This window comes from Arenimonas aestuarii, from assembly GCF_054781715.1.
On sequence record NZ_BAAGTW010000006.1, the window covers coordinates 225,348 to 282,307 of the forward strand.

Annotated in this window: 46 protein-coding genes (2 of these 46 cut by a window edge); 31 read left to right on the forward strand and 15 right to left on the reverse strand. The window is 69.5% G+C overall.

Annotation, left to right across the window (positions count from 1 at the left end):
• From ACYVJH_RS10635 to ACYVJH_RS10645, 3 genes are all read right to left on the reverse strand, one after another.
• A protein-coding gene (locus ACYVJH_RS10635; RefSeq protein ID WP_460454621.1) for an alpha-2-macroglobulin family protein crosses the window boundary here: on the reverse strand, window positions 1-1,613 show its 5' portion. It extends 3,934 nt beyond the left edge of the window; the window shows 1,613 of its 5,547 coding nt (coding positions 1-1,613); the start codon lies at window positions 1,611-1,613; its stop codon lies off the left edge, out of view.
• A gap of 121 nt (window positions 1,614-1,734) precedes the next feature.
• Entirely contained in the window at window positions 1,735-5,268 is a 3,534-nt protein-coding gene (locus tag ACYVJH_RS10640) for an indolepyruvate ferredoxin oxidoreductase family protein (RefSeq protein ID WP_460454622.1), read from the reverse strand.
• Window positions 5,269-5,351: 83 nt separating this feature from the next.
• Window positions 5,352-6,986: a BamA/TamA family outer membrane protein gene (locus ACYVJH_RS10645; protein ID WP_460454623.1), complete on the reverse strand. Its 1,635-nt coding sequence runs from the start codon at window positions 6,984-6,986 to the stop codon at window positions 5,352-5,354.
• Window positions 6,987-7,266: 280 nt separating this feature from the next.
• Here ACYVJH_RS10645 and ACYVJH_RS10650 point away from each other — a divergent pair, with 280 nt between their 5' ends.
• From ACYVJH_RS10650 to ACYVJH_RS10660, 3 genes are all read left to right on the forward strand, one after another.
• Window positions 7,267-7,758 carry a hypothetical protein gene (locus ACYVJH_RS10650; RefSeq protein WP_460454624.1) on the forward strand — a complete coding sequence of 164 codons (492 nt, stop codon included), beginning with the start codon at window positions 7,267-7,269 and terminating at the stop codon, window positions 7,756-7,758.
• 558 nt (window positions 7,759-8,316) lie between these two features.
• The gene (locus ACYVJH_RS10655) at window positions 8,317-8,544 is read left to right on the forward strand and encodes a hypothetical protein (RefSeq protein ID WP_460454625.1); all 228 of its coding nucleotides are present in this window, start codon (window positions 8,317-8,319) and stop codon (window positions 8,542-8,544) included.
• A gap of 107 nt (window positions 8,545-8,651) precedes the next feature.
• Window positions 8,652-8,858, forward strand: a complete 207-nt coding sequence (locus ACYVJH_RS10660) for a hypothetical protein (RefSeq protein ID WP_460454626.1) — start codon at window positions 8,652-8,654, stop codon at window positions 8,856-8,858.
• Window positions 8,859-8,914: 56 nt separating this feature from the next.
• Here the strand turns inward: ACYVJH_RS10660 and ACYVJH_RS10665 are convergent, their stop codons facing one another.
• The gene (locus ACYVJH_RS10665) at window positions 8,915-10,042 is read right to left on the reverse strand and encodes a GGDEF domain-containing protein (RefSeq protein ID WP_460454627.1); all 1,128 of its coding nucleotides are present in this window, start codon (window positions 10,040-10,042) and stop codon (window positions 8,915-8,917) included.
• 153 nt (window positions 10,043-10,195) lie between these two features.
• Between ACYVJH_RS10665 and ACYVJH_RS10670 the strand changes: the two genes are divergently transcribed.
• Window positions 10,196-11,392, forward strand: a complete 1,197-nt coding sequence (locus tag ACYVJH_RS10670) for an EAL domain-containing response regulator (protein ID WP_460454628.1) — start codon at window positions 10,196-10,198, stop codon at window positions 11,390-11,392.
• Window positions 11,393-11,400: 8 nt separating this feature from the next.
• Complete coding sequence (locus ACYVJH_RS10675) at window positions 11,401-14,244, forward strand: hybrid sensor histidine kinase/response regulator (RefSeq protein WP_460454629.1); 2,844 nt, start codon at window positions 11,401-11,403, stop codon at window positions 14,242-14,244.
• Window positions 14,245-14,251: 7 nt separating this feature from the next.
• Here ACYVJH_RS10675 and ggt read toward each other — a convergent pair whose 3' ends face one another.
• The gene (ggt, locus tag ACYVJH_RS10680) at window positions 14,252-15,982 is read right to left on the reverse strand and encodes a gamma-glutamyltransferase (protein ID WP_460454630.1); all 1,731 of its coding nucleotides are present in this window, start codon (window positions 15,980-15,982) and stop codon (window positions 14,252-14,254) included.
• Between the two features lie 68 nt (window positions 15,983-16,050).
• On the opposite strand from ggt, the gene ACYVJH_RS10685 reads away from it, so the two are divergent.
• On the forward strand, window positions 16,051-17,874 hold the full coding sequence (locus ACYVJH_RS10685; protein WP_460454631.1) for a DUF885 domain-containing protein: 1,824 nt from the start codon (window positions 16,051-16,053) through the stop codon (window positions 17,872-17,874).
• Between the two features lie 13 nt (window positions 17,875-17,887).
• Window positions 17,888-18,802: an AEC family transporter gene (locus ACYVJH_RS10690; RefSeq protein ID WP_460454632.1), complete on the forward strand. Its 915-nt coding sequence runs from the start codon at window positions 17,888-17,890 to the stop codon at window positions 18,800-18,802.
• Window positions 18,803-18,896: 94 nt separating this feature from the next.
• Here ACYVJH_RS10690 and ACYVJH_RS10695 read toward each other — a convergent pair whose 3' ends face one another.
• The 3 genes from ACYVJH_RS10695 to gltB all read right to left on the reverse strand — a co-directional run bounded on the left by ACYVJH_RS10695 (window position 18,897) and on the right by gltB (window position 26,344).
• Complete coding sequence (locus tag ACYVJH_RS10695) at window positions 18,897-20,384, reverse strand: AAA family ATPase (protein ID WP_460454633.1); 1,488 nt, start codon at window positions 20,382-20,384, stop codon at window positions 18,897-18,899.
• A gap of 84 nt (window positions 20,385-20,468) precedes the next feature.
• On the reverse strand, window positions 20,469-21,881 hold the full coding sequence (locus ACYVJH_RS10700) for a glutamate synthase subunit beta (protein WP_460454634.1): 1,413 nt from the start codon (window positions 21,879-21,881) through the stop codon (window positions 20,469-20,471).
• Complete coding sequence (gltB, locus tag ACYVJH_RS10705) at window positions 21,878-26,344, reverse strand: glutamate synthase large subunit (RefSeq protein WP_460454635.1); 4,467 nt, start codon at window positions 26,342-26,344, stop codon at window positions 21,878-21,880. The genes ACYVJH_RS10700 and gltB overlap by 4 nt, the downstream gene beginning before the upstream one ends.
• 129 nt (window positions 26,345-26,473) lie before the next feature.
• On the opposite strand from gltB, the gene ACYVJH_RS10710 reads away from it, so the two are divergent.
• The 9 genes from ACYVJH_RS10710 (at window position 26,474) to ACYVJH_RS10750 (ending at window position 35,095) form a co-directional block, all read left to right on the forward strand.
• Window positions 26,474-27,106 (forward strand): nucleotide-binding protein, encoded by a 633-nt coding sequence (locus ACYVJH_RS10710; RefSeq protein WP_460454636.1) that lies wholly within the window; start codon window positions 26,474-26,476, stop codon window positions 27,104-27,106.
• 15 nt (window positions 27,107-27,121) lie between these two features.
• Complete coding sequence (locus ACYVJH_RS10715) at window positions 27,122-27,598, forward strand: SixA phosphatase family protein (RefSeq protein ID WP_460454637.1); 477 nt, start codon at window positions 27,122-27,124, stop codon at window positions 27,596-27,598.
• 4 nt (window positions 27,599-27,602) lie between these two features.
• The gene (locus tag ACYVJH_RS10720) at window positions 27,603-28,181 is read left to right on the forward strand and encodes a YceI family protein (protein WP_460454638.1); all 579 of its coding nucleotides are present in this window, start codon (window positions 27,603-27,605) and stop codon (window positions 28,179-28,181) included.
• Window positions 28,182-28,188: 7 nt separating this feature from the next.
• Window positions 28,189-30,030: a phospholipase D family protein gene (locus tag ACYVJH_RS10725; protein ID WP_460454639.1), complete on the forward strand. Its 1,842-nt coding sequence runs from the start codon at window positions 28,189-28,191 to the stop codon at window positions 30,028-30,030.
• Between the two features lie 107 nt (window positions 30,031-30,137).
• The gene (locus ACYVJH_RS10730) at window positions 30,138-30,746 is read left to right on the forward strand and encodes a YkvA family protein (RefSeq protein ID WP_460454640.1); all 609 of its coding nucleotides are present in this window, start codon (window positions 30,138-30,140) and stop codon (window positions 30,744-30,746) included.
• A 55-nt stretch (window positions 30,747-30,801) separates the two neighbouring features.
• The gene (locus ACYVJH_RS10735) at window positions 30,802-31,182 is read left to right on the forward strand and encodes a hotdog fold thioesterase (RefSeq protein ID WP_460454867.1); all 381 of its coding nucleotides are present in this window, start codon (window positions 30,802-30,804) and stop codon (window positions 31,180-31,182) included.
• 58 nt (window positions 31,183-31,240) lie between these two features.
• A complete protein-coding gene (locus ACYVJH_RS10740) occupies window positions 31,241-32,032 on the forward strand; it encodes a lysophospholipid acyltransferase family protein (protein WP_460454641.1) in 792 nt (263 codons plus the stop codon).
• 5 nt (window positions 32,033-32,037) lie between these two features.
• Window positions 32,038-33,066, forward strand: a complete 1,029-nt coding sequence (locus tag ACYVJH_RS10745; protein WP_460454642.1) for a YheT family hydrolase — start codon at window positions 32,038-32,040, stop codon at window positions 33,064-33,066.
• 10 nt (window positions 33,067-33,076) lie between these two features.
• A complete protein-coding gene (locus ACYVJH_RS10750) occupies window positions 33,077-35,095 on the forward strand; it encodes a tetratricopeptide repeat protein (RefSeq protein ID WP_460454643.1) in 2,019 nt (672 codons plus the stop codon).
• 25 nt (window positions 35,096-35,120) lie between these two features.
• Here ACYVJH_RS10750 and ACYVJH_RS10755 read toward each other — a convergent pair whose 3' ends face one another.
• Complete coding sequence (locus tag ACYVJH_RS10755; protein WP_460454644.1) at window positions 35,121-35,915, reverse strand: undecaprenyl-diphosphate phosphatase; 795 nt, start codon at window positions 35,913-35,915, stop codon at window positions 35,121-35,123.
• Window positions 35,916-36,183: 268 nt separating this feature from the next.
• Between ACYVJH_RS10755 and glnA the strand changes: the two genes are divergently transcribed.
• From glnA to ACYVJH_RS10815, 12 genes are all read left to right on the forward strand, one after another.
• Complete coding sequence (glnA, locus tag ACYVJH_RS10760) at window positions 36,184-37,593, forward strand: type I glutamate--ammonia ligase (protein WP_460454645.1); 1,410 nt, start codon at window positions 36,184-36,186, stop codon at window positions 37,591-37,593.
• Between the two features lie 74 nt (window positions 37,594-37,667).
• Window positions 37,668-38,123, forward strand: coding sequence for a GNAT family N-acetyltransferase (locus ACYVJH_RS10765; protein WP_460454646.1), 456 nt, complete (start codon window positions 37,668-37,670; stop codon window positions 38,121-38,123).
• 56 nt (window positions 38,124-38,179) lie between these two features.
• A complete protein-coding gene (locus ACYVJH_RS10770) occupies window positions 38,180-39,391 on the forward strand; it encodes a hypothetical protein (RefSeq protein WP_460454647.1) in 1,212 nt (403 codons plus the stop codon).
• 81 nt (window positions 39,392-39,472) lie between these two features.
• A complete protein-coding gene (locus ACYVJH_RS10775) occupies window positions 39,473-39,880 on the forward strand; it encodes a GntR family transcriptional regulator (RefSeq protein WP_460454648.1) in 408 nt (135 codons plus the stop codon).
• The gene (locus tag ACYVJH_RS10780) at window positions 39,877-40,761 is read left to right on the forward strand and encodes an ATP-binding cassette domain-containing protein (protein ID WP_460454649.1); all 885 of its coding nucleotides are present in this window, start codon (window positions 39,877-39,879) and stop codon (window positions 40,759-40,761) included. The genes ACYVJH_RS10775 and ACYVJH_RS10780 overlap by 4 nt, the downstream gene beginning before the upstream one ends.
• The gene (locus ACYVJH_RS10785; RefSeq protein ID WP_460454650.1) at window positions 40,758-41,435 is read left to right on the forward strand and encodes an ABC-2 transporter permease; all 678 of its coding nucleotides are present in this window, start codon (window positions 40,758-40,760) and stop codon (window positions 41,433-41,435) included. Before ACYVJH_RS10780 ends, ACYVJH_RS10785 begins: the two co-directional genes overlap by 4 nt.
• Before the next feature lie 4 nt (window positions 41,436-41,439).
• Window positions 41,440-42,564 carry an acyltransferase family protein gene (locus ACYVJH_RS10790; protein WP_460454651.1) on the forward strand — a complete coding sequence of 375 codons (1,125 nt, stop codon included), beginning with the start codon at window positions 41,440-41,442 and terminating at the stop codon, window positions 42,562-42,564.
• Between the two features lie 31 nt (window positions 42,565-42,595).
• On the forward strand, window positions 42,596-43,438 hold the full coding sequence (locus ACYVJH_RS10795; protein ID WP_460454652.1) for an alpha/beta hydrolase: 843 nt from the start codon (window positions 42,596-42,598) through the stop codon (window positions 43,436-43,438).
• A 25-nt stretch (window positions 43,439-43,463) separates the two neighbouring features.
• Window positions 43,464-44,510: a two-component system sensor histidine kinase NtrB gene (locus tag ACYVJH_RS10800; RefSeq protein WP_460454653.1), complete on the forward strand. Its 1,047-nt coding sequence runs from the start codon at window positions 43,464-43,466 to the stop codon at window positions 44,508-44,510.
• A gap of 47 nt (window positions 44,511-44,557) precedes the next feature.
• A complete protein-coding gene (gene ntrC, locus ACYVJH_RS10805) occupies window positions 44,558-45,973 on the forward strand; it encodes a nitrogen regulation protein NR(I) (RefSeq protein WP_460454654.1) in 1,416 nt (471 codons plus the stop codon).
• A 60-nt stretch (window positions 45,974-46,033) separates the two neighbouring features.
• Window positions 46,034-46,684, forward strand: a complete 651-nt coding sequence (locus ACYVJH_RS10810; RefSeq protein WP_460454655.1) for a superoxide dismutase family protein — start codon at window positions 46,034-46,036, stop codon at window positions 46,682-46,684.
• Complete coding sequence (locus ACYVJH_RS10815; RefSeq protein WP_460454656.1) at window positions 46,681-47,145, forward strand: GNAT family N-acetyltransferase; 465 nt, start codon at window positions 46,681-46,683, stop codon at window positions 47,143-47,145. The genes ACYVJH_RS10810 and ACYVJH_RS10815 overlap by 4 nt, the downstream gene beginning before the upstream one ends.
• A gap of 7 nt (window positions 47,146-47,152) precedes the next feature.
• Here the strand turns inward: ACYVJH_RS10815 and asnB are convergent, their stop codons facing one another.
• Window positions 47,153-49,057 (reverse strand): asparagine synthase (glutamine-hydrolyzing), encoded by a 1,905-nt coding sequence (gene asnB, locus ACYVJH_RS10820; protein ID WP_460454657.1) that lies wholly within the window; start codon window positions 49,055-49,057, stop codon window positions 47,153-47,155.
• Window positions 49,058-49,060: 3 nt separating this feature from the next.
• Window positions 49,061-49,849 (reverse strand): glycosyltransferase family 2 protein, encoded by a 789-nt coding sequence (locus tag ACYVJH_RS10825; protein WP_460454658.1) that lies wholly within the window; start codon window positions 49,847-49,849, stop codon window positions 49,061-49,063.
• 13 nt (window positions 49,850-49,862) lie between these two features.
• Here ACYVJH_RS10825 and ACYVJH_RS10830 point away from each other — a divergent pair, with 13 nt between their 5' ends.
• A complete protein-coding gene (locus ACYVJH_RS10830; protein WP_460454868.1) occupies window positions 49,863-50,915 on the forward strand; it encodes a CDP-glycerol glycerophosphotransferase family protein in 1,053 nt (350 codons plus the stop codon).
• A gap of 24 nt (window positions 50,916-50,939) precedes the next feature.
• On the opposite strand, the gene ACYVJH_RS10835 is transcribed toward ACYVJH_RS10830, so the two are convergent.
• On the reverse strand, window positions 50,940-51,800 hold the full coding sequence (locus ACYVJH_RS10835; RefSeq protein ID WP_460454659.1) for a hypothetical protein: 861 nt from the start codon (window positions 51,798-51,800) through the stop codon (window positions 50,940-50,942).
• 95 nt (window positions 51,801-51,895) lie between these two features.
• Between ACYVJH_RS10835 and ACYVJH_RS10840 the strand changes: the two genes are divergently transcribed.
• Together ACYVJH_RS10840 and ACYVJH_RS10845 are read left to right on the forward strand one after the other, a co-directional pair.
• Complete coding sequence (locus ACYVJH_RS10840; protein WP_460454660.1) at window positions 51,896-52,840, forward strand: class I SAM-dependent methyltransferase; 945 nt, start codon at window positions 51,896-51,898, stop codon at window positions 52,838-52,840.
• A gap of 35 nt (window positions 52,841-52,875) precedes the next feature.
• Window positions 52,876-54,153: an acetyl-CoA C-acetyltransferase gene (locus ACYVJH_RS10845; protein WP_460454661.1), complete on the forward strand. Its 1,278-nt coding sequence runs from the start codon at window positions 52,876-52,878 to the stop codon at window positions 54,151-54,153.
• A 14-nt stretch (window positions 54,154-54,167) separates the two neighbouring features.
• On the opposite strand, the gene ACYVJH_RS10850 is transcribed toward ACYVJH_RS10845, so the two are convergent.
• The 3 genes in view from ACYVJH_RS10850 to ACYVJH_RS10860 are tightly spaced (at most 30 nt apart) and all read right to left on the reverse strand, a layout consistent with a single transcriptional unit that may run on beyond the window.
• Window positions 54,168-55,415 (reverse strand): heme biosynthesis HemY N-terminal domain-containing protein, encoded by a 1,248-nt coding sequence (locus tag ACYVJH_RS10850; RefSeq protein ID WP_460454662.1) that lies wholly within the window; start codon window positions 55,413-55,415, stop codon window positions 54,168-54,170.
• Window positions 55,412-56,422, reverse strand: a complete 1,011-nt coding sequence (locus ACYVJH_RS10855; protein WP_460454663.1) for a uroporphyrinogen-III C-methyltransferase — start codon at window positions 56,420-56,422, stop codon at window positions 55,412-55,414. Before ACYVJH_RS10855 ends, ACYVJH_RS10850 begins: the two co-directional genes overlap by 4 nt.
• 30 nt (window positions 56,423-56,452) lie before the next feature.
• On the reverse strand, window positions 56,453-56,960 hold the 3' portion of the coding sequence (locus ACYVJH_RS10860) for a uroporphyrinogen-III synthase (protein ID WP_460454664.1). 269 nt of this gene lie beyond the right edge of the window; 508 of the gene's 777 nt are visible here — the last part of the coding sequence; its start codon lies off the right edge, out of view — the gene reads right to left on this strand; its stop codon occupies window positions 56,453-56,455.

The following is a 56,960-nucleotide window of genomic DNA, read 5'->3' on the forward strand; positions in this document are numbered from 1 at the left end:
GAGGCCTGCAGGTCGATTCGCGTCATGCCGTGCAGCGGCAGGATCGTGACCCGCCTGTCCTGCGTCGCGCGCACCATCAGCAGCGAGCCGCTTTCGTCCGCGACCTCCGGAAACGAAAGCAGGGCGACGCCGTCGGGCCCCGTGTCCGCTGTCGCCAGCACCTTCAGGCGCCCGTGGGACGAAAGCTCAACCAGGTCGACGTGCGCGCCGACGATGGCCGTCGCGTCGGCCCACTCCGTGGCCCAGGCCAACAGGTCCTGGCCGTGCCGGTTCACCAGCAGCTGGAAGGCGGGCAGCGCAGTGGCACGCGCAGCGTTGCCGGCATCGACGCCGCCGATGGACAGGCCGCCGCGACGCAGGACGCCCCAGCTGGGCTCGGGCGCGTCGGTTAAGGAAAAAACTTCGGTCGTGTCCTGCGCGTCCAGCGTGGCCTTGGCCTGGCGCAGCCGCCGGCCGATCGAGAACTCCCGCCACAGGGCCGGTTCCGCAAGGTTTCGGGCTTCCACCGCGCTCGCGCTTTCCGACCCGGGCAAAGCCAGCCTGACCTGGGGCTCGATGCGAAAGCCCGGTGGCCAGGGGGCGAAGTCGAGATTCACCGTCGTCCGGCCGACGAGTCGGCCGCCGTCGCTGGCCTCCAGCCCCGCCGGCAGTTCGAACGCCAGCGATTGGCCTGCGGCCGTGCTGCTCAGTCGGATCGCGTGCGCCGGCGCACCGTTGTCCGTGCGATGGGCGAAACACTGGTAGTTGCAGTCGCGCGCGTCCTCGGCAAGGGTCAGCCCCTTCGGCAGGGAAGCCCAGACTCGCTCGAGCGCGGCATCGGAAGGTCGCCGGGAAAAAAGCAGTAGCACGTCGCTTCCGGCGTCGCAGGCCACCTTCTCGCCAGCGACCACGCGCGTGTATTGACTGACGCAGGACGTGGCCGACAGCCGGAAGGGCAGGTTGATGCCGACGGTGAGCAGCGCTTCGTCGGCTTCGCCGCGTGCCGGTCCAAGCGGTGAGCGCAGTCCTTCGCGCAGCGACAGGCGAAGGCGTCCGGGTCGGTCCGGCCACGCCGCGGGCACCCAGCGGTAGCTCACGCCTTCGCGATAGCCCGCATCGTCCTCCGGCACCAGATCAAGCGAATAATCGATCGGTTCCAGTTCGAACGTCGCGTCGAGCACGGCGCGGATCGCGGCGGCCGTCAGCGGCTGTGAGGAGCGCAGGAAGATTGTCGGCCGTCCTGCCTCCCAGGCCTCGGCGGATGCCTCGAGCTCCGGCGGCGAGGACACCAGCGTGACCGATGTCGGCGCAAAGGGTGCTCCCGACTGCGACCACAGGCCTTCGCCGATATCCACACGGTAGGGCGTGGCCTTGCGCAGCGGCGTGCCCTGGCCATGCCAGGTTTCGCAGACCAGCGTGGTGTCGTCGGTCCAGTACCAGCCGCAGTCCGCCTCGGGCGTGGTGACCAGGCCGTTGCTGCGGCTTCGTGTGTTCCAGGTGATCATCGGCTGGTCGAACACCAGCTCGAAGCTGTTCCCGGACAGATCCGCGGAGGCCAACGCCGGCGGAGCATCGGCCGAGGCCAGCAGGGGCCAGAGCAACAGGCTGGCGGCAAGACGGATTCGCATCGGCATGCAGGCCGCTCCGCGGCTGGGGGTCAGGTCGAGCAGAGCATTGAGGTGTCGTTTCGTCAACGCAAGAGAGAAAAAACCCCGGCCTGGGCCGGGGTTTCCCGATAGCGCAGGTTGGCCGTGATCAGGCCGCGTCGCGCGCTTCCGCCTTCGGCGCCTTCCAGCGCGCCAGCAGTTCCTTCTCCAGGCCCCTGGCCTTGGCCAGGTGCGCTTCCTTGACGTGGCCATAGCCGCGGATCTGTTCGGGCACCGAGGCGATCTGCACCGCCAGGTCGACGTTGTCGCCGTCCAGGCCGGCCAGCAGTTCGTCCAGCTGCTTCGCGTAATCCACGATCAGCTGGCGTTCCATGCGGCGCTCCTCGGTCCGGCCGAAGATGTCGAAGGCGCCGCCGCGCAGGCCCTTCATCTTCGCCAGCAGCTTGAACGCCGTGAACATCCACGGGCCGAACTCCTTCTTCACCAGGTGGCCGTCGGCGTCGCGCTTGGCGAACAGCGGCGGGGCCAGGTTGAAGTGGATCTTGTAGTCGCCTTCGAACCGCTGCTCGATGCGCTTGCGGAAGTCGCTGGCCGTGTACAGGCGGGCCACTTCGTACTCGTCCTTGTAGGCCATGAGCTTGAAGTAATAACGCGCCACCGCTTCGGTGAGTTTGGTGGAGCCCGGGGCCTTGCGGGCCTCGGCCTGGCGCACCTTGTCCACCAGCGCGACGTAGCGGCCGGCGTAGGCCTTGTCCTGGTAGTCGGTGAGGAACTTCACGCGGCGGTCGATCATTTCGTCCAGCGACTGGCTGATGGCTTCGTCGTCGAAAGGATTCGCGGCCGAAGCCGTTCCCGCGGAAGCAGGTTCGTCGGCCAGGCCGGCGGCTTCGAGCACCGCGTCGGGCTTGATGGCGGCGAGTCGGCCCCAGGCGAACGCCGTCTTGTTCATCTCGATGGCGGCGCCGTTGAGTTCGATCGCGCGCATGATGGCGTCAAAGCCCACCGGCACCAGGCCACGCTGCCAGGCCACGCCCAGCATGAACAGGTTGCTGCCGATGGCGTCGCCGAGCAGGGCGGTTGCCACTTCGGTGGCCGGTACCTGCAGCGGTTCGCGGCCGCCCAGGGCGGTGCGGATGGCATCGACGATGCCCGCGGCCGGGAACTGCATGTCCGGCATGCGGGTGAACGGGCCCGGCATGGCCTGGTAGTCGTTGATCACGACTTCGGTGCGGTCGGCGCGGATCTTCGACAGCGCCCAGTAGTCGTTCACCACCACCATGTCGCAGCCCAGCACCAGGTCGGCTTCGCCGGCCGCGATGCGCACCGCGTGGATGTCCGAGGGCTTCGCCGCGACGCGCACGTGGGTCGTCACCGCGCCGCCCTTCTGGGCCAGGCCGGTCTGGTCGAGCACGCTCGCGCCCTTGTGTTCCAGGTGCGCGGCCATGCCGAGCAGGGCGCCGATGGTCACCACGCCGGTGCCGCCGACGCCGGTGATCAGGATGTTCCAGGGCTGGTCGAGATTGCTGCGGAACTGCGGGTCGGGCAGGTTCGCCAGCAGTTCCTTGTTGCCCGTGCCCTTGCGCTTGCGCAGCCCGCCGCCCTTGATGGTGACGAAGCTGGGGCAGAAGCCCTTCACGCAGCTGAAGTCCTTGTTGCAGTTGGACTGGTCGATCTCGCGCTTGCGGCCGTATTCGGTTTCCTTGGGCAGCACGGCGACGCAGTTCGACTTGACGCCGCAGTCGCCGCAGCCTTCGCAGACCAGCGAGTTGATGGCGGTGCGCTTGGCCGGGTCGGGCATCTTGCCGCGCTTGCGGCGGCGACGCTTCTCGGCGGCGCAGGTCTGGTCGAAGATCAGCACCGACGTGCCCGGCACTTCGCGCAGGCGCTTTTGCTGCGCATCGAGTTCGCTGCGGTCGTAGAACTCCACGCCGCGCGGGAAGATCGAGTGGTCCGCCCACTTTTCGATATCGTCGCTCAGCACCACGATCACCTGCACGCCTTCGCTGCGCACCTGGTGGGCGATGTCGGGCACGGTCAGGGTGCCGTCCACCGGCTGGCCGCCGGTCATGGCCACGGCGTCGTTGTAGAGGATCTTGTAGGTGATGTTCACCTTCGCGGCGATCGACTGGCGGATGGCCAGCGAGCCGGAATGGAAGTAGGTGCCATCACCCAGGTTCTGGAAGACGTGTTTTTCAGTGGTGAACGGTGCCTGGCCCGACCAGGTGACGCCTTCGCCACCCATGTGGGTGAAGGTGTCGGTCTTACGGTCCATCCAGGTGACCATGTAGTGGCAGCCGATGCCGCCCAGCGCGCGCGAACCTTCCGGAACCACGGTCGAGCTGTTGTGCGGGCAGCCGGCGCAGTAGTGCGGCACGCGCGGGAAGTTGGCGCGCGGCGCGGCCAGTTCCTTTTCCTTGGCGCTGATCCACTTCAGTCGGTTGTCCATGGCCTCGGACTGGAAGAAACGCTGCACGCGTGCGGCGATGACGCGGGCGATGCGGGCCGGGGTCAGTTCGTTGGTGCTGGGCAGCACCCAGTTCTCGTCCTCGTCGTACTTGCCGACGATGCTGGGGCGCTTCTCGTGCTCCCAGTTGTACATGTATTCCTTCATCTGCCGCTCGATGAAGCTGCGCTTTTCCTCGACGACGATGATGTCGTCCAGGCCACGCGCGAACTCGCGGATGCCCAGCGGTTCCAGCGGCCAGGTCATGCCGACCTTGTACACGCGGATGCCGATGTCGGCGGCCACCTTGCGGTCGATGCCCAGGTATTCCAGCGCCTGCAGCACGTCCAGGTAGCTCTTGCCGGTGGTGACGATGCCCAGGCGTGCCTTGGGCGAATCCACCACCACCTTGTCGATGTGGTTGGCGCGGGCGAAGGCCTGCGCTGCCTTCACCGCGTACTGGTGCAGGCGCATTTCCTGGTCCAGCGGCGGGTCCGGCCAGCGGATGTTGAGCCCGCCCGCCGGCAGTTCGAAGTCGGTCGGCAGCAGGATGTCGAGCTGGTGCGGGTTGACGTTCACCGAGGCCGAGGACTCCACCGTCTCGGCGATGGTCTTGAAGCCGATCCAGCGGCCGGTGTAGCGGCTCATGGCCCAGCCCAGCAGGCCCATGTCCAGGATGTCCTGCACGCCGGCCGGGTTGAGCACCGGCATCATCGCGCTTTCGAATTCACCTTCCGAGCCATGCGGCAGCGTCGACGAGCGGCAGGCATGGTCGTCGGCGGCCAGCGCCAGCACGCCGCCCTGCTTCGAAGTGCCGGCGGCGTTGCCGTGCTTGAACACGTCGCCGCAGCGGTCCACGCCCGGGCCCTTGCCGTACCACATGGAAAACACGCCGTCGTACTTCGCGCCCTGGAACAGGTTGGTCTGCTGGCTGCCCCAGACCATGGTCGCGCCCAGGTCTTCGTTGAGGCCGGGGGTGAATTCGATGGCGCTGGCCTGCAGGTGCTTGCGGGCCCGCCAAAGCTCCAGATCGAAGCCGCCCAGGGGCGAACCCCGGTAGCCCGAGATGAAGCCGGCGGTGTTCACGCCGGCGGCCCGGTCGCGCATCTGCTGCATCAGCGGCAGGCGCACCAGCGCCTGGACGCCGGACAGGTAGATCCGGCCCTCCTCGCGGGTGTACTTGGACTCGAGGTCGTACTCGCGGTCGAGCGGGATCAGGGTGTGGGGAATGGCGGACATGGCGGCTGCTTTCCGAAGCTGGAGCAAAGACTCGGAATTATAGCAGCCGGGCCCGTTATGGCCGGGTGGCCGGCCCGGCCGGCCTAGAACTCCCGCCGCGCCTCGATGACCAGCTCCACCCGCTTGAGCGAGGGGTCGCCGTCGAGCGGGAAAGCCAGGTCCACATGCACGACCCGGGCGAAGGCCGAGCGGGTATTGCCCAGGCGCAGGCCGAAACCGACGTCGGCGAGCGTGCCGGGATTGGGCTCGCCCAGGGGGTTGTCGCCCCAGGTACGGCCGACGTCCATGAACACGGCGCCGCCGACCCGGAATATCCGCCACAGGTAGGCATCGGTGTAATAGCGCTGCTCCAGGGACAGCCGGGTGTAGCCCTCCCCGCTGGCCCAGCGCTCGGGGTAACCACGCAGGCCGTTGTCGCCGCCGAGCGTGCGGTAGTCGTCGAGGTCGAGCGCGTGGCCGTGCACGGTTTCCAGGTCGGCGTAGAACAGGCGTTTTTCGCCCGTGCGCCGGTAATAGCGCGCCCGCCCGCCGAAGGCCAGGTCGCGCGCCGAGCCATCTTCAAGCCGGCCATCGAGCCAGGCCTGGGTGCGCAGCAGGGAGCCGGCGGGCAGGCGGAAGCCGCGGCTGACCTCGGTCTCCAGCCATAGGGCGTCCCGGTCGCCGCCGAATGCAGTGTCGGACCAGCCCAGCCGCGCGCTCCAGCGCAGGCCCAGCAGCACGTCTTCGGTGCTGCCGATCTGGTCCAGGTTGACCAATTCCTGCCAGTCGTCGTGGATGCGTTCAATGCCGATCCACGGCCCCGCCAGGTGCCGGTCGGCCGGCACCGGCCCGGCCATAAAGGGGTCGCGCGCCGGCAGGAAGTCACGCCGGAAATCGCGCAGGCCGAACTGCCAGCGGGTCACCCGGCCGTTGCGCAGGCCAGCGGATCGGCCCCACCAGGCCCCGATGTCGTTGTTGCGCTGTCGGTACTCGGCGACGTCCTCGCCGCGCGAGTAGTACGCGTTCACCTGCGTCAGCCGGTCCACCGAGACCCCCCAGGCGCGGCGGGTGTCGAGCGCATGGAATGGTTGCCCCAGGGCCAGCGCCCAGCCGCGGCCGTCGCTGTTGTCGCGCAGTTCGGCGTCCAGGCCGTTCCAGCGGCCGAACAGGTGGTCATTGCGGTAGGAGAGGGCGTTCTCATTGCGTTCGCTGTCGCTGTCGTGCGACAGCGTGAGTTCGGCGCCGGTGCCCAGCAGGTTGCTGTCCTCGAGTTCGAAGCCAAAGGAAGACGCACCGCCGCTGCGGCTGCCGGAGATTCCCGGGTTGAGGGTCCAGGCATCCCAGGTTTCGACCAGGAGGTCCACCCGGCCATCGGCGAAATGCACCGGCGTTACTTTTGCTTCCCGCAGGTAGTTCTGGGCGCGCAGCAGGCGTTCGGTTTCGTCCAGCAGCCGGCGCGAATAGGCCATGCCCGGCTCGACCAGCAGCAGGCGGCGCACCACCGGTTCGCGGGTCCGCCGGTGCAGGGCGTTGGCGGCGCGGTACAGCGGCGCGTCTTCCTCCGCCAGCGAGGTGTCGAAGATGTCGTGGCGGACGATGCGGATATCGCCGATCACTGCGCCGGCCGTCTCCAGCGCGGCGTCATCGGGCAGCGTCCGCAGGGGTGCAGCGTCCGCTGCCTGCGGGATCACCAGCAGGCATGGCAGCAGAAGGGCCCACACCGCAGGCAGGTAGCGCATTGCCGGGACTCTACGGCGGGCCAAACCACCGCGCAACGCACCCTTTGCGTCGGCGGGGGCCCCGATCATTTCCCGGCCATCCTGTCCGGCCGGGCACACACGATAGCGGGTCCCGTTGCACTAACCAGGGAAGCCTGTCCAAACTTCAATTCCCCGCCGTACAGGAGACTCCGCGGGGTCCGGTGAGGGATGCTTGCACTATTGAGTATCAAGGCGTGGACTACAGCGAGCGGGTGGTCAGCCAACTTTCTGGCTGGGAAGACGGAGTGGAATGATGCGGATGTCTGGCAACCTCAAATGGCCCCCCTCGGTTCCCGCGATCATTTTCATTCTGTTGTGGTTGGCCATCTCGACCTGGCTTGCTTCCACGGTGATTTACAAACGAACAGATGTTGAGCGACCTTCGACCGAGGCGTTGATCAAAGTATTGGACGGACTGCCCTATCCATCGGGTGCCTTGCAGGCCGGTCCTGACGCCGTCACAGACAAGAGCAGCGTGGTTGGAGCCGCCAGGAAACTTCGCACCAGCCGTTCAGCAGAGTCGGTTCTTGATCACCTCTACCAGGAGCTGCCTGTGCACGGCTGGACCGCTATCGATTCCCAGGAGGTGATGTGGAAAAGAAGGGAGGTCAGGATGTGCGGAAACGGCATCTCGCTGTTTGCTGGCCCCGCCAGTTCAAGCGGCGGGGAGAACCTCTTCGATGTCTCCGTGTACTGGGCAAAACTTAGTCATCACTCGCTCTATTGCCCACGTCAGAACAAGCCCCAATGAGTCGCTTGTTTCACTAGCCCCAAGTGCCGGCTGCCGGGCGATCACGACAGGTCTGCTTGACCTGGCACAAGGCCTCCTCCGCCCCCTGCAGAAGCGCTATTGCGATCCGAAAAAAGTACACTCGGGCACGAGCCCTGGCCGCAACGCAAAGAGCGGGGGCTATCTGTTCACGACAACAACGGGATGGTGACGGCCATGATCGTCCAGGGACACGATGATCAATTCTTGTCGAGCAGGGACATAGAGGTTGTAAGGGCATCAGTCAAAAGGACGCGTCGTCAGGTTCTTGGAGCTGCCCTCGCCACTCCATTGGCCGCGGCGGGGGTCATGTACCTGCTTGTCGCTCGCCAGGGCAGCACGTCTGCGGCACTTTTCGTTGCTGCGGTCTTTCTGGGCCTGGGAGTTCCTGTCTTCGTGGGCTGGTGGAGGCGCTACAGGCGCGTCCTGGGCGAGATTGAGCAGGTCGAGATGCGGATCAGGGGGGGCGAAGAGGTCAGGCCTTCGTCCCTGGGCGCCAAGTGAAGCCGAGAGGTGGTGCCCAGGATGAGCGAAGCTTCCATGATCCTTGAACTGGCGGTTGTCACAACGGGGGTCGCCCTGGCAATCGTCCAGCTGTTCGTGCACCGGGCGCTCGTCCGGCTGGCTGACGATGAGCCCGGAGTGATGCGCAGGGCGGGAATTCGAGATATTGACTGGTGGTTCCGCTGCATTCGTGGGCTATTCCTGCTGGCCTTCGGGGACGTCTCCCAGTCCCTGCCCGTTCGCACGCGGGTTCTCTTCAGGTAATTCTGGTTGGGGCTGGTTTCGCTGGTGATGGCGCTGGTGCTGATACTCCAGCGCCAGCAACGAAATGGACTGAAGTCTTTCGGGTTGCAAGCAAGGGATTCCAAGTCGTGAACCCTCGAATCTCAGATCACATCGCGTTCTTCATCCGGCTGCTGATCTGGCTCGCAACGATCTGGATCGTCGCCGTTCCCTTGCGCGCACGCGTTGAAGCGAGTTCGTGGGAATACTTCGCCCTGTCATTTGCAATCCTGGTCGGAGGCCTGCTCGCCGGGCTGGCCGTCGGGCGGATGATGGAGCGACCGCGCCGCCACTAGCTGACGACCTGGTCCACGGGGACAATGACCGGTCTGGCATGCGGGTTGCCGCAGGCTTAGTCTGCGGCCTCCAGCCGGTCCCTTCCCCCTTCCTTGGCCCGGTACAGCGCCTCGTCCGCCCGCTGCAGCAGGGCTTCGGCGGCTTCGTCCCGGCGCTGTTCGGCGAGGCCGGCCGAGAAGGTGACGGCCACCGGGCCGGCGCTGGTTTCGAAGGGGGCCTGGGCCACGGAGGCGCGCATGCGCTCCAGGCAGACGCGGGCGCCGGCGAGGTTCGTGCCGGGCAGGATGATAATGAACTCCTCGCCGCCGAACCGGCCCAGGGTGCGCTCCGGCGCCTGCCCCACGTGGTCGATGAAACGCGCCTGCAGGCGCAGGATGCTGGAGAACTGCACCAGCACCTCGTCGCCGACCGCATGGCCGTGGGTGTCGTTGATCACCTTGAAGTGGTCGATGTCGATCAGCGCGATGCTGAAGCCGTGACCGTAGCGGCGGCTGCGTTCACTTTCCTGTTCAAGCCGTTCGGTGAGGTGGCGACGGTTGTACAGCCCGGTCAGCTCGTCGCGGATCGACAGCTCGCGCAGCTTGCTGTTGGCGCCCTCCAGGGCATCGCGCTGGGCGGCCAGCCGGCGGCGGATCGAGGCGAAATAACCGCCGATGAAGCTCATCCAGATGGTGATCACCACCAGGGCCGAAAAGCGGATGGCCTCCATCATCCAGTCCTGTCGCGTCGCGTCGCTGCCCACCAGTTCCCAGACGGTGAGGGCGAGGTAGCCCACCGTGGTGCCGGTGGTCAGCCGCAGGTACTGGCGCGTGTCCAGGCCGAACAGGCCAAAGAAGAAGATCGCCACGAACAGCAGCAGCAGCACGCTGCGTGCCTCGCCGTCGAAGTAGTGGATCATGCCCAGCGCCAGCAGCATGGCCGCCACGAGCTGCGGCACCAGCAGGCTCGGGTCCGCAAAACGTTTGCTCCAGCCGCTGGCGATGGCGACCAGCGCAACCAGGTTCACGGCCAGGGCGGCGCCGGTGAACGCGGCCACGCCCCACCAGCCCATGGTCGAGCTGCCGGCGTGCACCGCGATCGACATCGGGACCAGGAACATCATGTAGGACAGCACGCCCAGGCCCACCCGCCGCAGCCGCAGGCGGGTTTCGCGATCGAACTGGCCGGCCAGTCGCTCGGACATGGGCCCAGTCTACGCCAGGGGACTGGCAGGGGCTGCGACGCACGGCCCGGAACGGCGCGGCCATCCCGTGGCCGGACCTGGCCCGCGGCGCCGTGCCTTTCTTCCTGAACGGTCGCCCGGTAGAGTCGGGAGGCTAACCGGGGGAGCAGACGGATGAGCCTGGCGGATTTGCGCGTACTGCTGGTGGAAGACCACGGCTTCCAGCGCCGGCTGGGACTGCGCCTGCTGGGCGACCTTGGCCTGACCCACCTGCACGAAGCGGCCGACGGCTTCCAGGCGCTGGACCTGCTGCGCAGCCTGCCCGAGGCACCCGACGTGGTGCTGGTGGACCTCGACATGCCCGGCATGGACGGCGTCGAGTTCATCGGCCTGGTCGCCCAGGACCGCCTGGCGCACTCGATCGCCGTGGTCAGTGCCATGGAGCCCGCCCTGCTGCACACCGTGCAGGTGATGGCCAAGGCCTCGGGCCTGCGCGTGCTGGGCTGCATCGAAAAACCGCTGACGCCGGGCAAGCTCACCACGGTGCTGTCGCTTTACGAAGGCGGCCCGGGGCCCTCGGTCGTGCCCAGCGACGTCGAAGTTTCCCTTGAACAGGTCCGCGAGGCCCTGTCCCGTGGCGACATCACCGCCGCTTTCCAGCCCCAGGCCGAGTTCGGCAACGGCAAGATCGTCGGCGTCGAAGCCCTCGCGCGCTGGCGCCTGGACGACGGCCGCACGGTGCCTCCCGCGGTATTCGTCCCGCTCATGGAAGCCGGCGGCCTGGTGGACGAACTGACCGGCCTGATGCTGGTCCAGGCCTGTGCCTGGTCAAAACGCTGGCAGGCCCGCGGCCTGGACCTGCGTGTTTCCGTGAACGTGTCGGCCCAGAACCTCACTGGCCCGGAAGTCGCCGACCGCTATGAGGCGGTGCTGCGCGAACACGGCGTCAGCCCCGACCGGATCGTGCTCGAGATCACCGAAAGTTCGGTGATGAGCGACACCGCGCGCGGCCTCGGCATGCTGGCGCGCCTGCGCCTGAAGGGTTTCGGCCTGAGCGTGGACGATTTCGGCACCGGCTATTCGTCGCTCTCGCAGCTTTCGCAGATTCCCTTCACCGAACTCAAGATCGACCGCGGCTTTGTCTCCGGCGCGCCCACCCAGCCGCGCAAGCGCGCCATGATCGAAACCAGCCTCGACCTGGCCCGCAAGCTGGACCTGTGCGTGGTGGCCGAGGGCGTGGAAACGGTGGACGAATGGCAGCTGCTGGCCCAGCTGGGCTGCGACTTCGCCCAGGGCTACCTGATCTCCGCGCCGGTGCCGGGGGATGAGCTGCCCGACGCCATCCAGCGCTGGCGCCAGACCCACCACTAGGGACGCGCATGGCAGCCACCGGACGGCCCCGTTTCGGCATCCGGCTGCAGCTGCTGGGGCTGTTCGGGTTGCTGCTGCTCACCGGTGCCGCCGTGCTGGCCCTGGACGAATACGAGCGCCAGCAGAACCAGGCGGCGCTGCTGGCGCTCAAGGACGAGTCCCTGGCCGGCCTGCGCCGCATCAAGGCAGTGTCGGACGCCTACGGCATGGACATCGTCGACACCACCTTCCGTGTCCGCAACCACCTGCTCAGCTGGGAAGAGGGCCTGCAGGTCGTCGACCACGCCCGCCTGCGCATCCGCGACCATTGGCAGGCCCTGGAATCGATGCCGCTGACCGAAGAGCAGGCGCAGATCTTTGCCCAGGTGCAGCGCTCGAAGGTGCGCGCCGACACCGCCGCCGAAACCCTGCGCCAGACCCTGGTGCAAAAGGACATCGTCGGCCTGGGCCGATTCGCCGACACCGAGCTCTACCCGGCCATCGACCCGGTGACCATCCGCATGAAGCACCTGGGCGACCTCGAGATGATCGAGGCCGAACAGAAGGTCCGTGCCCAGGCCAAACGCGCCCAGCGCACGGCCTGGCTGCGAACGGGCCTCAGCTTCGCCACCCTGCTGGTGGTGGCCGTGGTCGGCCGCAAGCTGCTGCGCAACATCTACAAGGGGGTCGAGTCGCTGACGTCGCTGGCCCAGCAGATGCGCCGGCACGACTACCAGGGGGTGCCGCGTTATTCGCCCGCGGGCGAGCTCGGTGACGTCATGGACGCCTTCCTGGTGATGCGCGACGACGTGCGCAAGTACGAAGCCGAACTCAACGAGCAGCTGGCCCGCAACGAACAGGTGCGTACCGCGCTGATCGAACGCGACATGTTCCAGCGCTCGCTCTTCGCGGCGGCGCGGGTGGCGATCATGTCCATGGACACGCAGGGCCAGTTCACCAGCTTCAACCCGCAGGCCGAACGCATGACCGGGCACCGCTGGCAACAGATGGTCGGCCGGGCCGGGCTCGAGCGTCTGGTCAGCCCCGCCGACCTCGACCGGCTTGCGTCCGGCCTGGCGGCCACGCGCGACCACGCGGTGCCTGCCGATGCCCGCCTGTTCCCGATGCTCATCGACCAGGAGCCCGATCCGCTGGAGCTGGAATTCGTGCACAAGGACGGTGAAACCGTACCCGTGCTGCTGGCCACCTCGCCGGTGCGCGATGCCGCCGGCCACACCGTCGGCTACCTGGCCGTGGGCACCGACCTCACCCAGATCAAGCAGCTCGAACAGCGCCTGCGCGCCAGCGAGACCCGCGCCCTGGAAGCCAGCGAAGCCAAGTCCAGCTTCGTCGCGGCCATGAGCCACGAGATCCGCACGCCGATGATCGGCGTCACCGGCATGCTCGAAGTGCTCTCGCACAGCCAGCTCGACGAGGACCAGCGCCACACCATCGCCGTCATCCAGCAGTCGGCGCGTTCGCTGCTGCAGATCATCGGGGACATCCTGGACTTCTCGAAGGTCGAGGCGGGCCGGCTGGAGCTGTCGCCGACCACGCTGTCCCTGCCGCGTCTGCTGCAGTCCACCGTCGCCAACTTCAGCGGTTCGGCGTCGAGCAAGGGGCTCGTGCTGCTGTGCCAGGTGGACGACCGCGTCGGCCCCGCCCATCGCGCCGACGGCCTGCGCCTGCGCCAGGTGCTGGGCAATTTCCTGTCCAATGCGATCAAGTTCACCGACAAGGGCGTGGTGGAGGCGGCGCTGGAATGGAGGGGGCGCGAAGGTGACGGCGACCGGCTGCGTTTCCGGATCACCGACACCGGTATCGGCGTCACGCCCGAACAGCAGGCGCGCCTTTTCCAGCCGTTCTCGCAGGCCGAGGGCAGCACCACCCGGCGTTACGGCGGCACTGGCCTGGGCCTGGTCATCTCCCGGCGCCTGGCGGAGCTGATGGGCGGCGAGATCAGCATGGAAAGCACGCCGGGGGCCGGCACCACCGTCTGCCTGGACCTGGTGCTGCCGCGCGGCCTGGAATCCGAACTCGAACCGGAGCTGCCGGCCGACCCCACCCAGGGCTTCCTGGCCCGGCCCCTGCCCGACGTGGAGGATGCCCGCGCCGAAGGCAGCCTGGTGCTGATCGTCGACGACCATCCCACCAACCGCCTGGTGGTGGCCCGCCAACTGGCCCTGGCCGGTTACGCCAGCGAAAGTGCCGAAGATGGCCGCCAAGGCCTGGAGGCCTGGCGCACCGGACGTTATGGCCTGGTGCTGTCGGACGTGCACATGCCGGTGATGGACGGCTACGAATTCGCCCGCGCGCTGCGCGAGGAAGAAGCCGCCCGCAACCTCAGGCACACCCCGGTGGTCGCCCTGACCGCCGCTGCCCTGAAGGGCGAAGCCGAGCGCTGCCTGGCCGCGGGCATGGATGCCTACCTGGCCAAGCCGGTGTCGATATCCGAACTGGTGGCGACCCTGCAGCGCTGGATGCCGCACACCGTGCCGCTGTCCGCCGACGTCCGGTCGGGCACGCCGCTGCCGCAGGTCTCAGGCGATCCGCTGCCGCTCGACCCTACGGTGCTGGCACCCCTGACCGGCGGCGACCCGGCGGAAACCAAGGCCCTGCTGGACGATTTCCTGGCCGCCACCGCCCAGGACCTGCAGGGCCTGGACACGGCGCGCGCCGCCGGCGACCTCGAAGGCCTGGCCAGGCAGGCACACAAGATAAAAGGCGCCGCCCGCCTGGTCGGCGCCCAGCCACTGGCGGAGGCCGCACAGGCCGCCGAAAGCGCCGCCAAGGCGGCGGACTGGGCGCAAGTCCTGCCCACTTGTGCCGACGTGGCGACCGCCGTCGAGCGCTTGCGCCGTCACATCGGCTAGGGGCCGGTCAGTACCCGGCGGCGTGGCCGTCCTTGCGGCTTTCCGAGGCGCCGGCATAGACGCCCGTTTCCGGGTCGCGCGCGATCGCCTGGTAGCCGCCGTAGGGACCGTTGGCGAACTCGACGGAGTGGCCCATGCGCATCAGCGCCCGGATGGTTTCGTAGGGGAAGCCGGTCTCGAGGTTGAGCACGCCGCCGGTGTTCATTTCCACCATCTGGCCGGCCGGGTCGGTGCTGCCGTCGTGATGGATGCGCGGCGCGTCGCCGGCTTCCTGCAGGTTCATGCCGAAGTCCACCAGGTTCATCACGACCTGGGCGTGGCCCTGCGGCTGCATCGCGCCGCCCATCAGGCCGAAGCTGACCCAGGGCTTGCCGTCCTTGGTGATGAACGCGGGAATGATGGTGTGGAAGGGCCGCTTGCCCGGCGCGAAGCTGTTGGGATGGCCCGCCTTGAGCACGAACTGTTCGCCGCGGTCCTGGAAGATGAAGCCCAGGCCCGGCGTCGCCATGCCGCTGCCCATGCCGCGGTAGTTGGACTGGATCAGCGAGACCATCATGCCGTCCTTGTCCGCGGTGGTCAGGTAGATGGTGTCGCCGTGCTGCAGGATGCCGGCGTCCACCGCGCGCGCGGCGCGGTCGGGCTTGATCAGTGCGCGGCGCTTGGCGGCGTAGTCCTCGGAAATGAGTTCCTCGACCAGGGCCCGGGCCTTGGCGCGGTCACCGTCGCGGGCGGGGAAATAGTCCGGGTCGGCGTACCAGCGCGCGCGGTCGGCGAAGGCCAGTTTCTTGGCTTCGACGAACAGGTGCACGTGCTCGGCGCTGCCGAATTCGATCTTCGAGAAATCGAAACCTTCCAGGATTTCCAGGATCTGCAGCGCGGCGATGCCCTGGCCATTGGGCGGAAGTTCCCAAACGTCCACGCCGCGGTAGTTGGCGCTGGCGGGCTCCACCCACTCGCCCTCGTGCGCGGCCAGGTCCTCGTAGCGCAGGAAGCCCTCGTTCTCGCGGAAGTAGGCGTCGATGCGGCGGGCGATGTCGCCCTTGTAGAAGGCGTCGCGACCCTCGCGGCCGATGGTCTCGAGCGTATTGGCGAGGTTCGGGTTCTTCCACAGTTCGCCGGTGCGCGGTGCACGTCCGTCGATGGTGAACTGCTCGGTGAAACCCGGCCACTTCGACAGCAGCGGCACGCTGCGGCCCCAGTAGTAGGCGATGGTGTCGTGCACCGGGTGGCCCGCTCGCGCGTAGCGCACGGTTGGTGCCAGCACGTCACTCATCGGCAGCTTGCCGAAGCGGCCGTGCAGTGCGAACCAGCCATCCACCGCGCCCGGCACGGTCACCGGCAGCGGGCCGTGCGACGGCACCGAGGCGTGGCCGTTGTCCTGGAACCACTTCAGCGTCAGGCCCCTGGGCGAGCGTCCGGAGCCGTTGTAACCGTGCAGCTTCTGCGTCTTCGGGTCCCAGACGATGGCGAACAGGTCGCCGCCGATGCCGTTGCCGGTGGGTTCCATCAGGCCCAGCGCCGCATTGGCGGCGATGGCGGCATCCACCGCGCTGCCGCCCTGCTTCATCACGTCCAGCGCGATCTGCGTGGCCAGCGGGTGCGAGGTCGCGGCCATGGCCTCGGGCGCATAAACCACCGACCGGGTGGCGAAAGGCTGGCCGGTGACGCGGTCCGCGGCCGGTGCGGGCGCCGCCAGCAGGACCAGGCAGCACATGAGGCAGGCGGGCATGACTTTCATCGTTAGGCTCCGGGCGGTGATTGGGTGAAGATAACGCACTGTCCCCGATACCAAGCGAAGGAAACGTCATGCGCGTACTGGCCCTGGCTCTGTCCTGCCTGCTGCTCACCGCCTGCGGGGGCGAGCCCGCGCCCGCAGCTGCTCCCGATGCCGCCGGACAATCGGCCGCTGATCCGGCCGCCGTAGCCGCCGAGCTCAACACCCTGCTGGCCGACTGGCACGAGGCCGAGCTCAAGGCCAACCCGATCAAGGCCACCGCCCTGGGCGACCTGCGCTACAACGACCAGCTGCCCGACTTCTTCTCGGCCAGCTTCCGCGAACAGGCCGAAGCGCGCGAACGGGAGTTCCTCGACCGCATCCAGCGCCTGGATCGCGACGCCCTGGCCGGCCAGGACCGGCTCAGCTACGACGTCTTCGTCAGCGACCGCAGCCTGTCGCTGGAAGGCACGCGTTTCCCGGCCTGGATGCTGCCGGTGAACCAGATGGGCAACTACGGCAGCTTCTTCGCCCAGCTCGGTTCCGGAAAGAGCCTGCAGCCCTTCAGCGAGGTCAAGCACTACGACGACTTCCTGGCGCGCATCGCCGCCTTCCCCGCCATCAACCAAAGCGCCATGGCCAACATGCGCGAAGGCATGGCCCAGGGCGTGGTGCAGCCCCGGCCGGTGGTCGAGAAGTCCATCCCGCAGTTCGCGGCGCACGTCGTCGAGCGTGCCGAGGACAGCGTGTTCTGGGGGCCGATCGCCAACATGCCCGAAAGCTTCCCGGCGGAAGACCGCGAGCGGCTGACCGCGGCCTACCGTTCGGCGATCATGGACACCCTGGTGCCGGAATACGCCACGATGCGCGACTTCCTGCGCGAGCAGTACCTGCCCGCCGCGCGTGAAGGCGTGGGCATGCTGCACCTGCCCGACGGCAAGGACTGGTACGCCTACAGCGTGCGTACCCAGACCACCACCGGTCTGTCCCCGGAAGACATCCACCAGTTCGGCCTGGACGAAGTGGCGCGCATCCTGGCCGAAATGAACGCGGTGCGCGAGCAGGTGGGCTTCGAAGGCGACCTGCCGGCCTTCTTCCACCACCTGCAGACCGACGACCGCTTCTACTTCAAGACGGCCGAAGAAGCGCTGCAGGCGTATCGCGACGTGCAGGCGAAGATCAACCCGGCGCTGCCGCAGCTGTTCGACATCTTTCCCAAGGCCGACTACGAAGTGCGCGAAGTCGAAGCCTTCCGCGCCGAATCCTCGGCCGGCGCGTCGTACATGGCGGGCACGCCGGACGGGTCGCGGCCGGGCGTGTTCTACCTCAACACCTTCAACCTGCGGGCCCAGCCCAACTTCCTGGTCGAAACCCTGTCCATCCACGAAGCCTCGCCGGGCCACCACTTCCAGGTCTCGATCCAGCAGGAGCTCGAGTCGCTGCCGGCTTTCCGTCGTTTCGGCGGCTACACCGCCTACGCCGAAGGTTGGGCGCTGTACGCTGAATCGCTGGGCAAGGAAATGGGTCTCTTCACCGACCCCTACCAGTGGTACGGCCGCCTGAGCGACGAGCAGCTGCGCGCCATGCGCCTGGTGGTGGACACCGGCCTGCACTACTACGGCTGGAGCCGCGAGCAGGCGATCGAATACATGATGCAGAACTCCTCGATGGCCGAATCCGACGTGGTGGCCGAAGTCGAGCGCTACATCGTCATTCCAGGCCAGGCGCTTTCGTACAAGGTGGGCCAGCGGGTCATCCGCGAACTGCGCGACGAAGCCGAGGCCGAACTGGGCGACGACTTCGACGTGCGCGCCTTCCACCGCCAGGTGCTGGCCGACGGCGCGCTGCCGATGGGCGTGCTGCAGACCAAGATCCGCGAGTGGATCGCCAGCGAAAAGGCCGCCCGCGCCGGCTGACCGGCGCACCCGCATGGCTGCCTTCGACGCCTTCGCGCTGATCCTGGCGATGCTGGCCCTGGGGCTGGTGTTCCAGCGCCTGCGCCTGTTCCCGGACAGCGCGCCGGAGGTCCTGAACAAGGTCGTGTTGTACGTGTGCCTGCCGGCGGCGGTGCTGCGCTACGCGCCGCGGCTGGAACTGGGGCCCGAGGTGATCGCGGTGGCCGCGGTGCCCTGGGCCCTGCTGGGCGCTACCGTGCTGGTCGTTTCCGGCGTGACCCGGCTGCTGGAGCTGCGCCGCGACCAGCACGCGGTGCTGCTGCTGTGCGTGGCGCTGGGCAACACCAGCTTCCTGGGTTACCCGCTGGTGCGCGCGTTGCTGGGCGAAGACGCGCTGCCGTACGCGGTCATCTACGACCAGTTCGGCGCCTTCCTCATTCTTTCGACCTTCGGCCTGTACGTGCTGGCGCGCTACGGCGGCGACGCCGAGCCCACCTGGCGCGACATCGCGCGGCGCATCGTCACGTTCCCACCCTTCCTGGCGCTGGTGTTCGGCCTGACGCTGATGCCGGCTGACCCGCCGGCATGGATCGGCGGCGGCCTGCAGCGCCTTGCCGACGCGCTGCTGCCGCTGGTGGTGCTGGCGATTGGTCTGGGCCTGAAACTGAAACTGCCGCGCGACGAGCTCAAGCCGCTGGCGGCGGGCCTGGCGCTGAAACTTCTGGTGATGCCGGTGCTGGCGCTGCTGCTGGTGGCCTGGCTGCCGATGGACGCCGTCGCCGCCGACACGGCGGTTCTTGAGTCGGCAATGCCACCGATGATCACGGCCGCGGCGCTGGCGATATCGCACCGTCTGGCACCCAGCCTGGCCTCGGCGCTGGTGGGTTACGGCATCCTGCTTTCACTCGCCACGCTGCCGGCCTGGGCGTGGTTGTTGAGCCGACTCTAGGCGCGCATTCAGGCGCGACGTGCCGGCCAACGGGGCGCTTTGACCGGCGCCCCCGGGAAGGCTTCGCGAGGGAAACCGCCCCTGCGGGGGAGGGCTAGTCTGCCGGCACCGTGCGCCCACTCGCCCAGGCGCGCAGGGCGTTGACCTGTTCGGCCATCAGCACGCTCAGCGGGCGGGTGGCGCCGACTTCGGTGACCACGCGCGCTTCGTCCACCGGCACGCCGTCGGCATGGGCGGAATAAAGCGCGCTGACGACGGCCTGTTCGATCTCGGCGCCCGAAAAACCGTTGGCGGCGGTGGCCAGCGTGTCGAGGGAAAAACCTTCCCAGTCCACCTCGCGCTTTTCCAGGTGCAGCCGGAAGATGTCGGCGCGGGCGGCGTGGTCGGGCAGGTCGACGAAGAAGATCTCGTCGAAGCGACCCTTGCGCAGCAGCTCCGGCGGCAGGTCGTTCACCGCGTTGGCAGTGGCGACCAGGAATACCTTGGACTTGCGTTCGGCCATCCAGGTCAGGAAATAGCCCAGCACGCGCCGCGACACGCCGCCGTCCTCGCTGCTGCCGGAGGCGGCGAGGCCCTTCTCGAGCTCGTCGATCCACAACACGCAGGGGGAGAGCTGTTCGGCCGAGGCCAACGCGTCGCGCAGGTTCTTTTCGGTTTCGCCGTGGTACTTGTTGTACAGGGTGCCGAAATCCAGCCGCACCAGCGGCACGCCGAAGCCGCCGGCTACCGCCTTGGCCGCCAGCGACTTGCCGCAGCCCTGCACGCCCAGCAGCAGCATGCCCTTGGGCGGGTCCAGGCCCGGTGGCAGCGTGTCGGCGGTGAAGGCGGCGCGGCGCTGGTTCACCCAGGCCTTCAGTCGCGTCAGCCCGGCCACGTCTGCGAACTGCGCGGTGTCGTATTCGAAGTGCAGGTGGCCGGACTTGTTGAGCATCTCGAACTTGAGCTTGGCCAGTTCCGGCAGGTCGCCGGCGTGCAGCGCGCCGTCGGTGAAGATCAGGTGCCGGGCCAGGCGTCGCGCTTCGGTCAGCGACAGGCCACGCAGGTTGCGCACGATGGCCTTGAGTGCGTCCTGGTCGACTTCGACGCGTTTGCCGCCGTGTTCGCGCATGTACAGCGCAGCTTCGTCCTTGACGGTCTTGAGCAGCGCGTTTTCGTCGGGCAGCCGCAGCGAGAAGCGCACCGCGTGGTGCTCGAGGTCGGGCGGCAGTTCGATCTTCGCGCCCACCAGCACCAGGGTGTGGCCCAGGCTGCCGCGGCGCTCCATGGTTTCGCGCAGCAGGCGCTGGGTGGTGGCGTAACCGAGGTAGGGGTGGAAATCGAGCAGCAGGCAGACGCTGCGCTGGTCCAGGTCGCGGATCGCACGCAGGGTGGTGGTGGCGTCTGGCGAAGCGATCGGCGGGTCTTCGCCGTCCAGGTCGACCCGGCGCAGGCCTTCGGTGATCGACCACCGGTAAAGCGGCCGCCAGACGTTCATCAGCAGGTGCCGGAACAGGTCCACCACGCGCGGCTCGTCGGGGGTCTCGATGACGATCAGCGCCGTGTTGGCGCGCACCAGCGAGGTCAGGTCCTGCAACTCACTCATCCAGCCGTCCTTGCAATGGGGTCAGGGAACATTAGCGCCAAAAACGCCCGCCATGATGCCCGCACCCGGACACCAATGCATGTTTCAAGCGTTGATGGCCCCTGCGCCCATCGGCAGCAGTCGGCGGGCGATGGCGGAGCCGGCTTCGCGGCCGTCGAAGACGGCGGTCACCACCAGGTCGGCACCCCGGACGTTGTCGCCGCCGGCAAAAACCTTCGGATGCGAGGTGGCGCCATCCGGGCCGCGGGTGGCGACGTGGCCGCGGGCGTCGAGTTCGATGCCCTGGCCGGGCCACCAGGACGCGGGGCTGGCGCGGAAACCGAATGACTGGATGACCACGTCGGCCGCGATGGTTTCCTCGCTGCCTGGCACCCGCTCGAGCGCGCCGGCCCGGCCGCTGCCGGCACGGGTGGCGGCCAGGGTCACGCCGGTCACGGCGGCGCTGCCTTCGATGGCCAGGGGCTGGCGATGGAACAGGAAATGCACGCCTTCGGCGCGGGCGTGTTTCACCTCGCGCGCCGAGCCGGGCATGTCGGCTTCGCCGCGGCGGTAGGCGCAGGTCACCTGGGCGGCACCCAGGCGCACGGCCGAACGCACGCAGTCCATCGCCGTGTCGCCGCCACCAAGCACCAGCACGCGCCGGCCGGCCAGGGCGATGGGCGCGTCGTCGGCGTGTTTTTCGCCGCGTTGCCGGCGCGCGTTCGCGACCAGGAAAGGCAGGGCCGACAGGACCCCGGGCAGGTCCTGCCCCGGCAGGCCCGCGTCGACCGGTGATGTCGCACCGGTGCCCAGGAACAGCGCGTCGTACTCGCGCAGCAGCTCGGCGCCCAGCGCCGCGTCCACGTCCACGCCCAGGTGGAACTGAACGCCCATGCCTTCGAGCACCTGCCGGCGCACGTCCATGACCGACTTTTCCAGCTTGAAGGCGGGGATGCCGTAGCTGAGCAGGCCGCCGATCTGGGCATGGCGGTCGAACACATGCGCCTGGATGCCAGCCCGCGCCAGCCGGTCGGCGCAGGCCAGGCCGGCCGGGCCGGCGCCGATCACCGCCACGCGTTTGCCGCTGGGCCGCACCGCCGACAGGTCGGGGCGCCAGCCCAGGCGGAAGGCCTCGTCCACGATGTACTTCTCGATCGCGCCGATCGTCACCGCCTCGAAGCCGGTGTGCAGGGTGCAGTCGCCTTCGCACAGGCGGTCCTGCGGGCAGACGCGGCCGCAGACTTCCGGCAGCGGGTTGGTGGAATGCGCCAGCTCGGCGGCCTCGAACAGGCGACCTTCGCGCACCAGCGCCAGCCAGTCCGGGATCGGGTTGTGCACCGGGCACTTCCACTCGCAGTAGGGGTTGCCGCAGTCCAGGCAGCGCGCACCCTGTTCGGCGGCGCCATCGGAATCGAAGCCGGCGTAGATCTCCTGCCAGCCGAGCACGCGCACGTTGGCCGGCAGCTCACGCGGCATGCGCCGCGGCACGTCCAGGAACTGGAAGGGCCGGACCTTCATGCCGCCCGCCGCAGGTCGTCGGCCAGCTGCTCGAGCGATGCGGCCTTGGGTTTGACCAGCCAGAACTTGCCGGCGACATCGCGGAAGTCCTCCAGCAGGCGGCTTGCCCACGCGCTGCCGGTGTAGCCGGCGTGGTCGCGCAGCAGGCAGCGCAGGTGGTGGCGGTGGTGCTCCATGCCTTCGGGCGTGATGCGGTGCACGTCCACCAGTTCGTGGTTGTAGCGGTCGACGAAATCCCGGTCCAGGTCGAGCACGTAGGCCAGTCCGCCGGTGAAGCCGGCGCCGAAGTTCAGGCCCGTGCGTCCCAGCACCGCCACCACGCCGCCGGTCATGTACTCGCAGCCGTGGTCGCCAACGCCCTCGACAACCGCCAGCGCGCCGGAATTGCGCACCGCGAAGCGCTCGCCCGCGCGGCCTGCGGCGTAAAGTTCGCCGCCGGTGGCACCGTAGAGGCAGGTATTGCCCATGATCGGCGCCTCGCGGGCCACGTAGCGCACGCCCGGCGGCGGCCGCAGCACGATGCAGCCGCCGGCCATGCCCTTGCCGACGTAGTCGTTGGCGTCGCCGGTGAGTTCGATGAACAGGCCGCCGGCGTTCCAGGCGCCCAGGCTCTGGCCGGCGTGGCCCGACAGTCGCAATCGGATCGGTGCCTCGGCCATGCCCTGGTTGCCGTGGAGGCGCGCGATCTCGCCCGACAGCCGTGCGCCCAGGCTGCGGTCGCGGTTGCGCACGGGGAAGTGGAAGTCGCCGCCGGCGCCGGCCTGCAGCGCGGCCTGGGTTTCCTCGAGCATGCGCGCCGCCAGCTCGCCGGTGTCGCGCGGGGGATTGCGGAGCTGCTGGTTATGGCGGGCGTCGTCGCCCTTGCCGCTGGCTGCCTGCAGGATGGGCTCCAGGTCGATGCGGCGCTGCCGCGGCGTCTCGCCCGGCAGGCGCTCAAGCAGGTCGGTGCGGCCGATCAGGTCTTCCAGCCGCGCCACGCCCAGCCGCGCCAGCCACTGGCGCACGTCGTCGGCGACGAAGCGGAAGAAATTCATCGCCATCTCCGGAAGGCCGATGAAATGGTTCGCGCGCAGGCGCGGATCCTGGGTGGCGACGCCAGTGGCGCAGTTGTTCAGATGGCAGATGCGCAGATAGCGGCAGCCCAACGCCACCATCGGCGTGGTGCCGAAGCCGAAGCTCTCGGCGCCCAGGATGGCCGCCTTGACCACGTCGCGCCCGGTCTTGAGGCCGCCGTCCACCTGCAGGCGCACGCGCCCGCGCAGGTGGTTCAGGCGCAGCGTCTGCTGCACTTCGGCCAGGCCCAGCTCCCAGGGCGTGCCGGCGTGGTGGATCGACGACAGCGGCGAGGCACCGGTGCCGCCGTCGTGGCCGGAAACGGTTATCAGGTCGGCATAGGCCTTGGCCACGCCCGCCGCGATCGTGCCGATGCCGGCGTGCGACACCAGTTTCACCGACACCAGTGCGGACGGGTTCACTTCCTTGAGATCGAAGATCAGCTGCGCCAGGTCCTCGATCGAATAGATGTCGTGGTGCGGCGGCGGCGAGATCAGGCCGATGCCCGGGCGCGCGTGGCGCAGCGCGGCGATGGTGGCGTTGACCTTGTGGCCGGGCAGCTGGCCGCCTTCGCCGGGTTTGGCGCCCTGGGCGATCTTGATCTGCAGCACTTCGGCATTGACCAGGTACTCGGGTGTCACGCCGAAGCGGCCGGAGGCCACCTGTTTGATCTTGCTGCGCTTCTCGCTGCCGTGGCGGGCCGGGTCTTCGCCGCCTTCGCCCGAGTTCGAGCGCCCGCCCAGGCGGTTCATGGCGATCGCCAGCGCCTCGTGTGCTTCCGGCGACAGCGCGCCCAGCGACATGCCGGCCGAATCGAAGCGGGCGAGGATCGCTTCCGCCGACTCGACGGCGTCCAGTGGCAGCGGCGATTGCGCCTCGCGCAGCTGCAGGAGGTCGCGCAGCGCCGCCGGGGCGCGGCCATCCACGTGCGCGGCATACCTGCGGTAATCGGCGCTGTCGCCGCTGCGCACCGCCTGCTGCAGGCTGTTGATGACGTCGGGGTTGAACATGTGGCTCTCGCCGCCGACCACCAGCTTGTGCCGGCCACCCGGTGCCAGGTCCGGCGCCGGCGCCCAGGCCAGGGCCGCCAGCTCCCGCGCCTCGGCTTCGAGCTCGGCGAAACCGGCACCCTGGATGCGGCTGGGTATGCCCGGGAAACACAGGGAAACCACCTCGTCGGCGAGGCCGACGATTTCGAACAGCTGGGCGCCGCGGTAGCTGGCGATCGTGCTGATGCCCATCTTCGACAGGATCTTCAGCAGGCCCTTCTTGATGCCGCGCCGGTAGCTGCGTCCGAGTTCGGCCGGGGCGTTGCCGATCTTGCCGGCGACCACGCCCGACCGCCCCAGTGCCGCGATCGTCTGGTAGGCCAGGTAGGGATAGACGGCCGTCGCGCCCACGCCAACCAGGCAGGCGATCGCATGCGCGCCGCGGGCGGCACCGGTTTCCACCACCACGTTGGCCCTGCAGCGAAGGCCGGTGGCGACCAGGTGGTGGTGCACCGCGCCGGTGGCCAGCAGGGCCGGCACCATGGCCTGGCCGGGTTCGGGGTAGCGGTCGGTCAGCAGCACCAGCGCCGCGCCGGCACGCACCGCGGCCTCGGCCTCGTCGCGCAGGCGCAACAGGGCCTGTTCAAGTGATTCCCCGACCCGCAGGCCAAGCCTGAGCAGCGAATGCGCATCCGAGAACCGCGGCATCGCCAGCAGCTGGCGCAATTTCCGCTGGCTCAGCACCGGCGAGTTCAGCAGCACCTGCACGGCGTTGCCGGGCGTGTCTTCGAAGACATTGCCTTCCGGGCCCAGCTGGGTTGCAAGCGACATCACCACCTGTTCGCGCAGCGGGTCGATCGGCGGATTGGTGACCTGGGCAAACGCCTGGCGGAAATAATCGTGCACCGGCCGGATAAGGTGCGACATCACCGCCAGCGGGGTGTCGTCGCCCATCGAGCCGGTGGCTTCCTGCTCGGTTTCGGCCAGCACGCGCAGTTCGGATTCGCGTTCTTCCCGGGTCAGCTGGAACAGCACCTGGAAGCGCCGCAGCGTTGCCGGGTCCATGGGTTCGGCCGCCAGCGAGGGATCGACCAGGCTGGTCGACAGGTATTCGACACCCTGCTTGAGCCAGGTCTTGTAGGGCGCGCGCGCCTTGTTGATGGCGTCGATGTCCTCGTTGCCCAGCAGTTGGCCACGGCCGAAATCCACCGCCAGCATTTCACCCGGGCCCAGCCGGCCACGCGCCACCACGGCCTCGTCGGGCACGTCGCAGACGCCGGTTTCCGAGGCCACCACCAGCACCTGGTCGTCGGTGAGCAGCCAGCGCGCCGGCCGCAGCCCGTTCCGGTCGAGCGTGCAGGCGGCGTAGCGTGCATCGCACATCACGATGCCGGCGGGACCGTCCCAGGGATCGCTGGAAAGCCCGTGGTACTCGTAGAACGCCGCCAGGTCCGGGTCCTTGTACTCCAGCGAGGAGGTGGCCGGCGGCACCAGCAGGCGCATGGCCTGCAGCAGGTCCATGCCGCCCATCAGCAGCAGCTCGAGCATGTTGTCCAGGCTCTGGGAGTCCGAGCCTTCCAGCGAAACCAGCGGCTGCAGTTCGCCCAGGTCGAAGTGCGGCGTGCGCCAGTGCGCCGCGCGGGCCAGGGCCCAGCAGCGGTTGCCGGCGATGGTGTTGATCTCGCCGTTGTGCGCCAGCACCCGGAAAGGTTGGGCCAGGGCCCAGGCCGGCGCCGTATTGGTGGAAAAACGCTGGTGGAAGACCACGGCCGCGCTGGCCAGGTCGGGGCGGGCCAGGTCCGGGAACAGGGACGGCAAGGCCGCCGGCAGCACCATCGCCTTGTAGGCCAGGGTCGCCGCCGACAGGCTGGCGACGTAGAAGCCCGGCTGCCCGGCCAGGGTCCGCTCGGCGGTGCGCCGGGCCAGGAAGAGCCTGCGTTCGAAGTCAGCGGCGTCGCCGTCGTCCGGGCAATGCACGAACACCTGCGCCATCCGCGGCAAGCCGCGCCGGGCCACCTCGCCGCAGGCCGACTGGTCCACCGGGACCTCGCGCCAGCCGGAAACGGCCAGGCCCCGGGCCTGCAGGGCCCCGGCCAGCGCCCCCCGGCAGCGGGTGTCGCCGGCCTCGTCGTCGGGCAGGAACACCAGGCCGCAGGCATCACCCGGCCGCCAGGCCAGGCCGGCTTCGGCGGCGACGGCGGCCAGGAAGGCGTCGGGTCGGCGCAAAAGCAGGCCGCAGCCGTCGCCGCTGCGGCCGTCCGCGGCCACGGCACCACGATGGGTCAGCCGGTCGAGCGCCACCAGGGCGGCGTCCACGATCGCCCGCTGCGGGCGGTCGTCGAGCCGCGCCACCAGGCCGAAGCCGCAGCTGTCGTGCTCGAACGCCGGGGAATACAGCCCCGGGGCTGGCGATGTGGTCATGCGCCCCCCGCGGAAACCGATGGATTCTTTCAAGCTCACACACTCGTCTAGAGTTTCTGCTCGGCCGCCGTTCCCAGGCCGTGCCGGCCGGGGTAGAGTGGACCTTCGTCCCGCAGCGGAGTCCCGTTGATGCGCACGATCCTGGTCGCGAGTTCGAAAGGCGGCGCCGGCAAGTCCACGGTCGCCACCAACCTGGCCGCGCATTTCGCGCTCGATGGCAAGGCCACGGCCATCCTGGACGCCGACAAGCAGAAGTCGTCCACCCACTGGTGCGAGAAGCGCGCCTTCCTCGACTCCGCGGTACTGCCGCTCGACGGCTGCCGGCGCAACTGGGACAAGCACCTGCCCGACGGCATCGCCCGGCTGGTGGTCGACGCCCCCGCCGGCGCCATGGGCGGCGACCTCAAGGATTTCCTCGACCGCGCCGACGCCGTCGTGGTGCCCGTACTGCCCTCGGCGATCGACATCGAGGCGACCGTGCCCTTCCTCGACAGCCTGGTCACCCACCCGCGGGTGAAGAAGGGCAAGCTGCCCGTGGGCCTGGTCGGCAACCGGCTGAAACCCTGGACCAGCGCCTCCCAGCAGGCCATGGCCCAACTGCAGGCCTGGCCCTACCCCCTGGTGGCCCAGCTGCGCGACACCCAGGCCTACGTGCTGCTGGCCGGCCTGGGGAAATCCGTATTCGACTACCACTCCGAGCAGGTGCGAAGCCATCAGGATGACTGGGCTCCGCTGCTGCGCTGGCTCAAAAAAGCCCTTTGACCGACAAGGACCGTCATGCGCGAACTGATCCTGCTGCGCCACGCCCACGCTGAACCGCCCGCCCCGGGCCAGGACGACCTGGACCGGCCGCTGTCCCTGCAGGGCCAGGCCGAAGCCGAGGCCGCCGGCCGCTGGCTCAAGGAGCACGGCTACCTGCCCGACCGCGTGCTGGTCTCGCCCGCCCGCCGCACCCGCGAAACCTGTGAAACGGTCATGACCTCGCTGGGCTACTTCGAATGCCGGCAGGAAGACCACATTTATGACGCCACCCCGGGCCGGCTCATCCAGATCGCCGACGAAAACAGCGACGTGGCCCGGCTGCTGATGATCGGCCACAACCCGGGTTTCGAGCAGCTGGCCGCCCTGTTGGCCTCGGGCCAGTCCGGCGACTTCCGCGGCATGCCCGCCGGCGGCGTGGCGGTGCTGACCCTGCCCGACGAGGGCGTGCTCGAGCCCGGTATCGCCCGTATTGCGGCTTTCTGGTGGCCCTGAACCAATGAAACCCGGTCCGGCTGGCGCCGGCCTGGTCCTGGTGGCCGGCCTCTGGCTGCCCGGCTGGTCGCTGGCGATCGACTCCGAGGACTCCCCGCTGATCGACCCGGCCGCCTCGCGCGCCGGCATCGTGGTGGACCTGCGCCTGGGCGGCCGCGTTCGGGGCGACTTCCAGGCCCTGGAAGGGCGCATAGACCGGCTCGAGGACGACCGCCTGCAGGTGTCCGTGCGCCTGGACGCCCGCAGCCTGGTGCTTGATGGCCCCGACTGGATGGGCCGCTCCATGCGTTCGCCGAAGTTCCTGGACGTCCAGGCCCACCGCTGGATCCACTTCCGCTCCGAACCCTTCGCGTCCGCGCTGGTGCGCGATGGCGGCACCCTGGCCGGCACCGTCGAGCTGCGCGGCGTCGCCCGTCCGGTCGCCTTCCGGGTCGAAGCCTCCGGCTGCGATGCCCCTGGCTACGACTGCGAGATTCCGGTGGCCGGCCAGGTCAGCCGGCGCGACTTCGGCATGTCGGCGTACCGGGTCTGGTTGCACGACGAGGTAGGCTTCGACTTCCAAGTCCGCCTCCAGCAACCCTGAGACCGTCATGTCCCCCCGCTTGGCACTGCCGCTGCTGTTGCTCCTGTTCGCTTCCGGCTGCACCACGCTCAGCCGCGCCGACCTGCGTGCCTCCACCAACATCGTCGAAGCCGGCCATGCCGCGGCCACCGACTGCCGGGACGCGGCCGATCCGGACTGCCTTCCCGTGGATTCGCCGCTGCTGGCCCTGGGCGAAGAGGCGCTGGCGGCGTCCACCGCCGAGGCGCCCCGCCACCACGTCACCATCCTCGACCGGGGCCAGGACGCCCTGATCGCCCGCCTGCACCTGATCCGCGCCGCGCGCGAAAGCATCGACCTGCAAAGCTTCATCTACGACGTCGACGACTCCGGTCTGCTGGTTCTCGACGAATTGCTGGCCGCCGCGCGTCGCGGCGTCCGGGTGCGGCTGCTGCTCGACCAGCTCTACGGCCTGCCCGACCCGGGCCTGCAGGCCGCGCTGGCCGGCGCCCACCCCAATTTCGAGCTGCGCCTGTACAACCCCACCTTCGGCGAGGCCAAGACCCAGCCGCTGCAATACGCCGCCGGCATCGTCTGCTGCTTCCGCAAGTTCAACCGGCGCATGCACACCAAGCTGCTGCTGGTGGACGGCACGGTCGGGGTCACCGGCGGTCGGAACATCCAGGACCGGTATTTCGACTGGGGCGAGAGCTACAACTACCGCGACCGCGACATCCTGGTGGCCGGCCCGATCGCCATGGCCATGAAGGAAAACTTCGAGGCCTTCTGGCGCTTCGAACAAAGCCACGCGGCGTTCACCCTCAAGGACGTTGCCGAACGCCTGATCCGCGCGGGCGAGGTGCCGACCCACCGCCTGCTCGACCCGGCCCGCGAGCGTTCACCGCGGGTGCTGGCCATGGCCGAGGCGGTGACCGACGGCGCCGCCGTGTACGAACGCCTGGCGCCACTGACGCTGCCGGTGGGCCGGATCGAGTTTTTCGCCGACCTGCCGGAAAAACATACCGGCGAGCAGCCCGCGCACGATGACGCCTCGCGCGCCATGCGCGACCTGGTCGACTCCACCCGCGACGAACTGGTCATGCAGACGCCCTACCTGGTGCTGTCGCGGCCGGCGCGCAAGCTGTTCCGCGAGATGCACGCGCGTTCCGATGCGCCCGAGGTCATCGTCTCGACCAATTCGCTGGCCGCCACCGATGCCTTCCCCGTCTACGCGATGAGCCACAAGTACAAGCGCCTGTACCTGCGCGAGCTGGGCTTCCTTATTTTCGAGTACAAGCCCTACCCCGAAGACGCGCCGATCGACGTGGCGGCCACCGGCGTGCTGGGGCCCCGGGAGGCGGCCCTGCCGATCTTCGGTTCCGGCTCGTCCGGCTCCGCGTCGGGGCCGGTGCCGCTCAAGCGCGCCGGCGTGCGGGTAGGCCTGCACGCCAAGTCCATCGTCGTGGACGACCGCATCGGCGTGGTCGGCAGCCATAACTTCGACCCGCGCTCGGACAAGCTCAACACCGAATCGATGGTGGTGGTGCATGACCGCCAGTTCGCGGCGTCGCTGCGCGCCAGCATCGAGCGCGACATGACCCCGGCCAACGCCTGGACCATCGCCCGCCAGGAAAAGCCGCCCATCTTCTCGGGCCTGAACTACAGCCTGGGCAAACTTTCGGAAAAGCTGCCGATCTTCGACATCTGGCCCTTCCCCTACGCCAGCAGCTTCGAGCTGCGTGAAGGCTGCAACCCGCTGCCACTGGGCGACCCCCGCTTTTACGAGTGTTACCAGGATGTTGGCGCCTTCCCGGAGGTCGACCTGCCCCTGAAAACCGTCTACACGCGCATCGTGACGGCCTTTGGCGCCGGCCTGGTGCCCATCCTCTAGCCCGTCGGCGGCCCTGGCCGGATCCGCCCCGCATGGCGTTCGATTGACGCTGCCTGCAGCCCGGCCTAGGCTGCGCGTTCCTGTACACGTCTGCCGGAATAGCCCGCATGCCCCTCTCGATCAGCTTCGAACTCTCCGACCGCGACCTCGCCCACTTCACGAAGGCCATGGAATCGGCGCGCGCTTCGGCCGGCAACAAGTCCGCCGACGAAATCGTCACCGCCGCGGCCGGGCTGCTCAAGGGTGCCGAAATCGCCGAGCTGCCCGACTTCATCGTCGAGCGTCTGGACCGCCTGGACGCCATGATCGCCATGCTGCGCGACGATGGCTGGCACCTGCCCGAGGACGACAAGCAGCGCGTGCTGTCGGCCCTGGTCTATTTCGCCGATCCAGCCGATGTCATCCCGGACAACGTGCCGGTGCTGGGCTACTTCGACGACGCGATCGCCATCGAAATGTGCGTCAAGGATCTCAAGCACGAGCTCGATGCCTACGACGAATTCTGCGAATTCCGCCAGGGCGAGGCCGAGCGCCGCGGCCTGGATCCGGCCAAGGCCGGCCGCGCCGACTGGCTTGAGGCCCGCCGCGACGAACTCGTTGACCGCATGCACCGCCGTCGCAACCGCGAACTGGGCGGTGGTTACGGCGACAGCTCGGGTTACGCGCGTCGCGGCTACACCTCGGCCTACCGACCGGGCATGCTGCGCGTCCGCTGATCCACGCGTGAGCGACCCGTTCCGCCAGCGGCCCGGCATTGATTCCCTGAATGCCATGTTGCCCGGCACCGCGCCGGGCAACCTGGGCATCGTGCTGACCGAACACGGTCCCGACTTCCTGCGCGCCACCATGCCGGTGGACCAGCGCACCAAACAGCCCTTCGGCCTGCTCCACGGCGGGTCCTCGGTGCTGCTGGCCGAAACCCTGGCCAGCCTGGGCGGTTACCTGTGCCTGGATCCGGGCTCGGGCCAGCAGCTGGCGGGGCTGGAAATCAACGCGAACCACCTCAAGGCCGTCACCGAGGGCGAAGTGACCGGCACCGCGCGTCCGATCCACCTGGGCCGCACCACCCAGGTCTGGGAAGTCCGCATCGAGGACGCCGCCGGCCGCCTGGTCTGCATTTCCCGCATGACGGGAGCCGTCGTCGGTCGCTGAACGTCGCGTACCCCGGCGTCGGGTGTGGCCGGGCCCGTGTTGCGGCACAATGCCGCCAATGTCCGTTATCACTGAAGCGACCCGCCCGTCGCGCGACTGGCGCCGGCCGCTGCGCTACCTCTGGCGATTCCCGTTCCTGGTGCTGCACCTGCTGGTGGGGCTGCCGATCACGCTGTTGCTGATCAATCCGATCAGCGCACGCATCGAGGTGCGCGGCGAACGCCTTGACCACCTGGCCGTTCGCCTGTGGTCGGGCATGCTCATGCGGATCTTCGGTTTCCGGCTGCGCCGCTACGGCACGCCCCTGCCCGGTGCGGTGATGTTCGTGGCCAACCACGTCAGCTGGATCGACATCGAGCTGATGCACAGCCAGCGCATGATGGGTTTCGTGGCCAAGGCCGAGATCGCCCGCTGGCCCCTGGTGGGCTGGCTGGCCAGCCGCGGCGGCACCATCTACCACCACCGCGGCAACAACGATTCCCTGCACGGCGTGATGCACCAGATGGTGCAGCGGCTTGAACAGGGCCTGTCGGTGGGCGTGTTCCCGGAGGGCCGCACCACCCGTGGCGACGCCATCGCCACCTTCCACGCGCGCATCTTCCAGCCGGCGGTGCTGGCGGGCGTTCCGGCGCAGCCGGTGGCGCTCAAGTACGGCCTGCGCGGCAGCGCCCAGACCATCATCGCCTTCGGCGAGCGCGAGAACTTCTTCCAGAATTTCGTGCGCCTGCTCGGCGAGCCGGGCCGGGTGGCGGAAGTGCACTTCCTCGAGCCGGTGGCCGCCAGCGAAGACGGCCGGCGGCGCATGGCCGACACCTGCCGCGAGCGCATCATCGCGGCCATGGCGGGCTAAGGCGCATGACCCGGTCGGTTGGCTACCGCCCGCCGCGCTGGCTGCGCAACCCGCACCTGCAGTCGCTGCTGAGCTCGACGCCGCTTCGCCGCGCCGCCGGTGAACGCGCCATGCGCCGGCTCGGCGCGGTCACCACCGAACACCTGATTGAAGTCGAAGACGGCGTGCGCCTGCAGGGTTTCCACAGCGCCCTGCCGGGTCGTGACCCGGCCGGGCTGGTGCTGCTGCTGCACGGCTGGGAGGGCAGCGCCGATTCGAGTTACATGCGCCACACCGCCGCCACGATGCTGGCGCGCGGCTTCGACGTGTTCCGGCTCAATTTCCGCGACCACGGCGATACCCACCATCTCAACCCCGACCTCTTCCACTCCTGCCGCCTGGCCGAAGTGGTGCAGGCGGCCGGCGAAGTGTCGCGGCGCTTCCCGGCGCGGCCGCTGCTGGCCGCGGGTTATTCGCTGGGCGGCAACTTCGCGCTGCGCCTGGCGCTGGCGGCCCCGGGCGCCGGCGTGCCGCTGGTGCACGCCGCGGCCGTGTGCCCGGCGATCGACCCGGCGGCGGTGCTGCGCACGCTCGAAGGCGGGCCGCGCTTCTACCACTGGTACTTCATGAAGAAGTGGCGTCGGTCGCTGCAGCGCAAGCGCCAGCTGTTCCCCGAGCTGCACGATTTCGGCGACGACGTGCTGGCCATGGACATGCGCGCGCTGACCGGCTGGATGGTGCAGCGGCACACCACGCTGGGCGGCATCGACGATTATTTCGAAGGGTATTCGGTGTCCGGTGGGCGCCTGGCCGCCCTGCAGGTGCCGGTGAGCGTGCTGGCGGCGGCCGACGACCCGGTGATCCCCGTGGACGGGTTCCCGGGCCTGCAGCTGCCGGCCCACTCCTGCCTGGAAATCGCCGATTTCGGGGGCCACTGCGGATTCCTCGAGGGCCTGCACCTGGGCGGCTACGGCGAGCGCTGGGTGGCCGACCGGCTGGAAGCCGCGGCCCGGGAGGCCGGGGCGGCTACAATGGTCGTTTCCGCGCCTGCCTGAAGACTCCCTCATGATCGTCGACATCATCGAAGCCATGCGCCGTGGCGACATCGCCGCCGCACTGGCCACCGCCCGCGACACCCTCGCCGCCGAGCCCGAAAACGCCGCCGCCCACCACCTGCTGGGCGTCTGCCTGCAGCAGAAGGGCGACCTGGCCGGGGCCCGCAAGGCGTTTGATCGCGCGCTTGAACTGGCCCCCGACGTCGCGGCCCATCATTTCAGCCTGGCCACCCTGAAGCTGGCCGAAGGCGACGCCGCCGGTGGCATCCGCGGCCTGCAGGAGGCGCTGGTGCTGGACCCGAACCAGCTGGGTGCCTACGTGCTGCTGGCCCACCTGGCCCTGGGCCGCGGCGACCAGGCCGAAGCCGAGCGCAACCTGCGCCTGGCCCAGCGCGTGAATGCCGAGCACCCGCAGGTGCGCGTCATCGAGGGTTACCTGGCCCAGGCCCAGGGAGACGGCGACAAGGCGCTCAAGTGTTTCACCGCCGCCGCCGAAGCCGACCCCAACCTCGCGGCCGCCCAGCTGGCCCTGGGCCAGGCTTACCTGTCGCGCGGCATGTGGCCCTTCGCAGAGCAGGCGCTGGTCAATGCCCTGCGCCTGGACAATTCGCGTGCCCCGTCCACCCTGCGTGCGCTGGTCGAAGCCCGCCGCCGCCAGGGCAAGGCCGAAGAAACCCTCGCCGCCCTGGACGAGCTGATCGCCGTCGCGCCGGCCGACCCGATGGCCCGCGTGCTGCGTTCCGAACTGCTGATCGACTACGGCCGCGAGGCCGACGCCGTGACCGACCTGTGCGCCGTGCTCGACGCCCATCCGACCCAGGCCCCCGTGCTGGGCCAGGCCGTGGCGCTGCTGGTGCGCAGCGGCCGCCCGGACGAAGCCAAGGTCCGCGCCGAAGCCGCGCTGGAAAAGGCGCCCGACCAGGCCGAACTGTGGAAGGTGCGCCTGAACGTGGCCGGCATGCTGGGCGAGGAAGCCAAGCCGGTGCTGGACCGTTGGTTCACGGCGATGCCGGAATCGGCGGCCTGCCTGGAAATGCTCAGCGCCTACCACGAGGCCCAGGGCCAGCTCGACCAGGCCGGCCAGTTCGCCGACCAGGCGCTGGCGATCAATCCCGACCTCTACGCCGCCAACCTGTACAAGCTGCGGGCCGAATTCCGCGACGACCCGGCCCTGTCGCTGGCCCGCGCCGAGCGCCTGCTGCCGCAGGCCAAGGATGGCCCGGCCCGGCGGACCCTGCTGGGCTGGCGCGGTCTGTCGCTCGACGCCCTGGGCCGCCATGCCGAAGCCGCCGAGGCCTGGCGCGAGATGGTGCGCCACCCGGTGCCCGGCCAGATCCTGCCGCCGCCTGCGGTGCCGGCCGACGAGGCCCCTGCCGGCAAGATCGACGGCCTGCTGCTGTGGTCGCCGCCCGGCGTGCGCGCCGAATACCTGCTGCGCCAGGCCAAGTCCCAGCTGGGCCCGAAGCTGCGCCTGGACCGCATCGGTAGCGAAGCCGACGGCGACGGTTACGGACTGCGCCGCCGCGCCCCGGGCCACCCGGAAGCGGGCACCGCGGCGCGCTGGGAAAGTTCGCTGCGTGCCGCGGGACTGGAGCCGGCGGAATCCCGCGACTGGCTGCCGCACGTGGACGCCTACACCTTCGCCACGCTCGGCGGGGCCAAGGTGCTGGTGCTGCTGACCGACCCGCGCGACGCGCTGCTCAACTGGATGCTGCACGGCAGCCTGCAGAACTATCACTTCCTGCCGGAAATCGGCCGCTCGGCGCAGTGGCTGGCGGCCGTGCTCGAGGCCGTGGCCGACGAGGCCGAGGTTTCCGGCCGCATCGACCTGGTGCGCCTGGATGCCGATGCCGGCGAAGCCGCGCAGCGCATCGAGCAGGCCCTGGGCCTGGAAAGCCCGCTGCCGGGCCTGTTCGGCCCCGGCCAGCGCCTGCCGGCCGGTCATTGGCGCCACTACCGCGAGAGCCTGGCTGAAGAATTCGCCCTGCTCGCGCCGGTGGCCGCGCGCCTGGGTTACCCGGCCGAATAAAACGCGGTCACCGCCGCGCGGGCGCTCAGCCGCCCGCCGGCAGGCCCAGCAGCAGCGCCGCGCCCAGGCCGATGCGGTACCAGGCAAAGGGCGTGAAGCGGTGGTTGGCGATATAGGCCAGCAGCCAGCGCACTGCGGCGAAGCCGGTGACCGTTGCGGCGACGAAGGCCACGGCCAGGCTGGCCCAGTCCTCGTCGCCGGCCCCGCCTTCGATCACGGTTTCCATCAGCGCGTAGCCGCTGGCCGCGAACATGGTGGGAATGCCCACCAGGAAAACGAACTCCGCCGCCGCCGGCTTGCGGTTCAGGCCCAGCAGCATGGCCATGAAGATTGCCGCGGCCGAGCGCGAGGTGCCGGGAAAGACGCCGGCCAGCACCTGGGCCAGGCCCACCGCCACCACGATCGCCCAGGTCACCTGGCTGCTGGGCGGGCCGCGTTCGCCCAGGCGTTCGGCCACCAGCATCCAGACGCCGCCGATCACCAGCGCCCAGGCCACGGGCGTCACCGTTTCCGGCAGCTCCCAGCCCATCAGTCGAACCGGCAGGCCGACCACGGCCGTCACGGCGAAGGCGCCCAGGATCTTGAGCAGGTAATCGCGCTCCTCCGGCTGCCGCCAACCGGTGGCCAAGGCCAGCAGCCGTTCGCGGTAGACCAGGGTGATCGCCAGGATGGCCCCGGCCTGGATGCTGATGTTGAACAGGTCCGAGCGCGCGCCCAGCCAGTGCTGGGCGATGAGCAGATGGCCGGTGCTGGAGATCGGCAGGAATTCGGTCAGGCCCTCGATGATGCCGAGCAGCAGGGCGGTCAGCAGGTCGGTCACGGCAGTCCGGGTGGTCTTGGAGGCGCCCAAGCATAACCGCCGCGCCCGCCCGTCCCGGGTGGTCCGCAAGGGACGCCAGCCCCGAGGGATTTCCGGGGCAAAGTCCCTCCGGGAGGGAAATGTGCTTTTCAGTCGCACCACAACAGTGCAGGCCGGATCCTGGGTCCAGGCCGCCAGCATTACGGATCAATGACTTGGCGGCGGTTCGGCCTTGGCACGCCCCTTGCAGCTACCCCAACGGACCCAAACCCTGCCAGGAAGTCTTCCCATGCCCTACAGCCATATCGAAAAGCTCATCAAGGACCACGACATCGAATTCGTGGACCTGCGTTTCGCCGACCCGCGCGGCGTGCAGCACCACGTCACCTATCCGGTCTCGATCGTCGAGCCGGCGCTGTTCGAGGACGGCAAGATGTTCGACGGCAGCTCGATCTCGGGCTGGAAGGGCATCAACGAGTCCGACATGGTCCTGCTGCCGGACCCGGAAACCGCGCTGGTGGACCCGTTCACCGCCGACCCGACCATCATCCTGGTCTGCGACGTGCTCGACCCGGCCACCATGCAGGGTTATTCGCGCTGCCCGCGCGGCGTCGCCAAGCGCGCCGAGGCCTACCTCAAGGCCAGCGGCATCGCCGACCAGGCCTTCTTCGGCCCCGAGCCCGAGTTCTTCATCTTCGACTCGGTGCGCTACGCCAATGAAATGGGCAACACCTTCTTCGAGATCGATTCCGAGGAAGCGCACTGGAACAGCAAGAAGAAGTACGAAGGCGGCAACACCGGCTATCGCCCCGGCATCAAGGGCGGCTACTTCCCGGTCGCGCCGACCGACACCCTGCACGACATCCGTGCCGAGATGTGCAAGCTGCTCACCGAAGCCGGCATCGAAGTCGAAGTGCACCACCACGAAGTGGCCAACGCCGGCCAGTGCGAGATCGGCACCAAGTTCAATTCGCTGGTGAAGAAGGCCGACGAGCTGTTCACGATGAAGTACATCATCAAGAACGTCGCCCACCGCAACGGCAAGACCGCCACCTTCATGCCCAAGCCCATCGTCGGCGACAACGGCAGCGGCATGCACGTGCACCAGAGCCTGGCCAAGGGCGGCACCAACCTGTTCACCGGCGACGGTTACGGCGGCCTGAGCCAGATGGCGCTGTGGTACATCGGCGGCGTGTTCAAGCATGCGCGCGCGATCAACGCCTTCGCCAATGCCTCGACCAACAGCTACAAGCGCCTGGTGCCGGGCTTCGAGGCGCCGGTGATGCTCGCTTATTCCGCGCGCAACCGCTCGGCCTCGTGCCGCATCCCGTACGTGTCGAACCCGAAGGCGCGCCGCATCGAAATGCGCTTCCCGGACCCGGTGCAGTCGGGCTACCTGACCTTCACCGCGCTGATGATGGCCGGCCTGGACGGCATCAAGAACAAGATCGACCCGGGCGCGCCGAGCGACAAGGACCTCTACGACCTGCCGCCGGAAGAAGAGAAGAACATCCCGACCGTCTGCCACTCGCTTGACCAGGCGCTGGAAGCCCTGGACAAGGACCGCGAGTTCCTCAAGGCCGGCGGCGTGATGACCGACGACTTCATCGACGGCTACATCGCGCTGAAGATGCAGGAAGTGACCAAGTTCCGCGCGGCCACCCACCCGCTGGAATACCAGCTGTACTACGCCATCTGACTCTCCTCCACGGAGTCTTGTCCGATGCAGGCGGCCCGGGAATTTCCCGGGCCGCTTCATTTGCAGGTGCCGCCATGCACATCGAACCCGATGACCTCACCCGGCCCCAGGTGCACGCCCTGCTGGCCCAGCACCTCGCGCAGATGCGCTCGCAGTCGCCGGCCTGCAGCGTGCACGCGCTGGACATCGATCGCCTGCGTGCGCCGGGCATCACCGTCTGGACGGCCTGGGACGGCGACACGCTGCTGGGCTGCGCCGCGCTCAAGCAGCTGACGCCCCGCCATGGCGAGATCAAGTCCATGCGCACGGATCCGCTGCAGCGCGGCAAGGGCATCGGCCGGGCGATGTTGCTGCACCTGTTCGACGTCGCCCGGCAGCGCGGCTACGACCGACTCAGTCTGGAAACCGGCGCCACGGATCATTTCCTGCCGGCCTTGCAGCTGTACGCGTCGGCCGGCTTCCAGCGCTGCGGTCCATTCGCAAGTTACGACGAAGACCCGCACAGCATTTTCATGACCAGGCTGCTCTGAAGCAGGTCCGCGGCGCGCCGGATATCATCGGGGTACCGACTTCGAGGGAGTGTCACGTGGCCCGTTGGTCCAAGTTCCTGTTCTTCACCCTGCTCACCCTGGTCGTCGCCTACCTGCTGGCGGTGCCTGCGCTACGCTGGATCGCCTACGGAGAAGACGAGCAGGCGGCCGTCGCCCTGATGCGCGACCTGCCGGCGCCGCCCGAGGGGGAGAACGGCTTCAAGTACCTCGCCTACGCCGGCAAGGACGCGCCGGACGAGGCGCTCGATGCCGCACTGGCCGCCGACGTGGCCGCCTTCGCGGAGTACCACGAGCGCTCAGCCGAACACTTTGCCAGCGGCAAGGATACGGCGCTTGAGCCACCGGCCACGCCGGGCGCCGACAGTCTCCCCAACCTCGATGCCGTGTCGGCGCCTGAATTCGCCTGCAGCTTCAGCCAGGAAGACTGTCCCGCTGCGCTGCGCGGCCACGAAGCCGTCGCCCGCGCCTGGCTGGACGCGGCCGCGCCGCGCACCCGTCGCGTCGAACAGGCCCTGGCCTCGGATCACCTGGCCAACCCTTACGCCCTCAATGTCGCCATGCCGTTCCCGGGCTACCAGCAACTGCGCCTCCCGCTCAACGAGATCGCGCTGCAGGCCCTGGAAGGCGACGTGGCCACGGCGTTGCCGCGCGCCTGCGGCCTGCTGGCCAATGCACGCAAGCACCTGCGCAACGACGGCCTGCTGATCGACAAGGTGGTGTTCGCCGCGCTTACGCAGGGTGCGTCCGACCTGCTCCTGCGCGTGCACCGTCTCGACCCCTCCGAACAGCTGCCCGATGATTGCGCTGCGGCCATCGCGCCGGTGGACATCAATGATTTCCAGGTCTGCAATGCGCTGCGCGGCGAGTTCGCGATGTTGTCCGAGTTTTCGCAGCAGATGGACGAAGCCAATGCGGGCTGGCGCGCGCCCGCGCACTGGCTGCTCAGTAGCCAGCGGCTGCAGGACGGGTGGGTGGCCAGCGGGCTGGCGCCTTATTGCACGCCGGAGGGCCAGGCCGCCATCAGCCAGGGCAGGATCCCCAGGACCCGGGCACGTGACTATGACCCGGTCTCGATCGATTTCTGGGCTGCGCCGATCAGTCACGTCCTGGCGTCCATGAGTTACCCGGCCTACGGCGACTACCAGCAGCGCCTGCTTGATCATGCGCAGTCGCTGCGGGCCAATCTGGAGGCCCTGGACAGGATCGAGCCGCCGGCGTCGACAGGGGAGTCGTCGGCCGCCGACTAGCGTCGCCCCACGGGCGGCTTGCGACGGGGTCCGGGACTGTGCATACTGTGCATATCACAGCAGCACAGTAAGCCCCCGCCCGTGGAACTCTTCCTCTCGGCCAGCGACCCGCGGCCCATGTACCAGCAGATCGTCGACCAGGTCACCGCCAAGGTGATGGCCGGCGACTGGGCGCCCGGCCAGGCCCTGCCGTCCATCCGTGAGCTGGCGGCAGCCAGCCACGTCAGCGTCATCACCGTGCGCCGCGCCTACGAAGACCTGGAGCGCGCCGGCGTCATCGCAACCCGGCAGGGCAAGGGCTCGGTGGTCGCCGAACGCGCCGACCTGCCCACCGTCCTGATGCACGACGAACTGCAGCGCCAGCTCGAGGCGCTGCTGGCCATCGCCACGCGCCTGGGCCTGTCCCGCGCCGACCTGCATCGTTTCCTGGACGCGGCGGCCGACGCGGCCGATGCCCACCCCGACTCCCCGAAAGGACCCACGCCATGACCCCGGCTTTTTCCCTGACCGGCATCGCCAAGCGCTATCCGCACTTCGCGCTGCAGGACATCACGCTGCAGCTGCCCGAAGGCCAGGTCATGGGCCTGGTGGGCGTCAACGGCGCCGGCAAGACCACCCTGCTGCGCCTGCTCACCGGCCTGGCCGCGCCCGACGCCGGCCAGGTGCAGGTGCTGGGCCATCAGCTGCCCGACGCGCAGGTCGCCGCCAAGCGCGACATCGGCTTCGCCTCGGAAGACATGCGCCTCTACCGCGGCCAGAGCCTGCGCTGGCACATGGACCTGGTGAAGAACATCTACCCGGGCTGGGACGAAAGCTACGCGGGCGAACTGGTGAAGCGCTTCGACGTGCGGCCCGATCAGGCCGTGGGCGGTTTTTCGCACGGCCAGCGCGTGAAGGCATTGCTGCTCTTGTGCCTGGCCCGCCGCCCGCGCCTGCTGCTGCTCGACGAACCCACCACCGGCCTGGACCCGGTCGCCCGCATCGAGGTGCTTGAAGCCCTGGCCGACGTGCTGCGTGACGAGCAGCGCAGCGTGCTGTTTTCGTCGCACAACACCCACGACATCGAGCAGCTGGCCGACAGCATCACCTTCCTGCACCAGGGCCGCCTGGTCGCGTCGGCGGACAAGGACCGCTTCCTGGAAAACTGGCGCCGCATCACCTGCCAGGGCGCGCTGCCTGCCGACATCGGCGATTGGCCGGACATCGCCAGCGCCCGCGCCAACGGCAGCCTGGTCGAGATCAAGGCGCGTGCCTGGCGCGACGACCTGCCGGCGCGGCTGGCCGCGAGCGGGCTGCAGGTGCAGCGCAGCGATCCGATGAGCCTGGAAGACATCTTCGTAACCGCCGTACGTTCGGGAGCCGTGGCATGACCCTCAACTTCCCCGTCATCCGCCTGCTGGTGGCCAAGGACTGGCAGCTGTTCCAGAAGCAGCTGGCCCTCTACGTGCTGGGCGGCATCGTTGCCCTGTGCTTCCTGGGGCTGGCCAAACCCTGGGCCTTCTACGTCGGTTCGCTGATGCTGATCATCGTGATGGTCTCGATCGCCTGCTTTTCCATCTCGACGTCGCTGATGGTCGAGCGCAAGGAAAAGACCCTGGCCTTCGTGATGAGCCTGCCGGTGTCGCCGCGGGATTTCACCGTGGCCAAGCTGGCCGGGAACATCATCACCTTCGGCGTACCGTTCTTGCTGATGGTGGTGGGAACGCTGGCCGTCGTGTTGTTCACGCAGCTGCCGGACGGACTGTTCGTGTATTCGCTGCTGGTCTTCGCCTACATCCTGTTCGCTTTCAGCCTGTCCCTGGCGGTGGCGATGTCGGTGGAATCGGAAGGCTGGGCCACCTTCGCGATGATCGGCTCGATGGTGCTCATCAATCCTTACCTGATGGCGCTCTCGATGGTGCCGGACATCAAGGACCGCATCGGTGAAGACGCGTTGGTGTGGACCACGCCGGCCCTGGCCGTGCTGGCCACCCTGTTGCTGGTTTCGCTGGCCGTGATCGCGGTCACCACCTGGGTTCACGCCCGCAAGCCGGCGTTCTACTGACGGCATGGACGCCAGCGCGACGCAGGGCCGGCTGCATTACATGGACCACCTGCGCGCGCTGTCGATGCTGGCCGGCGTGTTCTTCCACGCGGCCCTGGCCTACAGCCCGCTGATGCACGGGCTCTGGCCGCTGGCCGACCGGCAGTCGTCGGCGGGGGTGGATGCCGCGGTCTGGGGGCTGCACCTGGTGCGCATGCCGCTGTTTTTCCTGGTGGCCGGATTTTTCTCGGCCTGGATCGCCAGCCGGCGCGGCGGCGTGGCACTGGCCCGCCAGCGGGTGCGGCGCATCCTGCTGCCGTTCCTGGTCGCATGGCCGCTGGTCTGGTGGTCGCTGTCGGCCAGCACCGACTGGGCGCTGGCGAACGTGCAGCATCCTTCGCCCCTGCTGGACATGGTGCGTACCTGGCTGGCGCAGCCCGAAGCGCCGCAAATGCCGCCGGGCACGGCGCACCTGTGGTTCCTGGTCTACCTGCTGATCTTCGCCGTGCTGCACTGGGTGGCGCACACGCTGGAACTGGCTCGCCTGGGCCGATGGCTGCTCGACAGGCACCCGGCCTGTCTGCTGCTGGTTCTGCCGGTGCTGATCGCGCCGGCGCTGGCCACGGTCAGCGCGCCGCACCCGGCGCCGGAAGGCCTGCTGCCGCAATTCTGGGCGCTGGTTTTCTACGGGGCGTTTTTCGCCCTGGGGACCCAGGTCCACGCACGGCCCGACTGGCTGGAGCGCGCCCGCCCGCTGGCGCCCTGGCTGCTCGCCGGCGGTGCGCTGCTGTACCTGGTCTTGCTCTGGCGGCTCCGGATCGAGCTGCCCGGGGCGGCGATGCCCGTCGCGTCCTGGCCGGTCGCCGTGCTCGAAGCGCTGCTCAGCGTCTGGCTGACCGTGTTTTGCCTGTTGGCCGGCCAGCGACTGCTGGACCGGCCAAACGTGGCGATGCGCTACCTCGCCCACGGCGCCTACTGGATCTATCTGCTGCACCTGCCGCTGCTGTTCGCCATCCAGTACGCGCTGATGGACCTGGAGTGGGCCTGGCCGCTGAAGTTCGCCATGGCCAGCGCCGGCACGCTGGCCGTCTGCCTGCTCAGCTACCAGCTGCTGGTGCGACATACGCCGCTGCGGCGATTCGTGGGCTGAGCCCGAAACCGCGAGCAAAGGAGAAACGTTCGTGAAACGCCTGAGCTGGATCGTTTGGCCACTCGCCCTGATCCTGGCCGTGATCGTGACCTGGTTTGCCAGCCTGTACGTATTCGAACGGCCACGACTTGGCCCGCAGGTGCAGCAGCGCAGCCTGGCATCGTTGGTGTTGGCCGAGTCCCGCGATTACCTGGTGCACCTGCCGGAGACTTATGAAAGCCAGCCCGGCAAACGCTATCCCGTGGTCTACGTGCTCGACGGCACGTCCCAGGACCTGCACACGGCCGCCTCGGCCGCCCTGATGGCGCGCATCGGGGTATTGCCCGAACTGATCGTGGTCGGCATTCCCAACGTCGGCGGATCGGGTCGCCAGCGGGACTACACGCCACCGGGCATGCGCCAGGACACCGACCCGGACGATCTTCGCGAGGGAGGCGGGGACCTGTTCCTGGACTTCATCGAACGCGAACTGATCCCGGCCGTCGACCGCGAGTTCCTGACCACGGGCGAGCGCACGCTGGCCGGCAATTCGCGCGGCGGCCTGCTGGTGGTGCACGCGCTGGTCTCGCGGCCCTCGCTGTTCAGCGCCTTCCATGCCCACAGCCCGGCCCTGTGGCGCGACGACTCGGCGATGGTGGCGCGGTTGGAGGATTTCCTGAAGGCGAACCCGGCGCTTGAGTCGGCGCTGTTCCTTAGCCTGGGCGAAAACGAAAACGACAAGATGAAGGCCGCCTACCAGGCCGCGGTGCGGGTCCTCGAACGCGGCGCTCCCGCCCGCCTGCGCTGGCGCGCCCACCAGACCGCGGGAGCCCACCACGGCAACAACGCCGAACGCGCGACCCCGCTGGCACTGCAGTTTTCGCACGCACCTTAGGCCCGCCCTGAACTATCCTGCGGCCATGGCCGACCCGAATTCCGCGCCGCCTTCCCTCGACCAGCTGGCCACGCCCCTGGCCTGGCTCGACGCAGACGGCCGCGTCGCCGGCTGCACGCCCGCCTTCGCCAGCTGGCTGGGGGTGAGTACGCGTCGCCTGCACGGCCTGTCCCTGGCCGAACTCGACGCGGAAGGTGATCGCCTGGCTGAACTGCTGCCGCGCCTGCCCGACACCGGCGGCGCCCTGCGCGTGCGCCGGGCCCGCCTGGCCAGCCCGGGTGGCCATGAACGTTTTGCCGACCTGTGGCTGGCGCGCGGCGAAGACGGCGGCCTGTGGCTCGAGGCCCACCCCGCCGACGAATTCCCCGGCGAAGACCCGGCCACCGCCCTGCCTGCCGCGCTGTCGGCGGCGCTCAAGGGCCTGGCCCACGAAATCCGCAATCCGCTGGCCGGCATGAAGGGTGCGGCCCAATTGCTGGCGCGCCGCGTCGAGAGCGAAGAGTCCACCGAACTCGTGCAGCTGATCAGCGCCGAAGTCGACCGCCTGGCCGCCCTGGTCGATCGACTGATGAACCCGGCGCCGCCGCGCGACTTCGAGCCCACCAACATCCACGCCGTGCTCGAACGCGTGCGCCAGCTGGCTGAAGTCGAAGCCGGCTGGGCCGTGAAGCTGGTGCGCGACTTCGACCCGTCCTTGCCCGAATTCGCCGGCGACGCCGACCGCCTGGTGCAGGCGCTGTGGAACCTGGTGCGCAATGCGCTCGAATCGGGTGCGTCCAACGTGCACCTGCGCACCCGCGCCGAACACCACGTGCTGATCGGCGACACCAGCCACCGCCTGGCCCTGCGCGTTGAAATCGCCGACGACGGCCGCGGCGTGCCCGACGACCTGGCCGAACGCATCTTCCTGCCCCTGGTCAGCGGCCGTGCCGAAGGCACCGGCCTGGGCCTGCCGCTGGCCCAGCAGGTCGCCCGCGAACACGGTGGCTCGCTGGGCTACCGGTCGCGGCCCGGGCATACGGTGTTCACCTTGTTGCTCCCTGCGCCGGCCGCCGAGCCCGGATCCGACTGACTCGCGGACGATCGCCGTCATGCACCGAACTGGTGCAAACTAGTCGCATGCCTTCTGCCTCGGCCAACCTCTGGGTCATCGACGACGACCGCACGGTCCGCTTCGTGCTGGTGCAGGCGCTGCGCGACGCGGGGCATAAGGTCGCCGCCTTCGAGGACGCGCGTGAGGCCCTGGCGGCGCTGGCCGACGGCGAGCTGCCGGACCTGGTGTTCACCGACGTGCGCATGCCGGGGCTCGATGGGCTGTCCTTCCTGGACCAGTTGAAGGCGCGGCATCCGGACTTGCCCGTCGTGGTGATGTCGGCCTACACGGATGTCGCCAGCACCGCCGGCGCCTTTCGCGGCGGCGCCCACGAGTTCCTCTCCAAGCCTTTCGACCTCGACGAAGCCGTGGCGCTGGTCGAACGCGCGCTGCCACCGACGGATGCCACCCCCGTCGCCGAGGAACCCGCGTCCACCGGCGACGAACTGATCGGCGACACCCCGGCCATGCGCGAGCTCTTCCGCGCCATCGGCCGCCTGGCGCAGGCGCCGCTGTCGGTGCTGGTTACTGGCGAAACCGGCACCGGCAAGGAGCTGGTGGCGCGCGCGCTGCACCGCGAGTCACCGCGGGCACGCGGACCCTTCCTGGCGCTCAACACCGCCGCCATTCCCGCCGAACTGCTGGAAAGCGAACTGTTTGGCCACGAGGCCGGCGCCTTCACCGGGGCCAACAAGCGCCACGTCGGCCGCTTTGAACAGGCGCATGGCGGCACGCTGTTCCTGGACGAAATCGGCGACATGCCGGCCAACCTGCAGACCCGCCTGCTGCGCGTGCTGGCCGAAGGCGAGTTCTACCGGGTCGGTGGCCGCGAGCTGATCAAGGTGGACGTGCGCGTCATCGCCGCCACCCACCAGGACCTGGAAGCCAAGGTGCGCGCCGGCACCTTCCGCGCCGACCTGCTGCATCGCCTCGACGTGGTGCGCCTGCGCCTGCCGCCGCTGCGCGAGCGCAAGGCCGACGTGCCGGCGCTGGCCGGGCGTTTCCTGGCCCAGGCCGGCAATGAACTCGACGCGCCGGCGAAACGTTTCGACGCTGCCGCGCTGGACCGCCTGCTCAAGCACGACTGGCCCGGCAACGTGCGCGAACTGGAAAACCTCTGCTGGCGCCTGGCCGTGCTGGCGCCCGGCGACACCATCACGCCGCGCGACCTGGCCAAGGCCCTGGCGCGCGACGAGGCCCCGGGTCCGCCGGCCTGGCAGCAGGCACTGGCGTCGGAAGTGCGCGCGCGCCTGGACCGCGGCGAAACCGGCCTGCATGCGCCGTTGCGCGAGGCCTTCGACCAGACCCTGCTGGAAACCGCGCTCGAACACACCGCCGGCCACCGCCAGAACGCCGCCGAAGTGTTGGGCCTGGGCCGCAACACGGTCACCCGCAAGCTGGGTGCGCGCCCGCGCCGCGGCAAGTCCAAACGCGCGCCTTGACCCCAGATTAAGCCCGCCCCCTTCACCCTGCGTGTTCACTACGTACGCCAAGGAGTCCCCATGAAGACGATGACCACCGTGCTTGCCGCCGCCCTGGCCCTTGGCCTGGCCGGCTGCGCCGGCGAATCCGAACCTGACGTCCCGACGCCGGCGCCGGCCGCCGCGCCGGACGCGCTGGCACCCACCGACGACGCATCGGCCGCCGCCGGCGGCATCGCCCTGGCCGCGCAGGCCCGCGTTGTCCTGGCGCAGGTGCAGGACAGCGGCGTCAGCGGCGAACTCACCTTCGACCCCGATGGTGATGCCCTGCGACTGCACGGCGAAGTGCGTGGCCTCGCCCCCGGCAGCGTGCATGGTTTCCACCTGCATGAAACCGGTGACTGCAGCGCACCCGACGCCACCAGTGCCGGCGGCCACTTCAATCCCGGGCAGATGCAGCACGGCGACCGCCAGACCGACGGCCCGCACCACGCCGGCGACATGCCCAACCTGACCGCCGGCGACGACGGCGTTGGCGTGGTGGACGTACGCCTGAGTGGCTTGCAGATCGACGGCGACGCCAGTCTTGACGTTGTCGGCCGCGCGGTGATCGTGCACGCCCAGGCCGATGACTACGCCACCCAGCCCACCGGTAATGCCGGCGCGCGCATCGCCTGCGGCGTGGTCGAGCTGGTGCAGCCGGCGCCCGACTACCAGGGCCCGGCCTCGTGAGCGACGCGGCCTGGAAGATCCGCGCGGCGGGCGACGGCGACGTCGCCCGACTGCGCGACTGGGCCGTGGCCATGGCCCTGGAAACCGAACACAAGTCGCTCGATCCAGAAACCGTCGAAGCCGGCATCCGCGCCGTGCTCGCCGAAGCGCGCCGCGGTGCCTACTTCGTCGCCGAGCAGGACGGCGAACCCGCCGGCACCCTGATGCTGACCTACGAGTGGAGCGACTGGCGCAACGGCGACTGGTGGTGGATCCAGAGCGTTTACGTGGACCCCGCCTTCCGCCGTCGCGGCTGTTACGCCGCGCTGTACCAGCACGTGCTGGAACGTGCGAAGGCCACGCCGGAGGTTTGCGGCCTGCGCCTGTACGTCGAACGCGAAAACAGCGTCGCGCAAAAGACCTACGAAGGCCTGGGCATGGTGGACGCCGGCTACCGGATGTACGAGGCGCCGACCCGCTGAGCGCGGGCTAGAGCCTTTCGCGCCAGGCCTGGAACATCAGCACGCCCCACAGGTGGGTGTGCCACTTGCGCTCGCCGTCCAGGAACGCCTTCCAGATGCGACGGATCGGCGCCGGGTCGAAGTGGCCCTCTTCGCGCAGGCGGTTTTCGTCGAGCTGGGCCTCGGCCCACTCGCGCAGCGGCCCGCGCAGCCAGTCGCCCACCGGTGCGCCGAAGCCGGTCTTGGGGTGCATCACCAGCGGCTTGGGCAGGTAGCGCTGCAGCAGCTGCTTGGGCAGCCACTTGAGCTGGCCGTGCCGCGACTTCATCGCCATCGGCAGCGTCCAGGCGAAGCTGGCGACCCGCCAGTCCAGCAGTGGCGCGCGTGCCTCCAGTGAGGCCGCCATGCTGGCGCGGTCCACCTTGGCCAGGATGTCCTCGGGCAGGTAGCAGGCCATGTCCATCGCCATCAGCGCGTCGCCGGGGGTGCCGACGCCGGGCAGGGCGTCGGGGTCGTCGTAGGCGGTCTTGAGCCGTCGCGCGCCGACCACGACGGCCTCGGGCAAACGCCAGCGGGAGATGCGGTGCCGGGCCAGGCCCTGCAGGTCACCGGCGCGTAGTTCGGCGCGCAGCGCGGCCAAGCCGCCGATGCGCGCGGCTTCGCCGGGTTCGCTGACCCGGTTGGCCAGCATCGCGCGCGGCAGCTTGCGCAGCCAGGCGTCGTTTCGCAGCGTGCGCGCGTAGCGCGAATAGCCGAAGAACAGCTCGTCGCCGCCATCGCCCGACAGCGCCACCGTCACGTGCTTGCGGGTCAGCGCGCACAGCAGCGCAGTCGGAACCTGCGACGAGTCGGCGAAAGGTTCGTCGAAGATGAGCGGCAGCGACGGCACCAGGTCGAGCGCGGCCTGGCCGTCAACCCGAAGTTCGGTGTGGTCGGTGCCCAGGTGCGCCGCCACCCGCGCCGCGTGCGCGCTTTCGTCGTGGCGCAGGTTGTCGAAGCCGATGGAAAAGCTGCGCACGGGTGTCGCCGACTGCGCCTGCATCATCGCCGTCACCAGCGACGAATCGGTGCCGCCGGACAGGAAGGCGCCCAGCGGCACGTCGGCTTCCATGCGCATCGCCGTGGCTTCGCGCAGAAGGACGTCCAGTGTGTCCAGGGCTTCCTGGTCGCCGCCGGCGAAGCCATGGCTGATGGCCTCGCGCTGCGCGGCCAGGGCATCCCACCAGCGACGCGGCGATTTCACCGGGTCCAGGGCCGAGGCCCCCGCCTGCAGCGCCGCCATGTCCAGGCTCAGCAGCGTGCCGGCCGGCAGCTTGTGCACGCCGCGCAGGATCGACCAGGGCGCCGGGATGTAGTCCAGGCGCAGCAGCAGGGCCAGTGCGTCCGGGTCGACCTTGGCGTCCAGCGCCGGATGCGCCTGCAGCGCCCGCAGTTCGCTGCCGAACACCAGCGCGCCGTCGCCGGCGAAGCCGTAGTACAGCGGCTTCTTGCCCATGCGGTCGCGGGCCAGCCACAGGCGGCGCTGCTTGCGGTCCCATGCGGCCAGCGCCAGCATGCCGTTGCTTCGCTGCAGCGCCTGTTCGACGCCCCATTCGGCGATCGCGGCCAGCAGCACTTCGGTGTCCGAGTGGCCGCGGAAGCCATGGCCCAGCGTGGCGAGTTCGGCGCGCAGTGCGCCGTGGTTGTAGATCTCGCCGTTGAATATCAGCGCCCAGCGGCCATCGCGGGACAGCATCGGCTGGTGGCCTTCGGGGCTCAGGTCCAGGATCGAGAGCCGGCGGTGCGACAGCACCAGCCCGGCCGCCGGGTCGGCCCAGGTGCCGGCGTCATCGGGTCCGCGGTGGGCGATGGCCTCGCCCTGGCGGGCGCCGAGCGCATGCAGCGACGCGTCGTCGCGCGCGCCCGGGAACCAGGTGCCGGCGATGCCGCACATGGCTCAGCGGTCCTCGCGCGGGGGATCGACCACCGGCTGGTTGTGCTGCAGCATCCACAGCATGATGGTCTTCTGGCGCACGTAATTGGCGCGCACGTAGGCATAAACCAGCCCGTGCCAGCCGTCCAGGAAACCCCCGCGCAGCAGGTAGCCCCGCCAGAACCGCCAGGCCGGCGACAGCACCAGGCCGACCAGGCTGGCGCGCCGGCCGCGCCTGAAATCGTGTTCGGCCATCATGCGGGCGTAGCGCTGGGTCTTGGCCAGCTGCTGTTCCAGCGAGCGGTAGGGGAAATGCAGCAGGTCGCCGGCGAGCGTGTGCACCGGGCCGTCCACGCTGGCGGCCTCGTGCACTTCGCGATCCCCGCGCCAGCCGCCGCGTCGGCGGTCGAACAGGCGCAGCACGCGATCGGGATAGGCATTGCCGTGGCGCAGGAAACGCCCGAAGTAGTTCGACATCCGGGCGAAGCGGTAGCCGGCCGCGTGCTCGAAGCCCAGCGCGCGTTCGGCCTGGATGCTGGCGCGCAGGGTGTCGTCCACGCGTTCGTCGGCATCCAGGCAAAGCACCCAATCGAACCGCGCCTGCTCGACCGCGAACTGCTTCTGGCTGCGGAAACCCTCGAAGCGCCGCTCGATCACCCGGGCGCCGGCCTGGCGGGCGATGGCGGCGGTGGCGTCGGTCGAGCCCGAGTCCACCACCAGGATGTCGTCGCAGAAGGCCAGCGACGCCAGGCAATCGGCCAGCCGATCAGCTTCATTGAAGGTGATAATGCAGGCCGATAGGCGAGGCGACATGGCCGGAGGTGCGTTGATGGCGGAATACCTGTTGTTCGCGACCGAGCGCTACGCGTTGCCCATTCTGGGCCCGCTCGCGGAAACCCTGCAAGCCGCGGGCCACGGCGTACACACGCTGTTCATCCGCGGCGCCGCGGGCGCCGCGCTGCCGGCGCCGGCGCGGCCGGTCGGCGTGCGCGAGGCGGTGGCGCTGCGGCCACGCGCGGTGTTCAGTGCCGCCAACGACGTGCCGGGCTTCATCGCCGGCGCCAAGGTGCAGCTTTTCCACGGCTTCAACGTCGAGAAGCGCAGCGACACGCGCGGCCATTTCCGCGTGCGCGGACAGTTCGACCTCTATTGCACGCAGGGGCCCGCGACCACCGGGCCCTTCCAGGCCCTGGCCGCCCGGGCCGGGCATTTCGCGGTGGTCGAAACCGGCTGGCCCAAGCTCGACCCGCTGTTCCGGGCCACCGACCCGCTGGCCGACGCCCTGCGCGCCGGCGCGGCCGGCCGGCCGGTGGTGTTGTTCGCCTCCACCTTCACCGAGCGCCTCAGCGCGGCGCCGCGCCTGTTCGACGCCATCGCCGCCCAGGTCGCCCGCGGCGAACGTTTCTGGCTGCTCACGCTGCACCCCAAGTGCCCGGCGGAGTTGTTCGAACGCTACCGCGCGCTGGCCGGCGCCAACGCCGCCTTCGTGGAGACCGAGCAGCTGGTCAGCGCCCAGCGCGCCGCCGACGTGCTGCTGGCCGACACCACCTCGGTGGTCTCGGAGTTCGTTGTGCAGCGCAAACCGGTGGTCACCTTCCGCAACCGCGCGCCGAAGCCGCACATGATCGATTTCGACGATCCTGCGGCCCTGGAACAAAACCTGGCGCGTGCGTTCGCCCCGGACGACGCGCTGCGCGATGCCATCGCCACCTACGCGGACGCCATCCATCCCTGGCGCGACGGCCTTTCCAGCCAGCGGGTCGTCGAAGCCACCGAGGCGCTCTTGCGCGGCGAGCTGGGCGAATTGCGCCGCAAGCCCCTGGCCGGGTGGTGGCGCAGCCTGAAGCTGCGCCGGGAACTGGGCTACTGGGGGCGCTGAAACGTCCGGCGCCGCCAGTGCCGACTAGTCGGCCAGCACCTGCCGCGGGTCGCGGCCGGCGGGGCAGTGGTCGTAGGTGACCGGGATGCCGTGCGCCTCGAGCAGGCCGGCGAACTGGCGCTGGCGCATCTGGAACCGGTCGAAGGCGCGGCCCAGGCGCGCGGCGTCGCTATCGGCCGGCGCGAACCCGCCTTCGGCCCAGGCGTCCATGTCCAGCATGGCCATGCGCACGCCGCCGCTGCTGTAGCGCGCCAGCGGTTCGGGCGGGGCATCGAGCCACTGGTCGCTGTCCGGTGCCAGCAACGCGGCCTCCACCAACGGCCACAGGGCGGCGACGCCGGCGTGTTCGAACTGCATGGCCATCATCGCGGCCAGGTCGTTGATGGTCAGCAGGCGCGCGTGCTCCACCTCGACGCCATAGGCCTTTTGCGCGAACAGCGCGGTGTCGGCCGAGGCCATGCCGGTGTCCAGCAGCACCTGTTCAAGCTGGTCGCCGACCGGTGCCACCGCCGAGACGTCGCCGCGCAGCACCAGCGGCAAGAGCCTGAGCGGGCCGCCGGCGTACTCCGGCGCCGGCGCCAGCCCGGCCGGCAGACCTTCCCGGCCGGCCCCGAAACCGATGATGCGACCGCCGGAGGCCCCCGGCGCCCGGGCAGCGAGGCGGCCGAGCTCGGCGTGCACCGGGTAGCCCGGACGCAGCAGTTCGGCCGGATCGAACAGCCCGGCCACCATCGCCAGGTCCAGCGCGGCGGCGTCGGGCACCAGCCGGGCCAGGTCGCGCGCGACCAGCCCGGCGAGTTCACCGGCCTCGTCCACGCCAAGCGCGAGGCGGCCGGGTTCGGCGCCTGGCGAAAGTTCCAGGGCCAGGGCTGCCAGGACGCTCAATTCGGGCTTTGACATACGGGTGCGTGCGGTGTCGGGGTATGATCGCCATCATACCTTTCGACACACGGACGGCCGGTCCCGAACCTGCCGCAGGCATGGATTTCCAAGACTACAAATCCTTCTGGAACGACAAGGCCAGCACCCCGCGCGGTGCACTGGTGGCGGTGGACGGCAGCCACGACGAACGCACGGTCCGCCTCACCGGCGCCTTCTCGGCCGCGCAGGCGCGCGCCGCGCTCGACCTGCAGGCCGGCGATCGTGTGTTCGAGCTGGGCTGTGGCGTTGGCCGCATCGGTCGCGAACTTGCCGGCGACGTCGCCCACTGGCACGGCCTGGACATCAGCGAAAACATGCTGGGCGTTGCCCGCGAACGGCTGGCCGGTTGCGGTGACTGCGCCTTCAGCGCGCTGCAGGGCCCGCGCCTGGACGCGCTGGCCGATGCCTCGATGGACAAGGGTTACTGCGTGGCCGTGTTCATCCACATGGACAAGGAAGATTTCGTGCTTTACCTGCGCGACGTCGCCCGCGTGCTGCGTCCAGGCGGCCTGTTCTACTTCGATCACTGGAACCTGGCGCATCCGGTCGGCTGGCGGCGCTTCGCGCTGGAGTTCGAGCAGGCCGCGCACCTGCCGCCCGGTCAGCGCAAGGACGTGGCGCGCAACCAGTTCGTGGTGCCGCAGGAAGTGGAAGCCTACGTGCGCGGCGTCGGCCTGGAGCCGGTGCTGGTGCTCGACGACTCGCCCTGCGTGCAGGTCGTGGCGCGAAAGCCGGACGGCGATTCGCTGGCCAGCGCCCGCGAAGCCGAACGCCTGCGCAACGCCGCGCCGCGCATCAGCTACGGTGAGCAGTGGACCACTTATTTCGACGCCATCGTTGCCGACGAGGCCGCCGCCCGCGGGCCGCATCGCCTGGTGGCGCTGCTTGCAAAGCGGCCAGCCGACGACCCGGTGGCCCGCATGTTCCGCGCCTGGATCCACGGCGCCTGGCAGACCCGCCCCGACTGGGGACCCGTGCCGGCCGACCTGGATCCCGTCGCCTGACCCCATGAACAAGTTCGAGCCAAGGAGTTAACCGCATGTCGCCTTCCCGCCGTGTCGCCATCCTGGGCGGTGTCCGCATCCCCTTCGTCCGCAACAACACCGCCTACCACGACGTCGGCAACCTCGGCATGTCGATCAAGGCCCTGGGTGCGTTGGTCGAGAAGTTCGGCCTGCACGGCGAACAGCTGGGCGAAGTGGCGATGGGCGCGGTGCTCAAGCACAGCAGCGACTGGAACATCGGCCGCGAAGCCGCGCTCAGCTCGGGACTGTCGCCGGCGACGCCGGGCATCACCCTGCAGCGCGCCTGCGGCACCTCGCTCGATACGGTCATCACGGTGGGCAACAAGATCGCCCTGGGCCAGATCGAAGCCGGCATCGGCGGCGGGTCCGACACCACGTCGGACGTGCCGATCGCGGTGAACAAGCGCCTGCGTCGGCGCCTGCTCGACGCCAACATGGCGCGCAGCCTCGGCGCGCGGCTGAAGGCCTTCAAGGGATTCCGCTTCAAGGAGCTCACCCCGGAGTTCCCCGGCGTCGGCGAGCCGCGCACGGGCAAGTCCATGGGCGAACACTGCGAGATGATGGCCAAGGAATGGGGCATCACCCGCGAAGCCCAGGACCAGCTGGCCTACGAGTCGCACACCAAGGCGGCGATGGCCTACGAGCGCGGTTTCTTCAAGGATCTCGTGGTGCCCTTCCGCGGCGTCGAGCGCGACAACATCCTGCGTCCCGACACCACGGTCGAAAAACTGGCCACGCTCAAGCCCGCCTTCGACAAGACCTCGGGCAAGGGCACGCTGACCGCCGGCAATTCCACGCCGCTGACCGACGGCGCCTCGGCGGCGCTGCTGGCCAGCGAGGAGTGGGCCGCCGCGCACGGGCTGGAGGTGCAGGCCTACCTGGTGGACGCCCAGGTGGCCGCGGTCGACTTCGTACATGGCGAAGGCCTGCTGATGGCGCCGTGCTGGGCCGTGGCGCAGCTGCTCAAGCGCAACAATCTTTCGCTGCAGGATTTCGACTTCTACGAAATCCACGAAGCCTTCGCCGCCCAGGTGCTGTGCACGCTCAAGGCCTGGGAAGACCCGGCCTTCTGCAAGGACAAGCTGGGCCTGGACGCACCGCTGGGCAGCATCGACCGCGAAAAGCTCAATGTCGTCGGCAGCTCGCTGGCCGTGGGCCATCCCTTCGCGGCCACCGGCGCGCGCATCGTCGCCACCGCCGCCAAGCTGCTGAAGGAAAAGGGCAAGGGCCGCGCGCTGATCTCGGTGTGCACCGCCGGCGGCATGGGCGTGGCCGCCATCGTCGAGCGCTGAGCAGCGCCCGACCCTTACGGGGGCAGCAGCGGGATGCCGTGTGCGTTGCGCACTTCGGCCACCGCTGAATCGGCGATCTGCTCGCGCAGGCTGCGGCCGGCCAGGGCCAGCGGCGGCTCCTCGCGGCCCAGGCGCAGGGCATTGGCGTAGGCAATCTGCGCCCGACCGGCATCACCCTGTGCGGTGAAAACGTGGCCCAGGCTTTCCCAGGCATCGGCGCCGGCGCCCTGGGCCAGGGCGCGGTGCAGGTAGTCCTCGGCCTTGCCCCAGAGTTGCTGCGTCCGGCACAGGCTGCCCAGCGCGGTCAGCAGGCCGGGGCTCGATGGGTGCGTGGCCAGCCAGGCTTCGGCGCGGGCCAGGCGTTTGCCTTCGCGGCCCGGCGGCAGGCGGCCGAACAGCGCGGCCAGTGATTCGTCCCAGTTTGCTTCCAGCGCGTCGGCCACGGCGTGTGCCCCGGCGTCTTCCATGCCCAGGGCGGCGGCGCGCTGGGCGAAGGCGCTGGCCACCGGCGTGGCCAGCCGCAGCCGCTGCGGCAGGGCGTGCCAGCGCTGCTGCAGTTCATCGGCCTGCGGCGCCTGGTCGAGCGTGGCGGCGCTGATGCGCACTTCCAGCGCCGCCAGGGCGTCGGCGTCGGCGGCCTGGTCGCGCCGCAGGGCGCCCAGCGTCGCCTGCGCATCCATCGCGCGGCCGCCGGCGACCTGGGCTTCGGCGCGCAGCCAGGCGCCGCGCGGCGGCAGCGGCCCGGTCAGGCCGGCCAGCACGTCCAGGGTTTCTTCGGCCTTGCCCTGGGCCAGCAGGCGTTGGGCCTGCTCCAGCGCCGCCGCGCCGTTGTCGTGGGCCAGCAGCGCGGCGTGGTGGCGGGCGGCCGCTTCGGCGTCGCCGCGGGCATCGGCGGCGCGGCGTGCGCCCAGCAGGGCCGGCGTGCGCAGTACGGGTTCGATGGCGGCCTTGGCCAGCAGCTGTTCGGCGCGCTGCCAGCGGCCCTGGTGCAGGGCTTCCAGGCCGCTGACCAGGCGGTTGCGTGCCAGCCGGTGCGCATGCCGGCGCCAGGCCTTGAAAGGCAGGCGCAACAGCCACCACAGCGCCCACAGCGCGAACCAGAGCAGGCCCCAGGCGAGCACGAAGTAGGCCAGGGTGGTCGTGTAGGTCAGGCCGCGGTAGCGCACCACCACGTCGCCCAGGTCCTGCGAGAACCAGTGCCAGGCCAGCGCGCCCAGCACCGCCAGCGCCAGCCACCACAGCAGGCTGCGGTAGAGGTTCACGGCGCGGCGCCCCGGCCGCGGCGCAGGTCACGCAGCTGCTGCAGGGTGGCGCCGGCGTCGGGCAGGGCCGGCGACAGCGGGCGTTCGGCCAGCGCACGCAGGCGATCGCGCCGCTCGCGAAGCGTCGCGTCGTCGGCGTAGAGGCGCTGCAGCCACTGGTCGATGCGGGTGAGGCTGGCGCGGAAGGCGGCTTCGTCGCGGCGCTCGAGCGCGGTGCGCGCCAGGGCCAGTTCCAGCGCCAGCGTCGCTTCGCCCGTGGCGCGGTCGGCGGGGGAAATCAGGTCCTGGCTGCTGCTCGGCCGCACCTGCACCAGCGCGTCGAGGATGCGTTGCCAGCGTGAATCGCCAGTCGCAGCGGGCGGCGCGCCGGGAGCGCGGCTCGAGAGCCGGGGCAGTGTTGCTTCGAGGGCGTCGAGTTCGCCCGCGGCGTCATCGCGCGGATCCGCCGGCAGCGCGCGCAGCGCCGATATTTCCTGGGCCAGGGTCTGGCGCAGGCTGATGAACTGCGGGTCGGTCATCGCCGCCAGCGCCTGCTGCGCCAGCACCAGCGAACGGACGGCGCCCTCGGTGTCTCCGGCCACCGCCTGGCGTGCCTGGGCCATGCCCAGCAGCAGTTCGACCTCGTCCAGGCGCAGTGCCTCGGCGCCTTCGGCGGCCTGCGCGGTGACTTCGCGCAGGTTGTCTTCGAGGATGGCCGCGCGCTGGCCCAGGCCAAGGACTTCCTCGCGCAGCAGGCCGGTGCGGGCCTGCGTGTCGCCCAGGCGCTGTTCGATGGTCTGCTGGTTGCGGCGCAGCGAGGCCGCGGCCTGTTCGGTTTCGAGCAGGCGCGCGTCCAGGGCCTCCGGGCTCAGGTCGGGGCCGGCATCGGCGGCCGGCGGCTGCTGGGTCCACCACCACCAACCGCCGACGGCGACCAGGGCAAGCAGGGCCAGCGCCAGCAGCCAGGCCAGCGGGCTGGAGCCGCGGGAGGGGCGGGACTCGGAAATTTCGTCGTGCTCGGTGTCCACGGGGGCATCAACTCGGGAGTCGCCGACATGCTACCGGAAGCGACCCTGGCCAACATCGGCGGCCAGCGCGTCGACCAGGGTCGCCGGGGCGGCACCGGGGGCCAGCACGATCGCCTGGAAACCCAGGCCGGCCAGGTGCGCGGCGAGCCGCGGGCTGCTGGCGACCGCCGGCCGTGCCCGCAGCGCCGCGCGGCCAGACTCTTCCAGGCGTCGCCACAGGCCCTCGAAGGCTTCCTGACTGCTCACCAGCAGTGCGCTGGAAGCGGGCAGCTTGCGCAGCATGCGCAGGCGGCCGGCGCTCGGATGCAGAGGCTCGCGTCGGTAGACATTGGCCCGGTGCACCTGCGCCCCGCGATGCGCCAGGGTTTCGGCGATGAGGCCGCGGCCACCGGGTGCGGTGACCAGGCCGACGGCGTCCGGTGGTGGCTGCAGTTCGGGCAGGGACAGCAGGGCTTCGGAGTCGGTGCCGGACTCCGGGACGCGCACGTCCTCGATGCCTGCGCGCTGCAGGGCCCTGGCGCTGGCTTCGCCCAGGGCC

What these genes read in the sequence shown, in the direction of transcription:
- ACYVJH_RS10640 (WP_460454622.1), bottom strand. Translation starts at nt 5,268, where the DNA reads ATGTCCGCCATTCCCCACACCCTGATCCCGCTCGACCGCGAGTACGAC.
- ACYVJH_RS10645 (WP_460454623.1), bottom strand. Translation starts at nt 6,986, where the DNA reads ATGCGCTACCTGCCTGCGGTGTGGGCCCTTCTGCTGCCATGCCTGCTG.
- ACYVJH_RS10650 (WP_460454624.1), top strand. Translation starts at nt 7,267, where the DNA reads ATGTCTGGCAACCTCAAATGGCCCCCCTCGGTTCCCGCGATCATTTTC.
- ACYVJH_RS10655 (WP_460454625.1), top strand. Translation starts at nt 8,317, where the DNA reads ATGATCCTTGAACTGGCGGTTGTCACAACGGGGGTCGCCCTGGCAATC.
- ACYVJH_RS10665 (WP_460454627.1), bottom strand. Translation starts at nt 10,042, where the DNA reads ATGTCCGAGCGACTGGCCGGCCAGTTCGATCGCGAAACCCGCCTGCGG.
- ACYVJH_RS10670 (WP_460454628.1), top strand. Translation starts at nt 10,196, where the DNA reads ATGAGCCTGGCGGATTTGCGCGTACTGCTGGTGGAAGACCACGGCTTC.
- ACYVJH_RS10675 (WP_460454629.1), top strand. Translation starts at nt 11,401, where the DNA reads ATGGCAGCCACCGGACGGCCCCGTTTCGGCATCCGGCTGCAGCTGCTG.
- ggt (WP_460454630.1), bottom strand. Translation starts at nt 15,982, where the DNA reads ATGAAAGTCATGCCCGCCTGCCTCATGTGCTGCCTGGTCCTGCTGGCG.
- ACYVJH_RS10685 (WP_460454631.1), top strand. Translation starts at nt 16,051, where the DNA reads ATGCGCGTACTGGCCCTGGCTCTGTCCTGCCTGCTGCTCACCGCCTGC.
- ACYVJH_RS10690 (WP_460454632.1), top strand. Translation starts at nt 17,888, where the DNA reads ATGGCTGCCTTCGACGCCTTCGCGCTGATCCTGGCGATGCTGGCCCTG.
- ACYVJH_RS10695 (WP_460454633.1), bottom strand. Translation starts at nt 20,384, where the DNA reads ATGAGTGAGTTGCAGGACCTGACCTCGCTGGTGCGCGCCAACACGGCG.
- ACYVJH_RS10700 (WP_460454634.1), bottom strand. Translation starts at nt 21,881, where the DNA reads ATGAAGGTCCGGCCCTTCCAGTTCCTGGACGTGCCGCGGCGCATGCCG.
- gltB (WP_460454635.1), bottom strand. Translation starts at nt 26,344, where the DNA reads ATGACCACATCGCCAGCCCCGGGGCTGTATTCCCCGGCGTTCGAGCAC.
- ACYVJH_RS10710 (WP_460454636.1), top strand. Translation starts at nt 26,474, where the DNA reads ATGCGCACGATCCTGGTCGCGAGTTCGAAAGGCGGCGCCGGCAAGTCC.
- ACYVJH_RS10715 (WP_460454637.1), top strand. Translation starts at nt 27,122, where the DNA reads ATGCGCGAACTGATCCTGCTGCGCCACGCCCACGCTGAACCGCCCGCC.
- ACYVJH_RS10720 (WP_460454638.1), top strand. Translation starts at nt 27,603, where the DNA reads ATGAAACCCGGTCCGGCTGGCGCCGGCCTGGTCCTGGTGGCCGGCCTC.
- ACYVJH_RS10725 (WP_460454639.1), top strand. Translation starts at nt 28,189, where the DNA reads ATGTCCCCCCGCTTGGCACTGCCGCTGCTGTTGCTCCTGTTCGCTTCC.
- ACYVJH_RS10730 (WP_460454640.1), top strand. Translation starts at nt 30,138, where the DNA reads ATGCCCCTCTCGATCAGCTTCGAACTCTCCGACCGCGACCTCGCCCAC.
- ACYVJH_RS10735 (WP_460454867.1), top strand. Translation starts at nt 30,802, where the DNA reads ATGTTGCCCGGCACCGCGCCGGGCAACCTGGGCATCGTGCTGACCGAA.
- ACYVJH_RS10740 (WP_460454641.1), top strand. Translation starts at nt 31,241, where the DNA reads ATGTCCGTTATCACTGAAGCGACCCGCCCGTCGCGCGACTGGCGCCGG.
- ACYVJH_RS10745 (WP_460454642.1), top strand. Translation starts at nt 32,038, where the DNA reads ATGACCCGGTCGGTTGGCTACCGCCCGCCGCGCTGGCTGCGCAACCCG.
- ACYVJH_RS10750 (WP_460454643.1), top strand. Translation starts at nt 33,077, where the DNA reads ATGATCGTCGACATCATCGAAGCCATGCGCCGTGGCGACATCGCCGCC.
- glnA (WP_460454645.1), top strand. Translation starts at nt 36,184, where the DNA reads ATGCCCTACAGCCATATCGAAAAGCTCATCAAGGACCACGACATCGAA.
- ACYVJH_RS10765 (WP_460454646.1), top strand. Translation starts at nt 37,668, where the DNA reads ATGCACATCGAACCCGATGACCTCACCCGGCCCCAGGTGCACGCCCTG.
- ACYVJH_RS10780 (WP_460454649.1), top strand. Translation starts at nt 39,877, where the DNA reads ATGACCCCGGCTTTTTCCCTGACCGGCATCGCCAAGCGCTATCCGCAC.
- ACYVJH_RS10785 (WP_460454650.1), top strand. Translation starts at nt 40,758, where the DNA reads ATGACCCTCAACTTCCCCGTCATCCGCCTGCTGGTGGCCAAGGACTGG.
- ACYVJH_RS10790 (WP_460454651.1), top strand. Translation starts at nt 41,440, where the DNA reads ATGGACGCCAGCGCGACGCAGGGCCGGCTGCATTACATGGACCACCTG.
- ACYVJH_RS10800 (WP_460454653.1), top strand. Translation starts at nt 43,464, where the DNA reads ATGGCCGACCCGAATTCCGCGCCGCCTTCCCTCGACCAGCTGGCCACG.
- ntrC (WP_460454654.1), top strand. Translation starts at nt 44,558, where the DNA reads ATGCCTTCTGCCTCGGCCAACCTCTGGGTCATCGACGACGACCGCACG.
- ACYVJH_RS10810 (WP_460454655.1), top strand. Translation starts at nt 46,034, where the DNA reads ATGAAGACGATGACCACCGTGCTTGCCGCCGCCCTGGCCCTTGGCCTG.
- asnB (WP_460454657.1), bottom strand. Translation starts at nt 49,057, where the DNA reads ATGTGCGGCATCGCCGGCACCTGGTTCCCGGGCGCGCGCGACGACGCG.
- ACYVJH_RS10825 (WP_460454658.1), bottom strand. Translation starts at nt 49,849, where the DNA reads ATGTCGCCTCGCCTATCGGCCTGCATTATCACCTTCAATGAAGCTGAT.
- ACYVJH_RS10840 (WP_460454660.1), top strand. Translation starts at nt 51,896, where the DNA reads ATGGATTTCCAAGACTACAAATCCTTCTGGAACGACAAGGCCAGCACC.
- ACYVJH_RS10845 (WP_460454661.1), top strand. Translation starts at nt 52,876, where the DNA reads ATGTCGCCTTCCCGCCGTGTCGCCATCCTGGGCGGTGTCCGCATCCCC.